Genomic DNA, 57,042 nt, shown 5'->3' on the forward strand with positions numbered 1-57,042 from the left:
CGAAGGTGGGGTAGATGATTGGGGTGAAGTCGTAACAAGGTAGCCGTATCGGAAGGTGCGGCTGGATCACCTCCTTTCTATGGAGAATCGTTTCCTGCAACGGAAACATTCGAACGTCTTTCCTTCGGGAAAGATAAACGCAGAACACTTCGGTGGATCTGTGGTCATCCAAGTGGTGACACACTCACTCGTTGTTTAGTTTTGATAGAATTTGCGGGGCCATAGCTCAGCTGGGAGAGCGCCTGCCTTGCACGCAGGAGGTCAGCGGTTCGATCCCGCTTGGCTCCACCATATTTTCTATCTATACTTGTTGATCCTTGAAAACTGGATACCGAAAACGAAACATCGCGTTTTAGAAGGTTTCTTCTCTACAAACTGTGTAAACAGCAGTAGGCGAGAAATTGAAATACACCGTTTCTAGAAATAGAAACACTTAGGTTAAGCTACTAAGAGCACACGGTGGATGCCTAGGCGCTAGGAGCCGATGAAGGACGTGGCGAACAACGATAAGGCCTCGGGGAGCTGTAAGCAAGCTGTGATCCGGGGATGTCCGAATGGGGAAACCTAACTGGATTCATCTCCAGTTACTCACACCTGAATACATAGGGTGTGCAGAGGCAGACGAGGGGAACTGAAACATCTAAGTACCCTCAGGAACAGAAAACAAGAGTGATTCCGTCAGTAGCGGCGAGCGAACGCGGAACAGCCCAAACCAATGAGCTTGCTTGTTGGGGTTGTGGGACGTCTCTTTGGAGTTACAAAGGAGTATCGTAATTGAAGAGGTCTGGAAAGGCCCGCTAAAAAAGGTGAAAGCCCTGTAGATGAAATGATTCTCTCTCCGAGACGGATCCCGAGTAGTGCGGGGCACGTGAAACCCCGTATGAATCTGCCAGGACCATCTGGTAAGGCTAAATACTCCCTAGCGACCGATAGTGAAGCAGTACCGTGAGGGAAAGGTGAAAAGGACCCCGGAAGGGGAGTGAAATAGAACCTGAAACCGTGTGCTTACAAAAAGTCAGAGCCCTATTACTGGGTGATGGCGTGCCTTTTGTAGAATGAACCGGCGAGTTACGTTCCCGTGCAAGGTTAAGGTGAAAAGCCGGAGCCGCAGCGAAAGCGAGTCTGAATAGGGCGACTAAGTACGTGGACGTAGACCCGAAACCAGGTGATCTACCCCTGTCCAGGGTGAAGGTACGGTAACACGTACTGGAGGCCCGAACCCACGCACGTTGAAAAGTGCGGGGATGAGGTGGGGGTAGCGGAGAAATTCCAATCGAACCTGGAGATAGCTGGTTCTCCCCGAAATAGCTTTAGGGCTAGCCTCGGAAGATGAGTCGTGGAGGTAGAGCACTGATTGGATGCGGGGCCCGCAAGGGTTACCAAGTTCAGTCAAACTCCGAATGCCACAGACTTTATTCCGGGAGTCAGACAGTGAGTGCTAAGATCCATTGTCGAAAGGGAAACAGCCCAGACCATCAGCTAAGGTCCCCAAGTGTGTGTTAAGTGGGAAAGGATGTGAAGTTGCACAGACAACCAGGATGTTGGCTTAGAAGCAGCCACCATTGAAAGAGTGCGTAATAGCTCACTGGTCGAGTGACTTTGCGCCGAAAATGTAACGGGGCTAAACACACCACCGAAGCTATGGCTTGATACGTTGTATCAGGGGTAGGGGAGCGTTGAATGAAGATTGAAGGTGTACCGCAAGGAGCGCTGGACCTCATTCAAGTGAGAATGCCGGTATGAGTAACGAAAAGATCAGTGAGAATCTGATCCGCCGAAAACCCAAGGATTCCTGAGGAAGGCTCGTCCTCTCAGGGTAAGTCGGGACCTAAGGCGAGGCCGAAAGGCGTAGTCGACGGACAACAGGTTGAAATTCCTGTACCACCGAAAGCCGTTATGAGCAATGGGATGACGCAGGAGGATAGTGACGCGGACTGATGGATGTCCGTTCAAGCAGTGAGGCTGGTATGTAGGCAAATCCGCATACCCCAAGGCCAGGCTGTGATGAGGAGCGAAAATTATAGTAGCGAAGGTCATGATTTCACACTGCCAAGAAAAGTCTCTAGCCAGGAAGCAGGTGCCCGTACCGTAAACCGACACAGGTGGGTGAGAAGAGAATTCTAAGGCGCGCGGAAGAACTCTCGTTAAGGAACTCGGCAAAATGACCCCGTAACTTCGGGAGAAGGGGTGCCCCGGTAGTGTGAATAGCACGAGGGGGCCGCAGTGAAAAGGCCCAAGCGACTGTTTAGCAAAAACACAGGTCTGTGCGAAGCCGCAAGGCGAAGTATACGGGCTGACGCCTGCCCGGTGCTGGAAGGTTAAGGGGAGTGGTTAGCGCAAGCGAAGCTATGAACCGAAGCCCCAGTAAACGGCGGCCGTAACTATAACGGTCCTAAGGTAGCGAAATTCCTTGTCAGGTAAATTCTGACCCGCACGAATGGCGTAACGATTTGGGCGCTGTCTCAACGAGAGATCCGGTGAAATTTTAATACCTGTGAAGATGCAGGTTACCCGCGACAAGACGGAAAGACCCCATGGAGCTTTACTGCAACTTGATATTGAACTGGGGTGCGATTTGTACAGGATAGGTGGGAGCCGTAGACATCGGAGCGCAAGCTTCGGTTGAGGCGCCGTTGGGATACCACCCTGATCGCATTTGAGTTCTAACCTCGTACCGTGATCCGGTACAGGGACCGTGTCAGGTGGGCAGTTTGACTGGGGCGGTCGCCTCCTAAAGTGTAACGGAGGCGCCCTAAGGTTCCCTCAGAATGGTTGGAAATCATTCGAAGAGTGTAAAGGCATAAGGGAGCTTGACTGCGAGACAGACACGTCGAGCAGGGACGAAAGTCGGGCTTAGTGATCCGGTGGTACCGCATGGAAGGGCCATCGCTCAACGGATAAAAGCTACCCTGGGGATAACAGGCTTATCTCCCCCAAGAGTCCACATCGACGGGGAGGTTTGGCACCTCGATGTCGGCTCATCGCATCCTGGGGCTGAAGTAGGTCCCAAGGGTTGGGCTGTTCGCCCATTAAAGCGGTACGCGAGCTGGGTTCAGAACGTCGTGAGACAGTTCGGTCCCTATCTGTCGTGGGCGTAGGAAATTTGAGAGGAGCTGTCCTTAGTACGAGAGGACCGGGATGGACGCACCGCTGGTGTACCAGTTGTTCCGCCAGGAGCATCGCTGGGTAGCTACGTGCGGAAGGGATAAGCGCTGAAAGCATCTAAGCGTGAAGCCCCCCTCAAGATGAGATTTCCCAGTATGTAAGACCCCTTGTAGACGACGAGGTGGATAGGTTGGGGGTGGAAGTGCCGCAAGGCATGGAGCTGACCAATACTAATCGGTCGAGGGCTTATCCAAATAAGCTAACACGCGATGGTTTTCGTTTTCGGATTCAGTTTTCAGGGAGCAACACACCTGCCTGTTTGGTAATGATGGCGGAGGGGTTACACACGTACCCATCCCGAACACGACCGTTAAGCCCTCCAGCGCCGATGGTACTTGGACCGCAGGGTCCTGGGAGAGTAGGACGTTGCCAAGCAACGAGCAAGACCCAAAAGAGTGATTCCTGATTGTAGGAGTCGCTCTTTTTTTGTTCTAATTATCTTTCATAATAAGTAGATACTTGTTCGGCAGAGTTTTAAGACAATTATTAAAATAACTAAATTAGTCGAAATACATAAAAAAGAACACTTCTTTTGAGCAAAAGAGGTGTTCTTTTTATTTATATGCTATTTTGTATGATTCTGTTTTATACATATAGGATTTCTTTTATAGATGTAGGTCTGTTGATTCCGCTAGTTCACCTAATTAAATCATTATAATTAAATAAATATGAAGATCGTTTTTAAAAGATAATTATAAAGTTATTGCAAGATATACATATTTATAATTGCTCTTTATGATTTAAATAAGGGCGAAGTGCCATAGGGATATAGATGCTTCCATCTTCACGTTGATGATTTTCTAGCAAAGGGATCAGTATACGCGGTGAAGCTACAGCTGTATTATTAAGAGTGTGACAATACTGAAGCTGTCCCTCGTGATCTCTATAACGTATATTAGCTCGTCTAGCTTGAAAGTCATGGATATTAGAAGAAGAGTGAGTCTCACCATAACTTTGTCTGCTCGGCATCCATGTCTCAATATCATATTGTTTGTAGGTTTTTTGAGACATATCGCCTGTACATACGGCTACTACTTGATAAGGAAGTTCTAGCAATTGAAGTAATTCTTCTGCATTTGCTGTAATCTCTTGATGAATTTGCTCAGATATCTCGGCATTAGCTTCACAAAAGATAACTTGTTCGACTTTAGCGAATTGATGAACTCTATAAAGTCCTCGTACATCTTTACCGGTTGATCCTACTTCACTACGGAAATTCTGAGAAACTGCTGCTAAACGAATAGCACCTTGAGACAGATCAATGATCTCATCTTGATAATAAGATACAAGAGCGACTTCAGAAGTTCCTGTTAACCATTTATCTTCGTTCTCTATTTTAAATGTCTGATCAATGCCCAAAGGGAAAAAAGCTGTATTACTTAATGCAGAGCCTCTCACCAATGTAGGTACTTCCATAGGAGTATATCCTTTGGCTAGTAGTGTATCTAAAGCAAGTTGTTGAACCGCTCTGTGTAATAGAGCACCTGCCCCTGTTAAATAGTAATTGCGGCTTCCTGCTGTTTTGACTCCTCTTGTAATATCTATCATCTGATGGATTTCGCCTAGTTCGATATGATCTTTAAAAGGAAATGCAAACTGTTGTGGTGTTCCCCATGTACGAATAACGATATTATCTGCGTCTGATTGACCGATCGGAGTATCTGGAGAAACATAGTTAGGGACTAATTCCATCAATCGAGCATACTGTTGTTGAACAGATTGACTGGTTTGTTCCAATTGCTGAAGTTGTAGATTGATTTGTTTCACTTGATCTTTAAGCTGGTGGACAGTGTCGGTAGGCAATACCGATTTATTTTGCATATGGCTACTGATTGTCTGTGTTAATTGGTTTCGTTGTTGACGGAGTTGTTCGATTTGTTGCAAGTACTGATTTTTAAGCTGAGCTTTTTCAAGAAGTTCTGCAATAGATATACTTATTTTCTTTTGATCTGCGACCTCTTGTAATGCTGTAGCATGATTTTTAATATACTGGATATCTAACATAAAATAACCGCTCCTTTTTTCCTAATATAAAGGTAAAATGCACAAAAAAGCTCCTCATCACTTGGGACGAGGAGCTTTTTGCTCGCGGTGCCACCCAACTTGATCAAATACAGATAGTGTATCTGATCCTCTTAGGTTTCGCGATAACGGGCGAAAACCGTTTAACTTAGGAAATAGCAAGCAGTGACTATTCGCTTATGCTATCTCTTGGCGAAAACGCCTCCAGGTTGGATTCCTTTCGATGGCCATTTCGTAATATTGAATTTGTTGTATTGTATCGTATAGTTGAAAAAAGTGTCAAGGTCTAGTTTTTATCAAAATTAGATATTAGGGAAATATTATTAGGGGCCAGTCTTTATGAAACTTAAATACTACAAGAATGATATTAAGAATAGTAAACGATAGCAAGAACTATATATTATAAAAACGATATATCATCAGATTATTAATATTTAATTCAATTGCGAAAAACTAAATTCTAAAAAATATGATTTTCTGTATTATATTTTGCTGTAACCCCTTGGCAAATTCTGAAAATATGTTATAATTAATTTAAAGTCAAAGAAAGTCAAAGTCAGCGCATAGTCAAAGTAATGATGAATACAGTTATTAGATGACGTGAATATGCCTGAAGATTTGATGGTAAATAAGATTTATGAACTTTTGATTATAATGATCAGATTATTCATGAATCTATTGTTGTATCATCAAATGCTGTCTTCTTTGGTTTCTTACGATTAGGTTTATGGTTAAGTGATATTTATCTGCTATTTTGAACTTATGATAAATGGGTCAAATTTAGAATAAGTAAATGTTTTAAAACATGATGGAGGAATATACAATGCGTAATATCTCCGACATTATCGAACAATATCTAAAACGAATGCTGCAAGATAGTGGAGAAGGAGCAGTAGAAATACAGCGTAACGATTTAGCTGATCAATTCTCTTGTGTACCTTCGCAGATCAATTATGTAATTAGTACACGTTTTACATTGGAAAAAGGATATCTGGTTGAAAGTAAACGTGGTGGCGGTGGCTATATTCGTATACGGCGTCTTGAATTGCCTGCTCAAGCTATCCTTCATACTCATATTCATGAAAGTATTGGACAGCATATGAGTCAGACAGCTGCTGAAGGTTTACTATACCAGTTGCTAGAAGCTAGAGTGATTTCTAATCGTGAAGCGGAACTGATGCGTGCAGCAGTATGTAGAGATGTTATTTCGATCAAGCTTCCCTACAGGGATGAGATCCGTGCAAGAATGATGAAGGCGATGTTGATTGCATTACTTCGTCCCTAATCATTCGGGAGAAAGGGGCAATACATGATGATTTGTCAAGAATGTCAGGTAAGACCGGCAACTCTTCATTTTACAAAGATTGTAAATGGTGAAAAAAATGAGTTTCATATCTGTGAAACTTGTGCCCGTGAAAAAGGTGAATTGATTCCAGGAACTTCAGGAGGCTTTTCAATTCACAGTCTACTGTCAGGGTTGATGGATTTTGATTCAAGCAGTAAAGGGCAACTCGCCGGTCAATGCAGTGAAGATGTCCATTGTGAAGAATGTGGTATGACATATACTCAATTTCGTAAATTAGGACGATTTGGGTGTAGCTCTTGTTACAAAACGTTTGATAATCAATTAGATCCTCTTTTTAAAAGAGTGCATGGCAGTACTGCTCATGCTGGTAAGCTTCCTAAACGAGGCGGGATCAAAGTAAAAATCAAACGTCAAATGACTGACTTGAAGCAAGAGTTGAAACAGCGTATTGCTGATGAGGAATTTGAAGAAGCCGCACATTTAAGAGATGAAATACGCGAGCTAGAAAAACAAATTTCACAGGAGTCATAAGGAGGAATAACTTATGCCGAATCTCCGTTTTACAGAAAAACCTTTGAGCGATTGGATGCAAAAGGGCGGAGAATATTCGGATGTTGTTATCAGTAGTAGGGTGCGTATAGCCCGTAATCTGATACATCACCCTTTCCCGATTCTGGCAAATATGGAGCAGGCGCAAGAGACACGGAACCAGCTAACAGAAGTGCTTAGTAATGAAGCACTTCAAGCTCTCGGACCGTTTGAGCCATTGCTTTTGGATGAATTAGAAGATGTAGATCGACAAGTCTTGATGGAAAAACATTTGATCAGTCCGAATTTGTTGAATGACTCCAAAAGTGGAGCTGTTCTGCTAACAGATGATGAATCCGTTAGTATTATGGTCAATGAAGAAGATCATTTGCGTATTCAGTGTTTGTATCCAGGCTTTCAATTGCAAGAAGCATGGGAACGTGCTACTCAGATCGATGATGCTTTTGAAGATGTAGTGGACTTTGCTTTTGATGATCGCAGAGGTTATCTTACCAGTTGTCCAACAAATGTAGGTACAGGGCTTAGAGTGTCTGTTATGCTACATTTACCTGCATTAGCTATTATGAATCAGGTAGGTCGTGTATTATCTGCTGTATCTCAAGTAGGGCTCGCTGTACGCGGGTTATATGGAGAAGGTAGTGAAGCGATCGGAAATATTTTTCAAATTTCTAACCAGATTACATTAGGTCTATCAGAAGAAGAGATCATTGATAACTTGCATAGTGTTGTGTTGCAAATGATTGAGTATGAACATCATGCTCGCAGTCGTCTACTCAGTGAATCGAAGTTACGTGTTACAGATCGCATTATGCGTTCGTACGGAATATTGTCTTATGCAACAATGATGGATTCCAAAGAAGCATTTCAACGCATTTCAGATGTGCGTCTAGGCGTAGATCTGGGTCTGATCGACAAGGCTTCGGTTACACAAATGAACGAATTAACGATAATGACACAACCGGGTTTTCTTCAGAAAACATTCGGTGTTAAAATGGGGTCAGGAGAAAGCGATATGTACCGCGCGCAATTGATCCGTAATACATTAAGTAAAGTAAACGTACAAGACTAAACCGTGGAGGTGCTTTAGATATGATGTTTGGTAGATTTACGGAACGTGCGCAAAAGGTTCTTGCGTTGGCACAAGAAGAGGCAGTTCGTTTGGGTCACAATAATATTGGTACAGAGCATATTTTGCTTGGTTTGATTCGTGAAGGTGAAGGCATTGCAGCCAAAGCACTTATCGGTCTAGGTCTTGGACTTGAAAAAATTCAAGATGAAGTTGAATCTCTTATCGGTAGAGGTCAAGAACAACCTACCAATATTGCTTATACACCACGTGCTAAAAAAGTCATCGAACTTTCTATGGATGAAGCTCGTAAATTGGGTCATACCTATGTAGGTACAGAACACATTTTATTGGGATTGATTCGTGAAGGTGAAGGAGTAGCAGCTCGTGTTCTAAATAATCTAGGTATTAGCTTAAACAAAGCGCGTCAACAAGTATTGCAATTGCTTGGTAGTAATGAGGCAGTATCCAGTCATCATGGTACACCAGCAAATGTAAGTACGCCTACGCTAGATAGCCTAGCACGCGATTTGACTGCTATTGCTAAAGATAGTAATTTGGACCCTGTTATTGGACGTAGTAAAGAAATTGAGCGTGTGATTCAAGTTCTAAGCCGTCGTACCAAAAACAATCCAGTGTTGATTGGTGAACCAGGGGTTGGTAAAACAGCAATCGCTGAAGGATTAGCACAAAAAATCATCAACAATGAAATTCCTGAAACATTGCGCGACAAACGCGTTATGACACTGGATATGGGTTCTGTAGTAGCTGGAACTAAATATCGTGGTGAGTTTGAAGATCGTTTGAAAAAAATTATGGATGAGATTCGTCAAGCAGGTAACATTGTACTGTTTATTGATGAGTTGCATACGTTGATCGGTGCTGGTGGAGCTGAAGGGGCTATTGATGCTTCTAATATTTTGAAACCTGCATTGGCTCGTGGTGAACTACAATGTATCGGTGCAACAACACTTGATGAGTACCGTAAATATATCGAAAAAGATGCAGCATTGGAACGGCGTTTCCAACCCATTACTGTAGATCAACCTTCTCCAGAAGAAGCTGTTCAGATCTTAATGGGATTGCGCGATCGTTATGAAGCCCATCACCGTGTAAAAATTACAGATGCAGCTATCGAACAAGCTGTTAAATTGTCTGATCGTTATATTACAGATCGTTTCTTACCGGATAAAGCAATTGATTTAATCGATGAAGCAGGATCTAAAGTAAGATTGAACTCTTATACGATTCCGCCAAATCTTAAACAATTGGAAAGCCGTTTAGAAGATATCCGTAAAGAGAAAGATGCGGCTGTACAAAGTCAAGAATTTGAAAAAGCAGCAGCTTTGCGTGATACAGAACAAAAAATTCGTGAAGAATTAGATACAACGAAAAATCAGTGGAAAGAAAAACAAGGTCGTACCGATTCCGAAGTTACTCCAGAAGATATTGCTGATATCGTAGCTAGCTGGACAGGAATTCCGGTAACGAAATTGAAAGAAGAAGAAACAGATCGTCTGTTGAATATGGAAGATCTATTGCATCAACGTGTAATCGGTCAAGATGAAGCTGTTATCGCTGTCAGCCGTGCGATTCGTCGTGCTCGTGCTGGATTGAAAGATCCTAAACGTCCTATGGGTTCCTTTATCTTCTTAGGTCCTACAGGGGTTGGTAAAACAGAATTGGCTCGTGCTTTGGCAGAATCTATGTTTGGCGATGAAAATGCAATTATCCGTATTGATATGTCCGAGTACATGGAGAAACATTCTACTTCACGTCTAGTAGGAGCTCCTCCAGGATATGTAGGATATGAAGAAGGCGGTCAATTGACAGAGAAAGTACGTCGCAAACCGTATTCTGTAGTGTTATTGGATGAGATTGAAAAAGCTCACCCAGAAGTATTTAACATTTTACTACAAGTACTAGAAGATGGACGTCTTACTGATTCTAAAGGACGTGTTGTCGATTTCCGTAATACGTTGATTATTTTGACTTCTAATGTTGGTGCAGATGCGATTCGTCGTAATTCTACACTTGGATTCACCGCTGCTGTTGATTCAGGAGCAGATTACAACAACATGAAGGGCAAAGTAACAGATGAGTTGAAACGTAGTTTCCGTCCTGAGTTCTTGAACCGGATTGATGATACGATTGTATTCCACTCATTGGAACAAAAACATATTGCTGAGATCGTAACATTGATGTCTGAAGAACTTCGCAAACGTCTACGTGAATATGCTGTAGATTTCACTTTGACAGACACAGCTAAAGCATTCTTGGCTAAAGAAGGATTCGATCCTGCTTATGGTGCACGTCCACTACGTCGTGCTATTCAAAAGCATATCGAAGACAAATTGTCTGAAGAATTGCTAACTGGTGGTATTGTTAAAGGTGATACACTTATTATCGATGAAAAAGATGGCGCTTTGACTGTAGAGAAAGTAGCTAAAACAGAAGAGCCTGTCGAGAACGTTTCTATCGATACTACAGAATCAGATGAAGCAAAATCATCTAACTGAGTGTAACTTATTTCATCTAATTTACGTCTAATAAAAGGTTGGTCCTTAAGAGCAGAAATTGCTCCGGGATCAACCTTTTTGATGTTATAATAGAGAAGATGTAGCGCAAAAATGTAAAGTTTACAATATTGTTTTACGATAAAACGTATAGAATGTTAAGCTTATAATAAGTTGACATCAATATAGAGGGAGTTATCCATGGCTAAAGTCAAAACCAAGTTTTTTTGTACAGAATGTGGATATGAATCTCCAAAATGGTATGGTAAATGCCCGGGGTGTCAGTCTTGGAATAGTATGGTGGAAGAAAAAGAAAGCAACGTAAAAACGCAAGGAATGAATTCTTCTTTATTTCAAACCAAGCAGAAACCACAAGCGATTACTGAAATTGAAAGCGGGAAAGAACCGCGTATTCAGACTGGTATCGGAGAGCTTAACCGCGTCTTAGGTGGCGGTGTAGTGCCAGGTTCGCTAGTATTAGTAGGTGGAGATCCTGGTATTGGTAAGTCTACGTTGTTATTACAAACTTCACATGCACTAACACAAGCAGGGCTACGTGTTCTTTACGTATCAGGAGAAGAATCTGTAAGGCAGACCAAGTTACGTGCAGAGCGACTTGGAGCATTATCTGATCAGTTATTTGTACTGTGTGAAAGTAATATGGATTTGATCGAGGAAGCGATTGATCAATTAGATCCTCATTTTCTAGTGATTGATTCGATACAGACGGTCTATCAACCAGAAGTCACAAGTGCTCCTGGTAGTGTATCGCAAGTACGGGAATGTACATCACGCTTTATGAGAGTAGCCAAAATTCGTGGTGTCGCTACAGTACTTGTTGGACATGTTACCAAAGAAGGTGCTATTGCAGGCCCAAGAATGTTGGAGCATATGGTAGACTGTGTTCTTTATTTTGAAGGGGAACGTCATCATACGTACCGCATATTACGAGCTGTCAAAAACCGCTTTGGCTCAACAAATGAAATGGGTATTTTTGAAATGCATGAAGATGGATTGATCGAAGTCTCTAATCCGTCAGAATTATTTATATCAGAACGTTCGATAGGAGTAGCAGGTTCAACAGTTGTAGCTAGCATGGAAGGCACACGTCCTATGCTTGTTGAATTACAAGCTCTTGTCGCTGCGACTCATTTTCCTTCTCCACGGCGGATGGGTACAGGTGTAGATCATAATCGCTTGAGTCTCATTATTGCTGTATTGGAAAAACGAATGGGGATGTTTTTACAAAATCAAGATGCTTATCTAAACGTAGCCGGTGGGGTTAAACTAGATGAACCTGCGGTAGATTTAGCAATTGCTGTAAGCTTAGCTTCAAGCTTCAAAGATGCTCCAACCAAACCAGATGATGTGATCTTTGGAGAAATTGGATTGACTGGAGAAGTTCGCGGAGTATCTCGCGCAGAGCAGCGTGTGAAAGAAGCAGCAAAATTAGGATTTAAACGAGTGATTTTACCAGAAAAAAGTCTGAAAGGATGGAAGCATCCTAAAGGTATTCAATTAATTGGAGTTAATACGGTAGCAGAAGCATTAAAGGCTGCGTTAGATTAGGGGGACAAGATGATGAAAGAACTCGGTCAGCTTGAGAAGATGAATAATTTGTTGAAGATGGTTGCACCTGGCACTGCTTTTCGGGATGGCTTGGAAAATGTATTGCGTGCCAAAACAGGAGCATTGATTGTGGTTGGTTACAGCCCGCAAGTTAGAGAAGTTGTCGATGGAGGATTCTCAATTGACTGTGATTTTTCACCAAACTACTTGTACGAACTTGGTAAAATGGATGGAGCGATCATTTTAAGTGATGATCTAAAACGTATTTTATATGCGAATACGCAGTTGATTCCTGATTCTTCGATCTCATCGTCAGAAACAGGGATTCGACATCGTACAGCAGAACGTGTAGCCAAGCAAACCGGAGAACTTGTTATTTCAATTTCACAGCGTCGGAATATTATTACGCTATATCAGGGTAATCTTAGATATGCACTAAAAGAAATTGGTGTTATTTTGACAAAAGCCAATCAAGCGATTCAGACGTTAGAACGGTACCGGGCTGTATTGAGTCAATCTTTCACGAATTTGACTGCTTCTGAATTTGAACAGTTAGTTACGATTACCGAAGTTGCAGGTGTGGTTCAACGCGTAGAAATGGTATTGCGTATTCAGACAGAGATTCGCCGCTATGTCAACGAATTAGGTGTTGAAGGTCGCTTGATTACGATGCAAATGGAAGAACTGATCGGAAATACAGAAGAAGAGTTTGTATTATTGTTAAAAGACTATGGTCGGGATACTAGCGAAGAACGTCTCAACGAAATTACAAACAGTCTTAAACGAACTACTGAAAATGAATTGTTAGATATCACTCAAATTATTAAGTTGTTGGGATATCCAACAGCAGCGGCTCAATCTGAAGAAGTGATTGCTTCTAAAGGATATCGTGTACTTAGTAAAATTCCACGTTTGCCTAATGTAATTATCCATAATTTGGTGGAACGGTTTGGAGCATTGCATCATGTGATTGCCGCTAGTATTGATGACTTGGATGAAGTAGAAGGTATCGGTGAAGTACGCGCACGGACGATTCGAGCAGGTTTGCATCGTATCCAAGATCAAGTATTCATTGACAGACAAATTTAATTTAGCTACAATCGTGAGATGAACTGGTTAATATATCCATCTTTGAGGTGAAAAAATGATAACAAAGTCAATTCCAAACATTTGTACACTATTTAACTTATGTCTTGGAATGGTAGCTATTCTAATGGCACTGAATGATAATTACAGTCTTGCCGCCATTATGATTATAATAGCGATGTTGATGGACGGTCTGGATGGTCGTATGGCACGCGCACTTAATGCGCAAAGTGAGTTTGGAAAAGAATTGGATTCATTGTCTGATCTAGTTTCTTTTGGTGTAGCACCTATTATCATTATGTACGATATAGCATTTAAAGAATTAAATCCGGTATTAGCGATTTCGGCATCTTTAATTTTTCCTATGTGTGGAGCACTTCGTCTAGCAAGATTTAATGTACGTGCTGGAGTTCCTGGTTATTTTACAGGATTACCTATCCCAGCAGCTGGTGGTGTATTAGCTACCTTGTCTTTATTTCATAATGATGTGACTACACCGTATATGATTATAAGTACTATTTTATTGTCGTATTTGATGGTAAGTCGTGTACGCTATCCTAATTTTAAAAAAGCAGGTATTCCACGTAAAGCTTTATGGTTAGCTCCTTGGGTGATTATTGCTGCTGTATTTATCGCAGTCATGTTTCCTAATCAGGTATCCAAATTGATTTTTGTACCGTTAGCTTTATATGCATTGTTAGGCGTGAAGCAAAGTATAGATCGTCTGATACGTCGTCGTTCTAAAAAAGAAAAAGAATCGCTTCGATAAACCGTTACAGCACATGTTATGCTTAAAAGCATTTATTTCTCTACTTCCCGGGAAATGAATGCTTTTTTTCATGGAAAAAATAGATTATGTAAGGAGATTACAAGCATGTGGCAACAATTAATAGGATTTCCAAAAGGTTGGATTGAAGAACAAGAAGGTATGAAAGAACTATGGATTAGTCTCGCTGTTATCGTAATTATGTTGGCTGTTGCTGTACTTAGTGTACGTAAATTAGTGCATTTTGTAGAATGCACCAAAAACCATCTATTAACTGTACCGATCTCGTTAATGATTACAGGAACGAGTGGGCTTGCGATAGGTTTACTACTTGGATTACTTAGTTCATTTATTATGTTATGGTTAGGAAGTATAGGAGAGATTATTCGAGCGATTTTGATGACCATTTTAGGTTATGTTGGATTGCGAATAGGAATTACCAAAAGCGAAGATATTCTTTCTTTTTGGAAACATGAATCTCCTGCCGAACCAGTACCATCTTCGATGAACAAAATAATCGATAGTAATATAGCGATAGACGGAAGAATTATAGAATTATGTCAGGATGGATTTATCGAGGGCTCAGTATTTGTACCGGATTTTATATTACATGAACTACAATTGCTTGCAGATTCTTCAGATACGTTACGTCGTCATCGAGGGAAAAGAGGACTTGAAGTGATCGCTCATTTGCAACAACTAGAACAGGTAGAAGTCATTATCCAAAATACCCAGTACCCAGAGACAGAGCCTACAGATAACAAGTTGCTTCGATTGGCTTTGGATACATCGGCTACCTTAATTACCAACGATAGCAATCTACAACAACTGGCTCATCTCCAGCATATCCATGTGTTGAATCTCAACACCCTTGCTTCGATTATGAAGCCTATTCTGCGTGCAGGACAAATTGTAACAACAGCGATTATCAAATCAGGTAAAGAAGCAGGGCAAGGTATCGCTTATCTGGATGATGGAACAATGATTGTGGTAGAAGATAGCCAACCCTATATCGGACAAGAATGTGAAGTGATCGTGACCAGTGTATTACAAACAGCGAATGGAAAAATGGTTTTTGCCAAGTTACATCGTTCTGAATAAGCTACGATTCAGAGACAATTCCTTTTAATTGTTGTGCTGTACCTATAGACGGGTATATTATTAAGGAATGGAGTTTGGCACTTTGATAGGATTAAAAGTGCAGGACAGTAGGCTAAGGATGGGGATTATGGAAAATAAAGCGGGTGTGATAGTTGTTGCCGCGGGTAAAGGTTCACGGATGGGCACAACAGAGAGCAAACAATATCTAAGGCTGCAAAATAAGCCGATCCTGATACATACACTGGAAGTCTTTGAACATTCATCAATTATTGATGAGATTGTAATGGTAACAGGTAAAGACGATGTACAGCGTTGTGAGGATTGGATCAAAGAGTATGGACTGACCAAAGTGAAAAAAGTGGTGGTTGGAGGTTACGACCGTCAAGAATCTGTTGCTAATGGTCTACAGTTTATACACTCTGATTGGATTATGGTGCATGATGGCGTACGCCCTTTTATAACAGAAGAGCAGATTATGAACTGTTATCATAGTGCAGTGACTTCAGGAGCATCTGTCTTAGCTGTACCGGTCAAAGATACGATCAAGCAGGTGGATCAACAAAAGCATATCGTAAATACACCGGATCGTAGTCAGTTATGGGCCATTCAGACACCGCAAACGTTTCGTAGTGCCGATCTTCAGCAAGCACACCAACAAGCACAAGATGAAAATTTTCGCGGTACAGACGATTCGATGCTGATCGAGCGAATGGGTGTGACGGTAGCTGTGGTAGAAGGCAGTTACGAAAATATTAAAATCACCACACCAGATGATCTGGATTATGCGTCGTATGTATTGCAACGTAGGGGAGAGAAAATAGAATGATTCGTATTGGACAAGGATTCGATGTACACCAGCTTGTAGAAGGAAGAGATTGTATTATCGGAGGAGTTACACTTCCTTATGAAAAGGGATTGTTAGGTCATTCTGATGCAGATGTGTTATTACATGCGATTACAGATGCTGTATTAGGTGCATTAGCAATGGGAGATATCGGTAAGCATTTTCCAGATACTGATCCTGAATTTAAAGATGCAGATAGCTTGAAATTGCTTAACCATGTATGGTCGCTTATTCGTGAACGAGGATATCGTTTAGGAAATATCGACGCAACCATTATTGCTCAAAAACCTAAAATGGCTCCATATATTCCGCAAATGGTAGAAATCATTGCAAAAGCTTTGGAAGCGGAAATTGACCAAGTGAATGTCAAAGCGACAACGACAGAACAACTTGGATTTGCAGGTCGTGGCGAAGGTATTGCTGCACAAGCAGTGGTATGCTTAATCAAAGAATCATAATAAATATGAGTTGCAATAGATTGAAGGAGGAAATAACAAATGACTAACGAAATTCGAGTACGGTATGCACCAAGTCCAACAGGACATTTACACATCGGAAATGCACGTACAGCATTATTCAACTATTTATTTGCTCGCAGTCAAGGTGGCAAATTTATTATAAGAATTGAAGATACAGATATCAAACGTAATATTGAAGGTGGCGAAGAAAGCCAGCTGACGTATTTGAAATGGTTAGGCATGAACTGGGACGAAAGTATTGATGTAGGCGGCGACTATGGTCCTTACCGTCAGACAGAACGTTTAGATATCTATCGTGAATACTGGCAAGACCTGCTAGATCGTGGTCTGGCATACAAATGTTATTGCACAGAAGAAGAGCTAGAGCAAGAACGTGAAGAACAAATTGCACGTGGAGAGAATCCTCGTTACTCTGGTAAACACCGTGATCTAACAGACGAACAACGTGCTGCTTTTGAAGCAGAAGGTAGAGTTGCAAGTATTCGTTTCCGTGTACCTGAAAACAAAACATTTACATTCAACGATATCGTTAAAGGTGAAATTTCATTTACAACTGAAGATACAGGCGATTTCGTTATCGTTAAAAAAGACGGCATTCCTACGTATAACTTTGCTGTAGCTGTAGATGACCATTTGATGAAAATCTCTCACGTGCTACGCGGAGAAGATCATATTTCCAACACACCACGTCAATTGATGATCTATGAAGCTCTGAATTGGGAAGCTCCTATTTTCGGACATATGACTTTGATCGTGAATGAGAATCACAAAAAATTAAGTAAACGTGATGAGTCGATTATTCAATTTATCGAGCAATATGATAATTTGGGTTATTTGCCAGAAGCGATGTTCAACTTTATTGCTTTGCTAGGTTGGTCTCCAGAAGGCGAAGAAGAAATTTTCTCTCGTGAAGAATTGACCAAGATCTTTGATGCTAAGCGTCTATCGAAAAGTCCGGCTGTATTTGATACACACAAATTGTCTCATTTGAACAATCTGTATATCAAAAATGCAGATACCGACCGTATCACAGCACTGGCTATTCCTCATTTACAAAAAGCAGGGCGTTTGCCAGCAGAACTAAGTGAAGAACAGCAACAATGGGCACATGATCTTGTGGCATTGTATCAGGAACAGATGACTTCTGCTTCAGATATTGTTGAGTTATCTGAAGTGTTTTTCCGCAGTCATTTGCAAATGGATCATGAAGCTCAAGTGATTGTGGGAGAAGAGCATGTAAGTACAGTGCTTAGTGCACTATTGGAAAAAATCAAAGCTTCAGAAGAGTTCAGTCCTACTCGTGCAGCAGCATTGATCAAAGAAGTACAAAAAGAAACAGGATTTAAAGGCAAACAACTATTTATGCCGATTCGTGTAGCATTAACAGGGGAAATGCATGGACGCGATCTTAACCATACGATCTACCTTTTAGGACGTGATCGTGTAATTGAACGTCTAGCTTCTCAAATAAAAGGCTAAATGGTGAACAGACTGTATTGTCTAATCGCATAGAGTTCGTTATAATGATGACCTGAGAATAATTGTTGTATACCTATAAATAGCGATGATCAGGAAAAGTAAAATGATATTGTAAATCCCAGAGACGATGATCGGGTTAGATAATACTATTATCTAATGTTGGCTGGAAATCATCTATTTACAAACATTTGAATATGCACCTGTGAGCTGTATATTTGAACCATATTTGCCATCTTTTATCCGTATTGATGAAAAGATAGCAAATGATGAAGTAAAGTATACCGGTCGTTCCTCGTTAAGGAACATGATAAGTAGAGTTCGTCTGTATAGGTATTCGTCTTTTTACAAAAGCGGATAAAAGACAAGCTCAAGCAGAGTGGAACCGCGTCAATTCACGCCTCTGCAGCCTCTAAGGGGCTGTGGGGGCGTTTTTTAATGAAGCGCAAGTTAAAGGGGAAACGTAATGCTGAAAAATATGCGATCTGATATACAAGCTGTTTTTGACAATGATCCAGCAGCACGTAGCTGGTTTGAAGTGATTTTTACGTATTCCGGATTACACGCGATTTGGTGGCATCGGATAGCTCATGCTTTTTATCGTCGAGGTTGGTTTACAGTCGCACGTACACTGTCACAATGTAGTCGCTTTATGACAGGGATTGAGATTCATCCAGGTGCTACGATTGGAGAAAGATTATTTATTGATCATGGTATGGGTGTAGTCATAGGGGAAACGTGTGAGATCGGTAATGATGTATTGATCTATCAAGGAGTCACATTAGGTGGAACAGGGAAAGAAAAAGGCAAACGTCATCCTACCATTGGCAACAATGTGGTCATAGGATCAGGCGCTAAGATTCTGGGTTCTTTTAAAGTAGGCGATCAAAGTAATATCGGTTCTAACTCGGTCGTTCTTCGTGAAGTTCCTCCAGACAGCACTGTGGTAGGGATTCCGGGCAAAATCGTTCGTCAAAATGGAAAACCTGCTGATCGTTTAAGACATCAAATGCCAGATCCTATTACAAGTAAACTCAATGAATTACAATCTGAGATTGATCAATTACGCAAACAGTTAGCTACCTGTGAAGCAGAGATCAAAAAAGAATAATTTCTACTTCTGCAAAGAATTCGATAAGTACTAGAGCACCATATACGAAAGGGATGACAGTATGGCATTGCAAATATATAACACGATGAGCCGTATGAAAGAAGAGTTTGTTAGTATCACACCCGGAGAAATTAAAATGTATGTATGCGGACCTACCGTATATGACTATATCCATATTGGCAATGCAAGACCGATGATCTTTTTCGATGTTGTACGTAGCTATTTGGAAAATCAGCAGTACAAAGTGAATTATGTAGTTAACTTTACAGATGTAGATGATAAATTAATTCGCAAAGCAGAAGAGTTAAACACAACAGTAGCGGATGTAGCAGAACGTTTTATTGCCGCTTACTTTGAAGATTTAGAAGGATTAGGCATTCGTCATGCCACGATGCATCCTCGAGTAACTGAGAATATGGATATCATTTTAGAATTTATTCAGAGTCTTGTAGATAAAGATTATGCGTATGCCAAAGAAGGCGATGTTTATTTCCGTACTCGTAAATTTGCAGACTATGGTAAATTATCGCATCAGAAGCTAGATGAGTTACAATTCGGGATTCGAGTTGAAGTGGATAAACGCAAAGAAAATCCAGAAGATTTTGTATTATGGAAAGCTGCTAAGCCAGGTGAAGTATCCTGGGAAAGTCCATGGGGAGCAGGTAGACCCGGCTGGCATATCGAGTGCTCTGCAATGGCACGTCATTATTTGGGAGATACACTTGATATTCATGGTGGCGGACAAGACTTACAGTTCCCGCATCACGAGTGCGAATGCGCTCAATCTGAAGCAGTTACAGGCAAGCCACTTTCAAATTACTGGATGCACAATGGATTTATTCGTATAGACGATGAGAAAATGTCCAAATCACTAGGTAACGGTATTTTGGTAAAAGATTTGCGTAAAGCACACAAACCAGCAGCGATTCGTTACTTTATGTTATCTACGCATTACCGTAATCCATTGAACTACAATGCAGATACAATCCAACAAGCAGAAAACAGTGTCGATCGTATTGCGAATGCTGTAAATAATGTAAAACATCGCTTGTCTGCTTCGGATCAAGCTTCACCAGTAGAAGCAAGTCTAGCTAAGCGTTTGACAGAAATCCGCCAGTTATTCCATGAGAAAATGCAAGATGATTTCAACACACCGGATGCGATTACAGCTATTTTCGAATGGGTGAATGAAGCTAATTTATTATTGCAAAAAGAAGTAGTTGCTAAAGCTTCGCTTGAAGCATTGCTAGAATTGTTTAATGAAATGAATGAAGTACTACGTATTTTCTGGCAAGAAGAAGAATTGGTAGATGCTGATATTGATCAGTTAATTACAGAGCGTGTAGAAGCTCGTCAAAATAAAAATTGGGCACGTGCGGATGAGATTCGCGACTTATTATCTGCGCAAGGGATCATGTTGGAGGATACTCCACAAGGCATGAGATGGCGCCGCAAATGAGTGAAGAATCATTGAATCCAGCTCAACCCAAAAGTAACGAAGGTTGGTTTAACTTCGATCCGTCGAAACCGATAGAACAGCTTCCACCGCTAGCTCTAGCGTATATGGGCGATGCTATTCATGAAGTAGCGATAAGACAATATCTGTTATCTGGCAAAAACTTGCGTCCGCATCATTTACATCGCGCTTCAACAAGCTTTGTATCGGCGGGCGCGCAAGCCAAAATACTGGCACATCTAGAACCAACGTTAACTGAAGCTGAAAGCAATGTCGTACGTCAGGGGCGAAATGCCAAATCAGGTACTATTCCTAAAAATGCCAGTGTGATTGATTATCGGTATGCGACAGCATGGGAGTGTCTTTTGGGTTATCTATATTATAAAGGTGAACATGCACGTATGGAGCAATTGATCACTGAAGGAATCCGTCATCTTGAAAAACAGTCCTGATACGGATGTATACAACATTAGGAGGAAACAGTATGGAAGAAGAGTATATTGCCGGTAAGCATTCAGTAACAGAAGCTTTACGTGCCGGACGAAGTATTAATAAAATTTGGATTGCAGAAGGATCGCAAAAAAATCTAACACAACCTATCCTAACTGAAGCTAAGAAAAAAGGAATCGTTGTACAGTTAGTAGATAAGCGCAAATTAGATACACTTGTACCTGATGTACAACATCAAGGCGTAATTGCTCAAGCAGCTCCTTATGAATATGCAGAAGTAGAAGATCTTCTTCAAGCAGCCAAAGATAAAAATGAAGCACCGTTTTTAATTTTGCTAGATGAAATTGAAGATCCTCATAATCTAGGTTCTATTCTCCGTACGGCAGATTGTACAGGTGTACATGGAGTGATTGTACCTAAGCGTCGCTCTGCTTCTATTACAGCTACAGTATCCAAAACATCAGCCGGTGCAGTAGAGTACGTGCCTGTAGCACGAGTTACTAATTTGGGACAAACGATCGATCGTTTGAAAGAACAAGGTGTATGGGTAGTAGGAACAGATGTAGATACAGAGAGTAGCCTGTATGATACCGATGTATTTACAGGACCTGTTGCTGTGGTGATTGGTAACGAAGGCAAAGGGATGGGCAGATTAATTCGTGAGAAGTGCGATGTATTAATCAAGCTACCGATGCAAGGGCAAATCAATTCACTGAATGCTTCTGTAGCAGCAGGCGTAGTAATGTATGAAGTGTTGCGTCGCAGACAATCTTTAGGTCAAGGTTAAATGCGATGACCGATTTACGGGATGTGCTTCTGGTAGATGGCTACAACATGATCGGAGCTTGGCCTGAACTGGCTCAGCTTTCCGAAATCGGTTTGGAGGAAGCTCGCGATCATTTATTAAAACGATTAGCTAATTACCAAGCTTTTTCAGATCGACGAGTGATTGCTGTATTTGATGCGTACCGGGTGATTGGTCTTGGCAAGTCATTTAATCAAGGTAAAGTAGAAGTGTATTTTACCAAAGAAAAAGAAACAGCCGATGAAGCAATAGAACGGTTTGTGCGTGAGCTTGGACGTAAACGCAGACAAATTTATGTAGCAACTAGCGATATGACTGAACAGCACGTTATTTTTGGACAAGGTGCACTAAGGGTGTCGGCAAGAGAACTGTTGATAGAAGTTCAACTGAGCGAACGAGAAGTAGAACAGAAAATTACAGATCATAAGCAAACTGGAGCCCGCAATACATTAGATGGTAAATTAAACTCAAAACAACGCGATCTGTTTGAAAAGTGGCGCAGAGGAGAGTAAGTTGTCAGTCAAATGACAGCTTACTTACGAACCTGCGTTCTATTTATTGCTAAATAGCGATGAATATGCGCAAATAAGCGGTAAATACGACATAAGTTGTTGACGATGTGAGGTTACATAATATATACTTGGGCTATATTTCATAGGGTAACGGAGACCTTGCGTTGCAACCGGAGGGATTGTTTGTGAGTGTCGACCTCAAAGATATGATGGTGTCACCGTACGATTACCAAAGTGATGAAGATCTTGTAGAAGCCGTCCGGCAAGGCGATTCTCAGGCACTAGAGTACTTGATTACCAAGTACAAAAATTTTGTGCGTGCGAAAGCCCGATCTTACTTTTTGATTGGTGCAGATCGTGAGGATATTGTGCAAGAAGGTATGATTGGCCTGTACAAGTCGATTCGTGACTTTAAAGGTGATAAACTTTCTTCATTCAAAGCCTTTGCTGAATTATGCATTACTCGTCAGATTATTACAGCTATTAAGACGGCAACACGGCAAAAGCATATTCCGCTCAATTCGTATGTGTCACTAGACAAACCAATCTATGATGAAGATTCTGATCGTACCCTGCTTGATGTCATTTGCGGTTCTCAGGTATCTGATCCCGAAGAGCTAGTCATTAACAAGGAAGAGTTCGTAGGATTGGAAGACAAGATGTCTGAGATTTTGAGTGATTTAGAACGAAAAGTTCTAATGCTCTATCTGGATGGTCGTTCGTATCAGGAAATTGCTGTTGATCTTTGTCGTCATGTCAAGTCTATTGATAATGCACTACAACGTGTCAAACGTAAACTGGAACGCTATCTCGAAGTACGTGATAATTGAATCCGGAAGCAATCAAGTAAAGACTCTTACTCTGGAGTCTTTTTTATTTTCCAAATGATGTATTGAAATAGTAACCCTATGAATGGAAAATATTTGTTGGTCGTTGTGCTTTATTCGTTGACAGGGTTGGAGCGCTATGATAAAGTGTTTTAGGTAGGCCTAATTTCGCCTGCTCTTAAATGTGTCAATCTTTGTTATATTGCAAAATTAATGCATTTAAAGCAAGTGTAACCACCCTGACCGCATGGGATGCGGAATGCACTAGTTCCAGAACTTGTGATTCTCATCATGTAACCAGATAGTCTTTTGGAGGTGTAGTCGTGGCACGAAGCTTCAAGTCTGTGTTTTCCTTTTTCTCCGAAAGCTGGGCTGAACTTAAAAAGGTTCGCTGGCCTAATCGTAAAGAGCTGACTAACTATACTCTTATCGTTATTGGTACGATTTTGTTTGTCGCCATTTATTTTTGGGTTCTAGACATCGGCATTTCCGCTGTGATCGAAGCGATAATTTAAGAAGGGTTCCAGGTGGCTTGATATGGAAAAAAGATGGTACGTCGTTCATACCTATTCAGGGTATGAGAACAAAGTCAAAGCCAATTTAGAAAAACGCGTTGAGTCTATGGGCATGGAAGACAAAATTTTCCGCGTTCTTGTTCCTATGGAAGAAGAAGTGGTAAACAAAGACGGTAAGAAAAAAACCGTTATGCGTAAAGTTTACCCCGGTTATGTTCTTGTCGAAATGGTTCAAACTGACGATTCTTGGTATGTTGTGCGTAATACTCCTGGTGTAACTGGCTTTGTCGGTTCAACAGGTGCTGGCTCTAAGCCAACCGCATTATTACCGGAAGAAGTAGAACAAATTCTCAAACACATGGGTATGGATGAGCCGAAGGAAACTATTGAATTCGACGTTAAAGAATCTGTACGCATTAAAGTTGGACCGTTTGCGAACTTTGTTGGCTCCGTGGAAGAAATTTTGGTTGAAAAGAGCAAGCTGAGAGTACATGTTAACATGTTCGGACGGGAAACCCCGCTTGAGCTAGATTATACTCAAGTGGAAAAGATATAGTAGGTTTCTAGGATGACACGGGGAATCGTTGATGATCTTGTATCACAATGGCTCCTGATCAGTGCTTCCAGTTTTACCGTAATTATATGAGGATTACGATTTTCATATAATGCGGCGTTTTGCGTGGGAGGGCAGCAATGTCCGTCTACCACTATTCGCAAGGAGGTGTTTTACATGGCTAAAAAGGTAATCAAAATGGTGAAACTGCAAATTCCAGCGGGTAAAGCGAATCCGGCTCCTCCAGTAGGTCCGGCATTGGGTCAAGCAGGTGTCAACATCATGGCATTCTGTAAAGAATTCAACGCTCGTACAGCTGATCAAGCAGGTTTGATCATTCCGGTTGAAATCACAGTGTTTGAAGATCGTTCTTTCACTTTCATCACTAAAACTCCACCGGCTGCAGTTCTTTTGAAAGTTGCTGCTAAGATCGAAAAAGGATCTGGCGAACCTAACAAGAAAAAAGTTGCAGTTGTTAAACGTTCCGCAGTTCGTGAAATTGCAGAACAAAAAATGCCTGACTTGAATGCAGCGTCCGTAGAAGCGGCGATGTTGATGGTTGAAGGTACAGCACGTAGCATGGGTATCACGATCGAAGACTAATTCACTCTTGTAGTGAATAGTCTCAGTACTGAGTTCATTTATGAACCCAGTAGTTGTGGGAGGAATATCCGCTAATACCACAAAGGAGGAATATAAAATGGCTAAACACGGTAAAAAATATTTAGAAGCTGTTAAGCTTATTGATAGCGAAGCAACTTACGAGCCTTCAGAAGCTGTTGAACTAGTGAAAAAGGCATCTACTGCAAAATTCGACGAAACTGTTGAAGCAGCAGTACGTTTGGGCGTAGACCCACGTAAACAAGACCAAGCTGTTCGTGGTGTAGTTGTATTGCCACACGGTACTGGTAAAACTCAACGTGTCTTGGTATTCGCTAAAGGAGAAAAAGCAAAAGAAGCAGAAGCTGCTGGAGCTGATTTCGTAGGCGATCAAGATATGATTAACAAAATCCAACAAGGATGGTTCGAATTTGATGTCTGCGTAGCTACGCCTGACATGATGAGCGAAGTTGGTAAATTGGGTCGTTTGCTTGGTGGTAAAGGTCTTATGCCTAACCCTAAAGCCGGCACAGTAACATTCGACGTTACCAAAGCTGTTCAAGAAATCAAAGCTGGTAAAATCGAATACCGTCTAGACAAAGCAGGACAAATTCACGCTCCTATCGGTAAAGTATCTTTCAGTTCTGAGCAATTGAACGATAACCTTTCTGCACTTGTTGAAGCTCTTAACCGTGCTAAACCTGCTGCTGCAAAAGGTGTTTACCTTAAAAACATTGCGATTTCTTCGACAATGGGACCAAGCGCACGCATCAACGCTTCTACTTACAGATAATTAGTTGTTGACAATAGTTAATATACTTGATATTATGTAAAAGTTGTGAAAATGCTTGAACTTTGTACTTGCATTTACATTTGAATATGTTTAACCGTAGACAGTAGGTGCTGTAACAGGCTTAATTTCCTACCGAGGTGTTATGATAGAATACCGGATACTTGGGAGCGCAGATTAGTCTGCGTCTCGGTTCCGCTCAATCAAGCCTTCGTCATTCTGCGGGGGCTTTTTTTAATGTCCGTGTAGGAAAGTCTTTTCTTCTGACTTCTACGGAAACAGAGAAAAGCTAGAATACGATCAGGAGGTGTCCAATTTGGCAAACGCAAAAGTAATCCAAGCAAAACAAGAAGCGGTAGAAGTTGTAGCAAGTAAATTGCGCGAAAGCACAACTACAGTTGTAGCTGACTATCGTGGTCTAAACGTAGCTCAAGTTACAGAATTACGTAAGCAATTACGTGAAGCTGGAGTTGAATTCCAAGTATTGAAAAATACATTGGTTCGTCGTGCTACTGAATCTGCTGATCTTGCTGGTTTGAATGAAATTCTTACCGGTCCTACTGCTATTGCTTTCAGTAAAGATGATGCAATTGCTCCAGCTAAAATTTTGAATGACTTCGCTAAGAAAAACGATGCTCTTCAATTAAAAGGTGGAGTGGTTGAAGGACGTATTGTTGGAGCTGAAGAAATCAAAGCGTTGGCAGAATTGCCATCACGCGAAGGTTTGTTGTCTATGCTTCTCAGCGTGCTTCAAGCACCAATGCGCGGTTTTGCACTGGCTGTCAAAGCTGTTGCAGAAAAAGAAGAGCAAAGCGCGTAAGCTTTTTGCTCAACCGTTACATTTGTTTAACAGATATAACGATGGCTGTGTGATCAGCTAAAATTGATTTAAAAATAAAACCATTATATGGAGGGTTTACAAATGAGTAACGAACAAATCCTTGAAGCCATCAAAGGCATGACAGTTCTTGAATTAAACGATCTTGTAAAAGCAATTGAAGAAGAATTCGGCGTAACTGCTGCTGCTCCTGTAGCTGCTGCTGGTGGCGCTGGTGGCGGAGAAGCTGCTGCTGAGCAAACAGAATTCGAAGTTATCTTGACTTCTGCTGGCGGATCTAAAATCAACGTAATCAAAGCAGTACGCGAAATCACTGGTCTTGGCTTGAAAGAAGCTAAAGAAGTAGTAGATAACGCTCCTAAAGCAATCAAAGAAAACGTTGCTAAAGAAGAAGCTGATTCTATCAAAGAAAAATTAGAAGCAGCTGGCGCATCTGTAGAAGTAAAATAAGAGTTTTTTTCTTATTTTCGGCAAACCCCTTGAATTCGTTCAAGGGGTTTGTTTTGTAGATCAGCTTGAAAAGAGGGAGCGGAGAATATGGGAGACCATTATTATTCCAATCAGCCAGGAGCGGCACACGATCGGCGAGTCCTGGAAGCAACCTTGCGAGGTAAAGTATTTCGTTTTACAAGCGATGCTGGTGTTTTTTCCAAAACAGGCATTGATTATGGAAGTCGTGTATTGATTGAGGCGATGGATATTCATGAAGATGCTCAAGTGTTAGATGTAGGTTGCGGGTATGGACCTATGGGGTTATCTGCTGCTTATCTTGCTGCTAAAGGTCATGTGACAATGATTGATGTAAACGAAAGAGCTGTTCAATTAGCAAAAGAAAATGCAAAGTTGAATGGGATCACAAACGTAACTATTTTGGAAAGTGATTTGTTTAGTTCAGTCAAAGGGAAGATGTTTGATGTGATTCTAACCAATCCACCTATTCGTGCAGGTAAATCAACAGTTCATACTATTTTTGAAGAGGCTTTTGAACATTTGAATACAAATGGCACATTGTGGATTGTGATTCAGAAGAAGCAAGGTGCACCTTCAGCCAAAGCTAAATTAGAAGAACTGTTTGAAACGGTAGAGGAAGTAACAAAGGATAAAGGCTATCGGATTTTTAAAGCGACAAAATAAAAGTTGCTTTAGGATCATTGACTCGAAGTTCTGAACGTGGTATGATTACAAAATGTCAGTATTAAGATGCCCTTCTTGGCTTTAGTTTTCTGAAATAATCATGAAAATTATTCATCCACGAAGGTGTTTAGTATTGTCTATAATCGTATATTAAGGGGTATTTCGGTCAATTTCAACCGTTATACAGCATTCAAATGTGTAATCACATGCGTTGATAGCTGATGCTGCTCTTTTTTCGAAAGCATTCGATAAGGGCTTTTCTCTATTTAATGGATGTGAACTTCTATGTATGCACCTATTATACGTGATCCAAACAGTAGTTCGCAATGAAATTTTTAAGCGAGTAGACATTAAGGGGTGAGTTTAAGTTGGCAGGACATCTTGTTCAATATGGTCGACGCACTCGGCGAAGTTATGCACGAATTAACGAAGTTCTTGAAGTACCTAACCTGATCGAAATCCAACAAAAATCATATCAGTGGTTTTTGGAAGAAGGTTTGCGCGAAATGTTTCACGATATCTCGCCAATCCAAGATTTTACAGGCAATTTGGTTCTTGAGTTCATCGATTACAGCCTTGGTGAGCCGAAATATACAGTAGACGACGCAAAAGAGCGTGACGTTACTTATTCTGCTCCACTTCGGGTAAAAGTCCGTCTCATCAACAAAGAAACGGGTGAAGTCAAAGAGCAGGAAGTATTTATGGGTGATTTCCCGTTGATGACGGAAACCGGTACCTTTGTTATTAATGGTGCAGAACGGGTTATTGTCAGCCAGTTGGTTCGCTCTCCCAGCGTCTATTTCAGCACTAAAGTCGATAAGAATGGTAAAACATCATATACTGCTACAGTTATTCCTAACCGTGGCGCGTGGCTTGAACTTGAAATGGATGCTAAGGATATCATTTATGTTCGTATTGACCGTACTCGTAAGATTCCAGTTACGGTACTACTACGGGCACTTGGATTCGGTACAGATGCTGAAATCTTAGACCTACTTGGTAATGATGAATATATCCGCAATACTTTAGATAAAGATAACACGGATTCCACTGACAAAGCGCTGATTGAAATTTATGAGCGTTTGCGTCCAGGTGAACCACCAACTCTCGACAATGCGAAAAGCTTGTTAGTAGCACGTTTCTTTGATCCAAAACGCTATGACCTTGCTAACGTAGGTCGTTACAAAATCAACAAAAAACTCCACATCAAAAACCGTCTATTCAACCAACGTTTGGCTGAGACGCTTATTGATACGGATACAGGCGAAATTATTGCTGAAGCTGGACAAATGGTAGACCGTCGTCTTTTAGACGAAATTATGCCGTATTTGGAAGGCGATTTGAATCATAAAACATATCATGTGGCTGGCGGCGTATTGGATGATAATGATATCCCAATGCAAAGCATCAATGTATTCTCTCCAATCGAAGATGGTAAAGTCGTTACTTTGATTGCGAACGGAATTATTGATAAAACAGTTAAAAATATTACTCCAGCTGATATTATCGCTTCAATCAGTTATTTCTTGAACTTGTTGAACGGTATTGGCGATACAGATGATATCGATCACTTGGGTAACCGTCGTTTGCGTTCTGTAGGTGAGCTTTTACAAAACCAATTCCGTATCGGTTTGTCCCGTATGGAACGTGTGGTTCGTGAAAGAATGTCTATTCAAGATGCTAACGTCATTACACCACAAGCTTTGATCAATATACGTCCTGTTATTGCATCGATCAAAGAGTTCTTCGGTAGCTCCCAGCTTTCACAGTTTATGGACCAAACGAACCCATTAGGTGAATTGACGCACAAACGTCGTTTATCTGCTTTGGGACCCGGCGGTTTGACTCGTGAACGCGCAGGCTTTGAAGTTCGTGACGTCCATCACAGTCACTATGGCCGTATGTGTCCGATCGAAACTCCAGAGGGACCGAATATCGGTTTGATTAACTCCTTGTCTACATTTGCACGTATTAATGAGTATGGCTTTATTGAAGCTCCATACCGTCGTGTAGATCCGAAGACAAACCGTGTTACAGATCAAATTGATTATTTGACTGCTGATGAAGAAGATAACTATGTTGTCGCTCAGGCGAATGCAGCATTGAATGAAGACGGATCTTTCGCTGAAGAAATGGTTATCGTTCGTTATAACAAACAAGCGGATAACATTTTGCCAATGCCAAATGAACGTGTTGATTATATGGACGTATCTCCTAAACAGGTTGTGTCTGTAGCAACAGCATTGATTCCTTTCTTGGAAAATGATGACTCCAACCGTGCATTGATGGGTTCTAACATGCAGCGTCAGGCTGTTCCTTTGCTTATTCCTAAAGCGCCACTAGTTGGTACAGGTATGGAGCACAAAGCAGCTAAAGATTCAGGCGTTTGTATCGTAAGTAAACATGATGGAATCGTTGAACGCTCTACTGCTAACGAGATTACAGTACGTCGTATTGAAGTCGTAGATGGCAAAGAAGTAAAAGGCGATCTTATTAAACATAAATTACACAAATTTATGAGATCGAATCAGGGAACTTGTATCAATCAACGTCCAATCGTTAAAACAGGCGATTACATCAAAAAAGGAGATATCCTTGCTGATGGTCCTTCGACTGAGATGGGCGAGATTGCATTAGGACGTAACGTAGTCGTTGCCTTCATGACTTGGGAAGGTTACAACTATGAAGATGCGATCCTATTGAGTGAAAAACTTGTTAAAGAAGATGTATACACTTCGATTCATATCGAGGAATACGAATCTGAAGCTCGTGATACTAAACTTGGACCTGAAGAAATCACACGTGATATTCCTAACGTTGGTGAAGAAGCACTTAAAAACCTTGACGAACGCGGAATTATTCGTATCGGTGCTGAAATTGCTGCTGGTGATATTCTTGTTGGTAAAGTAACTCCTAAAGGTGTAACTGAACTAACTGCTGAAGAACGCCTTCTGCACGCTATCTTTGGTGAAAAAGCTCGTGAAGTTCGCGACACTAGTCTTCGTGTACCGCATGGTACAGATGGTATTGTTGTAGACGTTAAAGTGTTCACTAGAGAAAATGGCGATGAGTTGCCACCGGGTGTTAATCACTTGGTACGTGCGTACATTGCTCAAAAACGTAAAATCTCTGAAGGCGATAAAATGGCGGGACGACATGGTAACAAAGGTGTTGTAGCACGTATTTTGCCAGAAGAAGATATGCCGTTTATGCCTGATGGTACTCCAGTACAAGTTGTATTGAACCCACTAGGTGTACCTTCCCGTATGAACATTGGTCAGATTCTTGAAGTCCATTTAGGTATGGCTTCGATGAAACTGGGTATTCATGTTGCTACACCAGTATTTGATGGAGCAAAAGAGTACGATGTATTTGATACGATGGAAGAAGCAGGTATGCAACGTAATGGTAAAACGATCCTTTACGATGGTAGAACCGGTGAAGAATTTGAACGTGAAGTAACTGTTGGTGTCATGCACATGATCAAGCTGGCACACATGGTTGATGATAAAATCCATGCTCGTTCTACAGGTCCTTACTCTTTGGTTACGCAACAGCCGCTGGGTGGTAAAGCTCAGTTTGGTGGACAGCGTTTCGGGGAGATGGAAGTATGGGCACTTGAAGCTTATGGTGCTGCATATACTCTACAAGAAATCCTTACAGTCAAATCCGATGATGTCGTTGGTCGTGTGAAAACATACGAATCCATCGTTAAAGGCGAGAATGTTCCTGAACCAGGCGTTCCTGAGTCATTCAAAGTTCTAATCAAAGAATTGCAAAGTTTGGGTATGGATGTCAAAATTCTCAACGAAAATGAGAATGAGATTGAAATGCGAGAATTGGATGATGAAGAAGAGACTAGCACGAACGATAAGCTAAGTCTTAATCTAGAAGGTTCTGAAGTCGGAGCCGAGTAACTATTGCCACTACACATTCCCTATGTGATCTAACAATGAAGGTAGACCGGAGATTTATCCCGGTCTATCCCTTATTGGTGAGATCATGTTTTGGGATTTATACAGCTTTTGATAAGAATGACAATAAACAGGATTTGGCCTTAGGAGGGGTGTCTTTTGATAGACGTTAACAATTTCGAATTTATGAAAATTGGGCTAGCTTCCCCAGACAAAATTCGTTCTTGGTCCCGCGGAGAAGTTAAAAAACCGGAGACAATCAACTATCGTACGCTTAAACCAGAGAAAGACGGGTTGTTCTGTGAACGTATTTTTGGACCAACCAAAGACTGGGAATGCCACTGCGGTAAATACAAACGTGTACGTTACAAAGGCGTAGTCTGTGATCGTTGCGGCGTTGAAGTAACACGCGCTAAAGTACGTCGCGAACGTATGGGACACATTGAGCTTGCTGCTCCTGTATCTCACATTTGGTATTTCAAAGGTATTCCAAGCCGTATGGGCCTAGCACTTGATATGTCTCCACGTTCTTTGGAAGAAGTAATTTACTTCGCATCTTATGTTGTTACTGATCCAGGTGAGACTCCACTGGAGAAAAAACAACTTTTATCTGAAAAAGAATACCGTAGCTACCGTGAAAAATACGGTCATGGTTTCCATGCAGGTATGGGTGCAGAAGCGATTAAAAGATTGCTTCAAGACCTTGATATCGATAAAGAACTAGAATTTTTACGTGAAGAGCTACGTACTGCTCAAGGTCAACGTCGTAATCGTGCGATCAAACGCCTTGAAGTTATCGAAGCATTCCGTAACTCTGGTAACTTCCCTGATTGGATGATCATGGACGTATTGCCAGTTATCCCTCCAGAACTTCGTCCGATGGTACAGTTGGATGGTGGACGTTTTGCGACGTCTGACTTGAATGATTTGTATCGTCGTGTAATTAACCGTAATAACCGTCTTAAACGTTTATTGGATCTAGGCGCGCCTGACATTATCGTACAAAATGAGAAACGTATGCTTCAAGAAGCTGTCGATGCTCTTATTGATAATGGTCGTCGTGGTCGTCCAGTAACAGGACCAGGTAACCGTCCATTGAAATCTCTTAGCCATATGCTAAAAGGTAAACAAGGACGTTTCCGTCAGAACTTACTAGGTAAACGTGTCGATTATTCTGGTCGTTCGGTTATCGTTGTAGGTCCTTACCTGAAAATGTACCAATGTGGTCTTCCAAAAGAGATGGCACTAGAGTTATTCAAACCTTTCGTTATGAAAGAATTGGTTAACAAAGGTCTTGCTCATAATATCAAGAGCGCAAAACGCAAAGTAGAACGTGTAAGTCCAGAAGTATGGGATGTACTAGAAGAAGTAATCAAAGAACATCCAGTTCTTCTAAACCGCGCACCTACGCTGCATAGACTTGGTATTCAAGCATTTGAACCTATTTTGGTTGAAGGACGCGCTATTCGTCTTCACCCACTTGTATGTACAGCATATAATGCTGACTTTGATGGTGACCAAATGGCGGTTCACGTACCATTGTCTGCTGAAGCGCAAGCCGAAGCACGCATCTTGATGCTTGCATCTGGTAACATTTTGAACCCTAAAGATGGTAAACCAGTTGTTACTCCTTCACAGGATATGGTCTTAGGCTCATTCTATCTAACAATGGATAACGATGAAGCTAAAGGTTCTGGTATGATCCTGCGTACAGTAAATGAAGCAGTATCTGGTTATCAACGTGGTGTAGCTTCATTGCATGCTCGTGTAGCAATCCCTGTTAAAGCGTTGAACAAAACAAGCTTTACAGAGAAGCAACAAACAGGAATGATGGTAACAACTATCGGACGAATTATCTTTAACGAGATTTTCCCTGAATCATTCCCGTACATCAATGAGCCAACACGTCGTAACTTGTTCCAAGGTACACCGGATCATTACTTTATCTATGATAAAGGCGTAAATATCCGTGAATTTATCAGTAGTGTTCCTCAAACAGGCGCTATCGGTAAAGAGTATTTGGGTTCAATTATCGCTCGTTGTTTTGAAATTTACCATACAACATTAACATCTATGATTTTGGATAAAATCAAGCAACTTGGATTCACTTATTCTACGCGTGCAGGTATTACTGTTGGTGTATCTGACGTTATTGTTCCTGTTGAAAAACAAGGAATTTTGGATGAGTCTGATAAAAAAGTTGCTGTTATTACGAATCAATACCGTCGTGGTTTGATTACGAATGAAGAGCGTTATGATCGTGTTATTGAGATCTGGTCTCGTACGAAGGACGATATTACAGAAGTTCTTATGAAATCAATGGATCGCTATAACTCTATTATGCTTATGGTTGACTCCAAAGCTCGTGGTAACAAATCGCAGATCACTCAGCTTGGTGGTATGCGCGGTCTGATGGCGAATCCATCCGGTCGTATTATCGAACTTCCTATCAAATCGAACTTCCGTGAAGGTCTGACAGTACTAGAGTACTTCCTTTCTACTCACGGAGCGCGTAAAGGTTTGGCGGATACAGCACTTCGTACCGCTGACTCAGGTTACCTAACTCGTCGTCTAGTTGACGTAGCACAAGATGTAATCGTACGTGAAGAAGATTGCGGAACAGATAAAGGTTTCACTGTAAGCCGTATTCAAGATGGTAAAGAAGTTATTGAAGATCTATACGATCGTTTAGAAGGTCGCTATTGCTTCGAAACTGTTCGCCATCCACAAACAGGTGAGATTCTTGCTCGTCGTAACGAATTACTTGATTCGGATAAAGCTGAAGCAATCGTTGAAGCTGGAGTTGAAAAACTTCAAATCCGTTCAGTGCTTAGTTGTCGTGCAAAACACGGAGTATGTAAAACATGTTACGGTCGTAACCTTGCTACTGGTAAACACGTTGAGATTGGTGAAGCAGTTGGTATTATTGCAGCACAATCTATCGGTGAACCAGGAACACAGCTTACAATGCGTACGTTCCATACCGGTGGTGTTGCAGGAGACGATATTACTCAAGGTTTGCCGCGTATTCAAGAGCTTTTCGAAGCGCGTAATCCTAAAGGTCAAGCAATCATCAGTGAAATTGATGGTATTGTTAAAGAAATTCGTGAAGCTAAAGACCGTCGCGAAATCGAGGTTGAAGGTGAAGCGGAAACTAAAGTTTACCCTGTTACTTACGGTTCCCGCCTAAGAGTTAAAGAAGGTATGGAAATCGAAGCTGGGGATGAACTAACAGATGGTTCGATTGACCCTAAAGAAATGCTACGTATCAAAGGTATCCGTGGCGTACAAAACTATATCCTGCAAGAAGTACAACGTGTATATCGTAACCAGGGTGTAGAAATCAATGATAAGCACGTTGAAGTTATGATCAGACAGATGTTACGTAAAATCCGTATCATCGATGCTGGTGAAACAACATTGTTGCCAGGTTCATTTGTTGATATGTACGAATACGAGAATGCAAACAGAGTAGCAATCATGGCTGACAAAGAGCCAGCTGTTGCTAAACCAGTATTGCTTGGTATTACCAAAGCATCTCTGGAAACTGATTCCTTCTTGTCTGCGGCATCCTTCCAGGAGACAACTCGTGTCCTTACTGATGCAGCAATCAAAGGTAAAGTCGATAAATTACTTGGACTTAAAGAGAATGTTATTATCGGTAAGCTAATTCCAGCTGGTACAGGAATGAATCGTTACCGTAGCGTTCAATTTGAGGATGCAGACAAACTTGAACCAAAACAAGAAGGTCTGGAAACAGTAACTGTTGATTAATTAAAGAAGTAACTATAAAGTTATATTGCTCATTCATATGTGGCTAAACTGAATAATGATTATATTATTCAGTTTTAGCTGCGGTTTAATGAGTGTGATAAGACAATATAACAATTATTTATCAAATAGAATTATAGTTATCTATTGACAGTATCCTTTAGCTAATGGTACTATAGCAAAGGTGCGTGAATAGAGTGCTGATCCCTGATCTTTTGGAGGAAATCGGAAGATGACTAATGACAAAGGATTAAAGGATGCCCGGATCAAAGTAGGCACGAAGCAAACTATGCGGATGGTCGAGACGGGTCAAGCTGAAGAAGTCTATGTTGCGCAGGATGCGGAAAATCATCTCATCTCGAAAATCGTTCAATTATGCTCGACTCATTCTGTTAAAATCACTTATGTGGATACAATGAAAGAATTGGGCAAAGCTTGCGGAATCGAAGTGGGAACTGCTATGGCCGTTGTCCTTAAATAATGCAATCAGGAATGTTTTTGCTGGTCGTGAGTGGCAGGCAAAGGCTTTTCATTTGTTCTTTTATGAACCACCTGGGTCTGTGGACTTAATATATGGTTTATATTGGAACTACAAATATGGGAAGGGGGTGGCAACACAATGCCAACTATTAATCAATTAGTCCGTAAAGGACGTCAAGCAAAAATTGAGAAATCAAAATCACCTGCACTTCAAAAAGGGTACAATGCTTTGAAACGTCAAGAGACGAACATTAGCGCTCCACAAAAACGTGGTGTATGTACTCGTGTAGGTACTATGACTCCAAAAAAACCGAACTCCGCACTTCGTAAGTATGCTCGTGTTCGTTTAACGAACCGTATCGAGGTTACTGCTTACATTCCAGGTATCGGTCATAACCTTCAAGAACACAGCGTGGTACTTATCCGCGGTGGACGGGTTAAAGATTTACCAGGGGTTCGTTATCATATCGTTCGTGGTGCTTTGGATACAGCAGGCGTAAACAATCGTATGCAATCACGTTCAAAATACGGTACAAAACGTCCGAAAGAGAAAAAATAATTCGTTAGCGCAGACCACTGCGCTGCATATCTAAGAAAGGGGGATAACCATGCCAAGAAAAGGTCCAGTAATGAAAAGAGACGTATTGCCAGATCCTATGTATAACAGCAAGTTGGTTACACGTTTGATCAACCGCATTATGGTCGACGGAAAGCGTGGGGTTGCTCAAAGCATCCTTTACAATTCTTTCAAATTGATTCAAGAACGTACAGGTAACGATCCTATGGAAGTATTTGAGGCGGCAATTAAGAACATCATGCCAGTTCTCGAAGTTAAAGCTCGCCGTGTAGGTGGCGCTAACTATCAAGTTCCGATCGAAGTTAAACCTGAAAGACGTACTACATTGGGACTTCGTTGGTTAGTGAACTATTCACGTAGCCGCGGAGAAAAAACAATGGAAGAACGTTTAGCAGCTGAAATCATTGATGCTTCTAACAATACAGGCGCAGCAGTGAAAAAACGCGAAGATACACACAAAATGGCTGAAGCGAATAAAGCATTCGCTCACTACCGCTGGTAGGATTAAAGCCTTTATTTCAAAAATTGATATTTTTGAAGGGAGCACCCATTCATGGCAAAAAGAGAGTTCTCCTTAGAAAATACACGTAATATTGGTATCATGGCTCATATCGATGCTGGTAAAACTACCACTACAGAACGTATCTTGTTCTATACAGGCCGTACGCACAAAATCGGTGAAGTTCACGAAGGCGCTGCTACAATGGACTGGATGGAACAAGAGCAAGAGCGCGGGATCACTATTACGTCCGCAGCTACTACGGCTCAGTGGAGAGGCTACCGCGTTAATATCATTGATACTCCAGGTCACGTTGACTTTACAGTTGAAGTTGAACGTTCCCTGCGTGTATTGGACGGAGCAGTAGGCGTATTTAGTGCAAAAGAGGGTGTAGAACCACAATCCGAGACTGTTTGGAGACAAGCAGATCGTTATGGTGTACCTCGTATAGCATATGTTAATAAAATGGATATTATTGGTGCTGACTACCTTAACGTTGTTAAAGACATGCGTGAACGTCTGCAAGCGAACGCAGTAGCGATTCAATTGCCTATCGGCGCAGAGAATGACTTCGTTGGTATTATCGATATCATCGAGCAAACAGCTATCGAATATCAAGATGATCTTGGACGCGATCCAGTATCTATCGAAATTCCAGAAGATCTTAAAGCAACAGTTGAAGAACTGCGTGCTGACTTGATCGAAAGAGTTGCAGAACTAGACGAAGATCTAATGATGAAATACCTTGAAGGAGAAGAGCCGACAGTCGCTGAGATTAAGGCTGCTCTACGTAAAGGTGTTTGTGACGTTAAAATCTTCCCTGTAATCTGTGGTTCTTCTTACCGTAACAAAGGTGTTCAACCTATGTTGGATGCTGTTATCGACTACCTTCCGGCTCCTACGGATGTACCGGCAATTAAAGGTTTGCACGAAGACGGCACAGAGGCAGTTCGTCATTCTTCGGATGAAGAGCCATTCTCTGCACTAGCGTTCAAAATTATGACAGACCCTTACGTGGGTAAACTTACGTTCTTCCGCGTATATTCTGGCGTATTGCAATCCGGTTCTTACGTTCTTAATGCTACTAAAGGCAAACGCGAACGTATTGGTCGTATCCTGCAAATGCATGCTAACGCTCGTCAAGAGATCAGCGAAGTTTTCTCCGGTGATATCGCGGCAGCTGTTGGTTTGAAAGATACAGGTACAGGTGATACACTGTGTGATGAGAAAGAAACTGTTATCTTGGAGTCAATGAACTTCCCTGATCCAGTTATCGAACTCGCAGTTGAACCAAAAACAAAAGCTGACCAAGATAAAATGGGTATTGCTTTGTCCAAATTGACTGAAGAAGATCCAACTCTTCGTGCTCATACGGATGAAGAAACTGGCCAAACAATCTTGGCGGGTATGGGTGAGCTTCACCTTGAAATCATCGTTGACCGTATGCGTCGCGAATTCAAAGTGGACACTAACGTAGGTAAACCTCAGGTTGCTTATCGTGAAACATTCCGTCAACCAGCTCGCGTCGAGGGTAAATTTGTTCGTCAATCCGGTGGTCGTGGTCAATACGGTCATGTATGGGTTGAGTTCGAACCTCTTGAAGCAGGTACTGGTAGTCAGTTCGAAAGTAAAGTTGTCGGTGGTTCAGTACCAAGAGAATACATTGGTCCTGCACTACAAGGTATTGAAGAAGCTATGAAGAACGGTGTTCTTGCTGGTTTCCCACTAGTAGACGTAAAAGCTACTGTAGTGGACGGATCTTATCATGATGTCGATTCCAATGAGATGGCATTTAAAATTGCCGGATCTATGGCGCTTAAAGCTGCAAAAGACAAATGTCGTCCTGTATTGCTTGAGCCACTCATGAAAGTTGAAGTAACAGTACCTGAAGAATACATGGGTGATGTTATGGGTATGTTGAACTCTCGTCGTGGCCGTATCGAAGGTATGGATTCACGCGGTGGTACTCAAATCATTCGTGCAAAAGTACCTTTATCTGAAATGTTTGGATATTCCACAACACTTCGTTCTGGTACACAAGGTCGCGGTGTGTTCTCAATGGAACTTTCTCATTATGAAGAAGTACCTAAGAGCATCGCTGACGAAATCAGTTCCAAAGCAAACGGCTAAGTTCTTAATCCGTTTTCACTTCTGGAATGTACAGGAAGTAGCATGACTGCTCTCTGTACATTTCAAACTAAAATATAAACAACTCTACCTTCAAGGAGGCAACGTTTAACATGGCAAAGGCTAAATTTGAACGTAATAAAACGCACGTTAACATCGGAACTATTGGTCACGTCGATCATGGTAAAACAACTTTGACTGCTGCAATCACAACTGTATTGTCTAAAACTTACGGTGGTGCTGCTGTAGCATTTGATCAAATCGATAAAGCTCCAGAAGAGCGCGAACGCGGTATCACAATCTCAACTGCACACGTTGAGTACGAAACACCTAACCGTCACTATGCACACGTTGACTGCCCAGGTCACGCCGATTACGTTAAAAACATGATCACTGGTGCTGCACAAATGGACGGAGCGATCTTGGTTGTATCTGCAGCTGACGGTCCTATGCCACAAACTCGCGAGCACATCTTGTTGTCTCGTCAAGTAGGCGTACCTTACATCGTTGTATTCTTAAACAAATGCGACATGGTTGAAGACGAAGAGCTTTTGGAATTGGTTGAAATGGAAGTACGCGACCTTCTTAACGAATATGAGTTCCCTGGTGACGATACTCCAATCACTCGTGGATCTGCTCGTGAAGCATTGGCTAACCCTGATGGCGAATGGGCTAAAAAAATCGTTGAAATGTTTGAAGAAATCGATACTTACATTCCAGATCCAGAGCGCGACACTGACAAACCTTTCTTGATGCCTGTTGAGGATGTATTCTCGATCACTGGTCGTGGTACAGTTGCAACTGGTCGTGTAGAGCGTGGTACTGTTAAAGTCGGCGAAGAGATCGAAATCGTTGGTATCCATGAAGAAACTAAAAAATCCGTTGTTACAGGCGTAGAGATGTTCCGTAAATTGTTGGATTCCGCACAAGCGGGCGACAACATCGGCGCATTGTTGCGTGGTGTAGAGCGTAGCCAAATCGAACGTGGTCAAGTACTTTCTAAACCAGGTACTGTTAAACCTCATACTGAGTTCACTGCTCAAGTATACGTTTTGACTAAAGAAGAAGGCGGACGTCACAAACCTTTCTTCACTGGTTACCGTCCACAGTTCTACTTCCGTACAACTGACGTAACTGGCGTTATTTCTTTACCAGAAGGTACTGAAATGGTTATGCCTGGTGATAACATCACTGTTACTGTATCCCTAATCAATCCAATCGCGATTGAAGAAGGTACACGTTTCGCTATTCGCGAAGGTGGACGTACAGTAGGCGCTGGCGCTGTAGCATCTATCCAAAAATAATTAAATTTTCATTGTGAATCAGAAATGATTTGAAGATTTTAATATAAGCAACATTGTACTGTAACGAAGTAACATTGTACTGTAAACGAAAGACCAAATGAGGCCTGTTTCCTTATAAGGGAGACAGGTCTTATTTTTTTGTGTAAATGTTTCAAAAAAGACTTGCATAACTGTTTGTTATCATATACAATAATAAATGTTGTTCTGAGACGTTGCGATGACGTGAGAGGTTACCGACACACCCGGCTCCTTTGCCATGGACGGTATGCCGGAAAATTTTCACTGAGTATGTCCGATACCAAATTGGGCGATAGAAGGAGGGACTAAAAATGGCAAAGCAAAAAATTCGTATTCGTTTGAAAGCATACGATCATAGAATTCTTGATCAATCCGCAGAGAAAATCGTTGAAACAGCTAAACGTTCTGGCGCAGGAGTATCTGGACCAATTCCGCTTCCTACTGAAAAACAGATTATCACTGTTCTTCGTGCGGTTCATAAATACAAGGATTCTCGTGAGCAATTCGAGCAACGTACACATAAACGTTTGATCGATATTGTTAACCCAACTCCACAAACTGTGGATGCATTGATGCGTTTGGACTTACCGTCTGGCGTAGATATCGAAATTAAATTATAATCCACATAGATGTGGTAACACGTAAAATGAAAAGAGGTGTCAACATGAAAGGTATCTTAGGAAGAAAACTGGGTATGACTCAAGTCTTTACCGCGGAAGGTAACGTAATTCCTGTAACGGTTATCGAAGCTGGACCATGTGTGGTTCTGCAGAAGAAAAACCTGGAAAATGACGGATACGAAGCGGTACAAATCGGTTTTGCTGATAAAAAAGCAAGCAGATCTAACAAACCGGAAGCAGGACACGCTACTAAAGCGAATACTGTGCCTAAGCGCTACGTTCGCGAAATTCGCGGTGTTGACCTCGCTAATGTCGAGGTTGGCCAGGAACTCAAAGCAGACTTGTTTGCTCAAGGTGAGTTCGTTGACGTAACGGGTATTTCTAAAGGTAAAGGTTTTGCCGGCGTTATTAAACGTTGGGGCCAAAGCCGCGGACCAATGTCTCACGGTTCCCGTTATCATCGCAGACCAGGTTCAATGGGTTCTATCCAAGCGAACCGTGTACCGAAAGGTAAACGTCTGCCAGGTCACATGGGTCATGATACAGTAACGATCCAACGCCTCGAAGTTATCAGAGTAGATGCTGAACGTAACGTAATTCTCGTTAAAGGCTCTATCCCTGGTGCTAAAAATAGTTATGTAAAAGTAAGAGAAACGGTTAAAAAATAACCAATCAAGAAAGGAGGAACAGGAAATGCCAAAAGTAGCACTTTATAGTATCGACGGTAGCCAAGTTGGCGAAGTTGAATTGAGTGATTCCGTATTCGGTATCGAACCTAACACTCATGTGCTTCATGATGCAGTCATTATGCAACGTGCTTCCCTTCGTCAAGGTAATCACAAAGTAAAAGGACGCTCTGAAGTTCGTGGTGGTGGACGTAAACCATGGAAACAAAAAGGAACAGGACGCGCGCGTCAAGGTTCTACTCGTTCTCCACAATGGAAAGGCGGCGGCGTAGTATTTGGACCGACTCCACGCAGCTATGCTTACAAACTGCCTAAAAAAGTTCGTCGTTTAGCGATCAAATCTGCTTTATCTTCTAAAGTAGTAGCTAACGAAATCATCGTTTTGGATGCACTAAGCTTTAGCGCACCGAAAACAAAAGAGTTCGCAGCAATTTTGAACAACCTGAAAGTAGATCGCAAAGTATTGATCGTAACTCCTAGTTATGATGATAATGTTGCACTATCTGCTCGTAACATCCCAGGTGTTAAATTCGTTGCAGCTGACGGCGTTAATGTTCTAGACGTACTTACGTACGATAAGCTGATCCTTACTAAGGATGCAGTTCACAAGGTAGAGGAGGTGTTCGCGTAATGAAAGATCCTCGTGATATTATTAAGCGTCCGGTAATTACTGAGCGCACTGCCGAGTACATGAGTGAACTGAAATATGCTTTCGAAGTAGACATTCGTTCTAATAAAACGGAAGTTAAAAAGGCAATTGAAGAAATTTTCAAAGTGAAAGTGTCTAAAGTAAACACTCTTCGCATGCCTGCTAAACCGAAACGTTATGGACGTCATTCCGGCTACACTTCCGAATGGAAGAAAGCTATCGTGACTTTGGCTCCAGAAAGTAAACCGCTTGAGTTTTTTGAATCTGTAGAGTAAGGAGGAATAAACAGTGCCAATTAAAAAGTACAAACCGACATCCCCGGCTCGTCGTAACATGAGTGTTTCTACATTCGAAGAGATTACAACGAACCAACCGGAGAAATCGTTGTTGGCTCCTCTTTTCAAAAGAGCAGGCCGCAACAACCAAGGTAAAATTACAGTTCGTCACCACGGCGGCGGACACAAACGTAAATACCGTATCATTGACTTCAAACGTACTAAAGATGGAATACCAGGTAACGTTGCTACAATCGAGTACGATCCAAACCGTACTTCTAACATTGCTCTGATCCACTATGCTGATGGAGAGAAACGTTACATTATCGCTCCTAAAGGATTAAAAGTTGGAGATCAAATTTTCTCTGGCGTAGGATCTGATATCAAAATCGGTAACTGCCTTCCATTGGAAAACATTCCAGTTGGTACAGTTATTCACAATATCGAATTAAAACCAGGTAAAGGTGGTCAGCTTGTTCGCGCAGCTGGTACGGAAGCTCAATTACTTGGTAAAGAAGAAAAATATGTCTCCATTCGCCTTTCTTCTGGTGAAGTACGTCGCGTACTTAAAGTATGTCGTGCTACAATCGGATCTGTTGGTAATGAAGATCATGAATTGATTAAAATCGGTAAAGCCGGTCGTAATCGCTGGTTGGGCAAACGTCCACAAGTTCGAGGCGTAGTAATGAACCCTAATGATCACCCACACGGTGGTGGTGAAGGTAAAGCTCCAATCGGACGTAAATCTCCAATGTCTCCATGGGGTAAACCTACTCTTGGATACAAAACTCGTAAAAAAGGTAAGGCTTCCGATCAATACATCATTCGCCGCCGCACGAAGTAAGATTTGTGCTTGAATGCTTGTAAAGTGTGAAGTGACGAAAAGATGAAGGGAGGATTCAACCTATGAGCCGTAGTCTTAAAAAAGGTCCTTTCGTGGACGGGTACTTGCTTAAAAAAGTAGAAGTCTTGAACGAAGACGATAAAAAAGTCGTAATCAAAACTTGGTCCCGTCGCTCGACGATTTTCCCACAATTTATCGGACATACATTCGCTGTTTATGATGGTCGCAAACATGTACCGGTATATGTAACGGAAGATATGGTCGGACACAAGCTTGGTGAGTTCGCACCAACTCGTACGTACAAAGGTCATGCTAATGACGACAGAAAAACAAGACGTTAATATATAAGGATTTAAAGTAAGAGAGGAGGTCACGCAATGCAAGCGAAAGCACACGCAAAGTTTGTACGCATCGCTCCGCGTAAAGTTCAATTAGTAGTTGACTTGATCCGCGGTAAGCAAGTTGGAGAAGCGATCGCAATTCTGCGTCATACGCCGAAATCCGCATCCCCAATTGTTGAGAAGCTTCTTAACTCCGCAATTGCCAACGCTGAGTTTATTAGCTCAGAAAAAGAGTTGACTTTTGATGTTAACAACTTGGTAATTTCCCAGGTTTACGTTAACCAAGGACCAACACTGAAACGTTTCCGCCCTCGTGCAATGGGACGTGCAAGTAAAATTAACAAACGCACCAGCCATATTTCTTTGGTGGTAGCTGAAAAATAAGATAGAAGGAGGGAAAACGTGTGGGCCAAAAAGTAAATCCCGTCGGATTACGTGTAGGTATTATCCGTGATTGGGAATCTAAATGGTATGCTGGTAAAGACTTTGGCGATCTTCTTATCGAAGACGTTAAAATCCGTGAATACCTTAAAACCAAACTTAAAGAGTCTGCTGTCTCTCATATCGAAATCGAGAGAGCGGCTAATCGTGTGAACGTGACGATCCATACAGCTAAACCTGGTATGGTTATCGGACGCGGTGGTTCAGAAGTTGAAGTTCTTCGTACACAAGTAACTAAAATTGCTGGTGGTAAAAAAGTTCATATCAACATTTCTGAAATCAAAAATCAAGAGCTTGATGCAATTCTAGTTGCAGAAAGTATTGCACAACAATTGGAACGTCGTGTTTCTTTCCGTCGTGCATTGAAACAAGCAATTCAAAGAACTATGCGTTCAGGCGCTAAAGGAATTAAAACAGCAGTTAGCGGACGTCTTGGCGGTGCTGAAATTGCCCGTTCTGAAGGCTACAGCGAAGGAACTGTTCCACTTCATACGCTTCGTGCCGATATTGACTATGGTACAGCAGAAGCGCATACTACTTATGGTCGTATTGGCGTAAAAGTATGGATTTATCGTGGAGAGGTTCTTCCTACGGCTAAGAAACAAGCTGCTCAGGAAGGAGGCAACTAATCATGTTGGTACCAAAACGTGTAAAACACCGTAAACAACAACGCGGAAGCATGTCAGGTCGCGCTAAAGGCGGTACTGAATTGAACTTCGGAGAATTCGGTTTGCAAGCTACTGAGCCTTCTTGGATCACTAACCGTCAAATCGAAGCTGCTCGTATTGCTATGACTCGTTATATCAAACGTGGTGGTAAAGTATGGATCAAAATTTTCCCGGACAAGCCAATCACTCAAAAACCTCTTGAGGTTCGTATGGGTAGTGGTAAAGGTAACGTAGAAAAATGGGTTGCCGTTGTTAAACCAGGTAAAATTATGTTTGAACTTGCAGGTGTTTCTGAAGAGATCGCGCGTGAAGCTATGCGTCTTGCTTCTCACAAGTTGCCTGTAAAAACTAAGTTTGTGAAACGTGAAGAATTGGGTGGTGAAGCAAATGAAAGCTAATGAATTGCGCAACCTTACCACTGCTGAAATCGAGCAAAAGATTGCTGGTTTTAAAGAGGAACTCTTTAACCTGCGCTTTCAACTTGCTACCGGTCAATTGGATAACCCTACTCGTATCAGTGCTGTGCGTAAACAAATTGCACGTGCTAAAACAGTAGTTCGTGAAAGAGAACTTGGAATCACATCGTAATCCAATATTTGAGAGCTTAAATGCTATCAGCTAGGAAGGAGATTAACTATGAGCGAACGCAATGCCCGTAAAGTACAAGTAGGCAAAGTGGTCAGTGATAAAATGGATAAAACCATCGTTGTTGCTGTAGAAACTTATAAAAAGCATGACTTGTATCACAAACGTATTAAATATACGAAAAAATTCAAGGCTCATGATGAAAATAACACTGCTAAAATTGGTGATGTTGTTAAAATCATGGAGACACGTCCATTATCTAAAGATAAAAACTGGAGATTAGTGGAAGTTGTAGAAGAAGCAATCATCATTTGATGAATGATGCTAACCTGTCTGGAAGGAGGAACTAACAATGATTCAACCATTTACACGTTTGGCTGTAGCCGATAACTCTGGCGCAAAAGAACTTATGTGTATCCGCGTACTAGGTGGTACTGGACGTCGTACAGCTGCAATCGGCGATTTGATCGTTTGTTCTGTAAAACAAGCAACACCAGGCGGCGTTGTCAAAAAGGGTGATGTTGTAAGAGCGGTAATCGTTCGTACAAAGAGTTCCGTTCGTCGTAAAGACGGATCTTACATCGCATTTGATGAGAATGCAGCAGTAGTCGTTAAAGATGACAGAGGCCCTCGTGGTACTCGTATCTTTGGACCAGTTGCTCGTGAATTGCGTGATAAAGACTTCATGAAAATCGTTTCTTTGGCTCCGGAAGTTATCTAAACGATTGTAAGATATAAAGGCTATGGCCTGAAGTGAGTTATAGGAGGTGTACACAAATGGCGAAAGTGAAAAAAGTGTTGGAATCTCACAACCACAAACTACACGTGAAAAAAGATGATACGGTTCTTGTAATCAGCGGTAAAGACAAAGGTAAAAAAGGTCGCGTTATCGCAGCGTATCCTCGTGAAAACCGCGTGTTGGTTGAAGGCGTGAATATGATCACCAAACACCAAAAACCAACTCAACTGAATCCGCAAGGAGGACGTGTTGAGCAAGAAGCGCCGATCCACGTTTCGAACGTAATGCACGTTGATCCTAAGGACGGAAAAAAAGTAACCCGTATCGGTTACAAAACATTGGATAACGGCAAAAAAGTTCGCGTAGCTAAACGCTCCGGTGAAACAATCGACTAATACTAATTGTTACGGAAAGGAGGACCTTCCAAAATGGCAACAAGAATGAAAGAGCTTTACTTGAATGAGATCTCCCCGGCTTTGGTACAAAAATTCAACTATACAACGGTTATGCAAGTACCGAAAGTTGAAAAAGTTGTTATCAACATGGGTGTAGGTGAAGCAGTATCGAACTCCAAAGTATTGGATTCTGCTGTTAACGATCTTCAATTGATTTCTGGTCAAAAACCAGTTATCACACGTGCTAAAAAATCTATCGCTGGATTTAAGCTTCGTGAAAACATGCCTATCGGTGTTAAAGTAACACTTCGTGGCGATCGTATGTACTATTTCTTAGATAAATTGTTCAACATCACACTTCCACGTGTACGTGACTTCCGCGGTGTTTCTTCTAAAGCATTTGACGGACGTGGTAACTATACACTGGGTTTGAAAGAGCAATTGATCTTCCCGGAAATCGAGTATGATAAAGTAGACAAAGTTCGCGGTATGGACATCGTTATCGTAACGACTGCTAAAACTGACGAAGAGTCTCGCGAATTGCTTACCCAATTGGGAATGCCTTTCGTAAAATAATTATTGAAATGTACAGGGTTCGGATATAAACCCTAGTTCTCCGAAAATATTAGGAGGTGTCAGGCTAAGTGGCTAAAACTTCAATGAAAGTTAAACAACAACGCACTCCGAAGTTCAAAGTACGTGCATACACACGTTGCGAACGTTGTGGTCGTCCACACTCGGTATTGCAAAAGTTCAAAATTTGCAGAATTTGCTTCCGTGAATTGGCTCATAAAGGCCAGATCCCTGGTGTGAAAAAAGCAAGCTGGTAAACATTTGATTAAGGGGAAGGAGGTTTACACACATGACTATGTCAGATCCAATTGCTGATATGCTTACTCGTATTCGTAACGCCAACGTTGTGCGTCACGAAACAGTTGAAGTTCCTGCTTCTACGATGAAGAAGCAAATCGCTGATATCCTAAAACGTGAAGGTTTCATTCGTGATGCTGAAGTTGTTGAGGATAACAAACAAGGAATTATCCGTATTTTCTTGAAATACGGTCAAAATAACGAACGTGTAATTACTGGTTTGAAACGTATCAGTAAACCAGGACTTCGTGTTTACACGAAAAGCAATGAAATCCCTCGCGTACTAGGTGGACTGGGAATCGCTATCATCTCTACTTCTAAAGGGGTAGTAACTGATAAAGAAGCTCGTCAATCGAAAAGCGGCGGCGAAGTTGTTTGCTACGTTTGGTAATTAACGTCATATAATAAGGAGGTGCAACTCTATGTCTCGTATTGGTCGCAAACCAATCGAAGTACCAAGTGGTGTTGAAATCAACTTGGATAATACTCAAATTACGGTTAAAGGACCGAAAGGTACGCTTTCCCGTGAGATTCATAAAGATATGAAAGTAAATATCGAAGAGAACACGATCACAATCGAACGTCCTTCTGATAATAAGACTCATCGTTCCCTGCACGGCACTACTCGTAGTGTAGTAAGTAACATGGTGAGTGGAGTAACTACAGGTTTCTCCAAATCCCTAGAACTAGTTGGTGTTGGATACCGCGCAAGCAAATCTGGCGACAAAATTGTTCTAAACGTGGGTTACTCTCATCCAGTAGAAATTTCTCCTGAACCAGGCATCGAGTTCGATGTGCCTACAAATACGAAAATCATCGTTAATGGAATCGATAAAGAGCGCGTAGGAGCTTACGCTGCAAAAATCCGTTCCGTACGTGAACCAGAACCATATAAAGGTAAAGGTATCAAGTATGAAGGCGAGCGTATTCTTCGTAAAGAAGGTAAAGCTGGTAAGAAAAAATAAGATAAAGGAATACGTTCCTTTACCTTATGCGTGTTGAAGTGAGCCTGTGAAGGCAACGTGAAAGGAGTGAAATGTACAGTCATGATTACAAAAGCAGATAAAAATAAAGCACGTCTGAAAAGACACCTACGTGTTCGTAAGAACATCACTGGTACTTCTCAACGTCCACGTTTGAACGTATTCCGTTCTGCTAAACATATCTACGCTCAATTGATCGATGACGTAGCGGGTGTAACTTTGGTTTCCGCTTCGACTCTTGATAAAGAACTTGCAGATATTAAAAACGGCGGTAGCGTAGAAGCTGCTACTAAAGTTGGCGAACTGGTTGCAAAACGTGCATCTGAAAAAGGGCACACAGCTGTTGTATTTGATCGCGGAGGCTACTTGTATCACGGACGGATTCAAGCCTTGGCAGATGCAGCTCGTGAAGCTGGTCTTCAATTCTAAAACATTGTAAAAAGGAGGTTAACGACTTGCGTATTGATCCAAACACTTTAGAGCTGACTGAAAGAGTTGTAAACATTAATCGTGTAGCTAAAGTAGTTAAGGGTGGACGTCGTTTCAGCTTTAGCGCACTTGTAGTAGTGGGCGATGGTAATGGTTGGGTAGGCGCTGGTATCGGTAAAGCCGGTGAAGTACCTGACGCTATCCGTAAAGGCATCGAAGATGCTAAGAAAAACTTGATTCATGTTCCGATCGTTGGAACAACAATTCCTCACCTTGTTACAGGTAAATTCGGAGCAGGACGTGTATTGTTGAAACCAGCATCCGAAGGTACTGGAGTTATTGCTGGTGGACCGGTTCGTGCTGTACTAGAACTTGCTGGTGTAGGCAATATCTTGACTAAATCTCTGGGTTCTTCGAATTCCATGAACATGGTTAACGCAACGTTAGAAGGCTTGTCTCGTTTGAAACGTGCTGAAGACGTGGCTAAACTTCGTGGAAAATCTATCGAAGAGTTGCTCGGTTAAGGAGGGAACCTCATGGCTAAATTGGAAATTACCCTCGTCCGTAGCGTGATCGGTCGTTCAGAGAAACAACGTACTACTGTTAAAACACTAGGACTACGTAAACTGAACCACTCAGTAGTTCAAAACGATAATGCTGCTATGCGCGGTATGATCAAACAAGTGCAACATTTAGTATCTGTAAAAGAAATCGAAGGTTAATTTTTAAAAAATTAATCTACTATCAATAAGGAGGTGCAACGAACGATGAAATTGCATGAGCTTTCACCAAGCCCAGGTTCACGCAAGGAACGCAAACGTGTAGGTCGCGGTCCAAGTAGTGGTACTGGTAAAACATCGGGTCGTGGTCACAAAGGACAAAACTCTCGTTCAGGCGGAGGAGTTCGTCCAGGATTTGAAGGCGGACAAAATCCATTGTATCGTCGTTTGCCTAAACGCGGATTTGTTAACCCTACTCGTAAAGAATATGCACTCGTAAACATCGAAGATTTAAACAGCTTTGCTGCTGATACAGAAGTAACTCCTACGTTCTTGATGGAACAGGGAATCGTTAAAAATGCAAGAAGCGGAATTAAAATTCTTGGTAATGGCGACATCACTGTGAAATTGACTGTAAAAGCGAATAAGTTCTCTCAATCTGCGGTAGAGAAAATCGAGGCTGCCGGCGGTAAAACCGAGGTGATCTAATGTTCAAGACCCTAAAGAATATATGGCGGGTTGAGGATCTTAGAAATCGGATTATCTTTACCTTGCTGGTGCTCATTGTCTACCGTATCGGTGCGTTTGTACCGGTTCCGGGTGTAGACAAAAGTGTTTTCCAGTCTGCTAACGCTCAAGGTAAAGAACTATTCGGTCTTCTAAATACTTTCTCAGGGGGAGCTTTGGGGCATTTCTCCATTTTTGCCCTTGGGATCATGCCGTATATCACTGCATCCATTATAGTTCAGTTATTATCGATGGATGTCATTCCGAAATTTGCGGAATGGGCCAAACAAGGGGAACACGGTAAAAAGAAACTGGCACAGATTACCCGGTATGGTACTGTTATTCTGGGTCTGATCCAAGCCTTTGGTACATCGATTGGTTTCAACCGTTTATACAATGCAGAAATGATTCCTAATGCTACTGCGGTAGATTACATCATTATTGCAATCGTGTTGACGGCGGGTACATCATTCTTGATGTGGCTCGGGGAACAAATCACTGAAAAAGGAATCGGTAACGGTATTTCGATCATCATCTTCGCTGGTATTGTTGCAGCTATTCCACAGCATATCCGTGATATGGTTCAATCGGATTTCCTGCAACAAGGTCAGACGTTCTTTAATGTTGCGAAGTTAGCCATTGTTGTTATTGTCGTGATTTTCATCGTTGTCGGAGTTATCTTTATCCAACAGGGTATTCGTAAAATTCCAGTACAATATGCAAAACGCGTTGTAGGTAACAAAATGTATGGTGGACAGAATACACATATTCCGTTAAAAGTTAACTCAGCGGGTGTTATCCCTGTTATCTTTGCCGTTTCTTTGTTACAATTTCCAGTTATTTTAGCTAGTTTTTGGTCTACTCATGAATGGGCTAAATGGATTACTCTTAATTTGAATTATAACAAACCGCTTGGTATGGTGCTGTATGTTATAATGATCATAGGTTTTACTTTCTTCTATACATTTGTGCAAATGAATCCTACGCAAATGGCCGATAATATGAAAAAGAATGGTGGATATATCCCGGGTGTTCGTCCAGGTAAGCCAACGGCTACTTATTTGACTCGTGTTATGACTCGTTTGACCATGACAGGATCATTATTCCTGGCGGTTATCTCGGTACTACCAGTATTCTTAGGAGCTATTTCAGGTTTGCCACAATCTGTGCAAATCGGTGGTACATCGCTTCTTATCGTTATTGGGGTTGCCCTTGACACGATGAAAACGATCGAAAGCCAGCTCATTAAACGCCATTACAAAGGTTTTATCAATAAATAGACGGCAGGTTCCGGCTGGAATAAGTCATGCTTGTTCACAACCGGCGCCTTTCGTGCTGTTCTTGCAGCATTAGTCTTAGGGGGAGTGACATTACGTGAACATCATATTCATGGGGCCTCCGGGAGCAGGAAAAGGAACACAAGCAGCTGTGATTGTGAAAGAGCTAGGTATTCCTCATATTTCTACAGGCGATGCATTTCGTCTAGCGATCAAACAGGAAACTCCTATTGGAGTAAAAGCCAAAGAATTCATAGATCAAGGTTTACTTGTACCGGATGACGTAACGAACGGAATCGTGGAAGAGCGTCTTGCTCAGCCTGATTGTAAAAAAGGTTTCTTGCTTGACGGTTTTCCAAGAACTTTAGCTCAAGCTGAAGCACTGGATAAAATGCTGGCAGCAATGGAGCGTAAGCTGGACCACGTGATCAATTTAAAAGTAGATCTCAACAAATTGCTTGTTCGGATTACCGGACGACGTATTTGCAAGACTTGTGGAGCTACTTACCATATTGAATTCAATCCGCCGAAGCAAGAAGGCGTATGTGATCTTGATGGTGGTGAACTTTATCAACGTGCTGATGATAACGAAGAAAGTGTAGGAACGCGTCTGAATGAGTATCATACGAAAACAGAAGCGCCTCTTATTGCTTACTACGGTGATCAAAAGCTGTTGAGAGAGATTGATGGCGATCAAAGTATTGATGCAGTATCTAAGGATATTGTTTCATTACTAAGAGGTTAGGCAGAATGATCATTTGCAAATCCGAAACAGAACTAGGCTTTATGCGGGAAGCAGGGCGAATTGTAGCTGAGACGCATCGTCTAATCAAGCAAGCGATCGAGCCAGGTATTACGACCGAACACCTTGATCAGATTGCAGACCGTTATATTCGCAGTCAAAATGCCTTACCGTCATTCAAAGGATACAATGGTTTTCCTGCCAGCATTTGTGCTTCGGTTAATGAGCAATTAGTTCATGGATTCCCGAATAAACGCAAATTGCAAGAAGGCGACATCGTTACACTTGATATTGGAGCTGAGTACCGTGGTTATCATGGAGATTCTGCATGGACATATCCGGTAGGACAGATTTCTGATGATGCAAAAAAACTTTTGGAAGTAACTGAAGGTTCTTTGTATGCAGGACTTGAACTGGTCAAGCCAGATGTACGCTTGTTTACAATATCGCATGCGATACAGCGTTTTATTGAAGATGCCGGTATGTCTGTTGTACGTGAATACGTAGGACATGGTATCGGAACGAAGCTGCACGAAGCACCTCAAATTCCTAATTATGGAGTTAAGGATCGCGGACCGAGGCTGAAGCCGGGAATGGTTCTGGCAATCGAGCCGATGGTAAATGCCGGCACGCAACATGTCAAAACGCTTGAAGACAAATGGACAGTAGTTACTGTTGATGGCTCATTATGTGCCCATTTTGAACATACAGTTGCGGTTACACCGGACGGTATGGAGATTTTCACAAAACTAAACTAAATGCGTAGGTGATTCTTGTGAAAACAACAATGAACCCGCAGGTCGGTCAAATTGTGAAAGTGTTAAAAGGTCAAGGAGCTCCTCAACCTGCTGTTATCATTGCAATACCGGATGAGAAGTTTGTTTATATCGCCGACGGGAACAAACGAAAGTTTGACCAGCCGAAGAAGAAGAATCTGCTTCATCTGGAGCTAATGCCGGTGATCAGCAGCGAAGTAGTAAACAGTTTGCAAGAAAGCGGTCGGGTCACGAACGGGAAATTGCGTTATGCAGTTACCAAGTTCTTGGAATCTGCCGAAAACAGTGTTGAACAGAAAGGAGACTGACTGTGGCCAAGGAAGATGTTATTGAGGTAGAAGGCGTGGTTCTTGAACCCTTGCCGAATGCAACGTTCAAAGTTGAATTAGAGAATGGTCATCAGATTCTCGCTCATGTTTCTGGAAAGCTACGGATGCACTTTATCCGTATTCTGACTGGAGATAAAGTAGTTGTACAATTGTCACCTTATGATTTGACAAAAGGTCGTATAACTTACCGCAAATAGACACTTTAACACTAATCTATGTTATAATAGATGTTTATGAAATCATTGCTTGTCAGCAGATACAATGATTACAAGTAAGTTTTACGGACGTAAAACTTGAGGAGGTAATTAGTATGAAGGTAAGACCTTCTGTAAAACCCATCTGCGAAAAATGCAAAGTCATTCGCCGCAAAGGGAATGTAATGGTTATTTGTGAGAATCCTAAACACAAACAAAAACAGGGATAATTATCTAGGGGGTGTAGCGTAAAATGGCACGTATAGCTGGCGTGGATTTACCACGTGATAAACGCGTTGAGATCGCCTTGACATATATTTTCGGAATCGGTAAAACGACTTCCCAGAAAATTCTGAGTGATACTGGTATTGACCTGAACACTCGTGTCCGCGATCTTACAGAAGATGAAGTAGGAAAATTGCGTGAAGTAATTGGTAGTACTAAAGTTGAAGGTGATCTTCGTCGTGAGATCTCTCTTAACATTAAACGTCTAATCGAAATCGGATGTTACCGTGGTGTTCGTCACCGTCGTGGATTGCCGGTTCGTGGACAACGTACTAAAACTAATGCTCGTACACGTAAAGGTCCTCGTCGTACAGTAGCGAACAAGAAGAAGTAAGGGAGGTTAAAGCACAATGGCTAAAGCTAAAAAAGTCGTACGTACAAAACGTCGTGACCGTAAAAATATTGAATCTGGCGTGGCGCACATCCGTTCCACGTTTAATAATACAATCGTTACAATTACGGATCCTCACGGAAACGCGATCTCTTGGGCTAGCTCAGGCGGTTTAGGTTTCAGAGGTTCTCGTAAGTCTACTCCATTCGCAGCGCAATTAGCAGCTGAAACAGCAGCTAAAGCAGCAATGGAACACGGTATGAAAGCCGTTGAGGTTATGGTTAAAGGTCCAGGAGCTGGACGCGAAGCAGCAATTCGTTCTTTGCAAGCAGCTGGTCTTGAAGTTAACCTAATCAAAGATGTAACGCCAATCCCGCATAACGGATGCCGTCCACCAAAACGTCGCCGCGTATAATTGAAGCATGTCTCTTTATTTTGTAGTATAATCCCCGGCAAAGGTAAAGATACATTTACCGGGTATACTACTGCATGTCTATTTGTAAGTATTCAGCGACAGTTTCACAGGAGCGACGTTTTGAAGGAGGGATATTGCAGTGATAGAAATCGAAAAGCCGAAAATTGAGACCGTAGATGTAAATGATGAAGGTAACTACGGTAAATTCATCATTGAACCGCTCGAACGTGGTTATGGCACAACACTTGGCAACTCACTTCGTAGAATTTTGTTATCTTCTCTTCCGGGAGCAGCAGTAACATCTGTTCAAATCGATGGTGTATTGCATGAGTTCTCAACGGTTCAAGGTGTGATGGAAGACGTTACAGAAATCATTCTGAACCTCAAGGCCCTTTCGCTTAAGATCCACTCTGATGAAGAAAAAGTGTTGGAGATTGATGCGGAAGGAGAAGGGGCGATCACTGCAGGAGATATCCGTGCAGACAGTGATGTTGAAATCCTGAATCCGGATCTTCATATCGCCACTTTAGCTCCAGGTTCTAGACTTCACATGCGTATTTTTGCAAATCGTGGTCGTGGCTATGTTGCTGCAGATAAGAATAAACGTGATGATCAACCAATTGGTGTCATTCCTGTAGATTCTATCTATACTCCGATTTCCCGCGTTAACTATGGCGTGGAAAATACTCGTGTAGGTCAAGTAACGAACTATGACAAGCTAACGATTGAAATTTGGACGGATGGTAGCATTCGACCAGAAGAAGCAGTTAGTCTGGGCGCTAAAATTTTGACTGAGCATTTGATGTTGTTTGTTGGTCTGACTGACGAAGCAAAAGATGCTGAAATCATGGTCGAAAAAGAGGAAGATAAAAAAGAGAAAGTGCTCGAGATGACTATCGAAGAGCTTGATCTCTCTGTACGTTCTTACAACTGCTTGAAACGTGCTGGTATTAATACCGTACAAGAGCTAACTACGAAATCTGAAGACGATATGATGAAAGTCCGCAATTTGGGCCGCAAATCGCTTGAGGAAGTTCAAGAGAAGCTTGAAGAATTAGGATTAGGACTTCGTCAAGAAGACTAATCATTTAATAGTGTAATGAAGGAGGGAAAAACAACATGGCATACCAAAAATTGGGTCGTAATTCCAGCGCTCGTAAAGCTTTGTTTCGTGACCTGGTAACTGACCTGTTCTTGTATGAGCGTATTCAAACGACTGAAGCTAAAGCGAAAGAAGTTCGTTCTATCGCTGAAAAATTGATCACCCTTTCTAAACGTGGAGATCTTCATGCTCGTCGTCAAGTAGCTGCTTATGTTCGTCGCGAGTCTCTCGATGGTGGACAAGATGCTATCCAAAAATTGTTTTCTGATTTAGCAACTCGCTATGCAGAGCGTCCAGGTGGATACACTCGTATTCTTAAATTAGGACCTCGTCGCGGCGATGCTGCACCTATGGTTTATCTTGAATTGGTAGACCGCGCGTAACATGCAGATGAGGAAAGGGTGGACAGGGTCAACAGATTCTGACAAAACCCTTTTTTTCTCTGTTTGGAACATGCAGTGTTTGAGGATAATGAGGGAGGGAGCTCCATTAGGGGCTCCCTTGCTTTGTATAAAAGGTGAGGATATATGAGGAATCTTTGTATGACTGTCAATTACGATGGAACAAGATATAACGGATTTCAGACCCAACCAGACGGAAATACGATTCAGGATCATTTAGAAAAAGCAATTTCTTCGATCATTGGAGAAAAACCAAAGATTCATGGCTCAGGTCGTACCGATGCGGGTGTACATGCGATCGGACAAGTATTTCATTTCTTGACTGAATCAACTGTTCCAGCAGAACGTTGGCCACTTGCTTTAAATGGTCGCTTGCCCAAAGATATTATTGTTACAAATGCGCGCGAGGTTCATTTGGACTTCCACTCACGGCGCTCAGCTAAACGTAAAACATATCGATACACGATTAACGCTAATCAATATCCAGATGTTTTTCTAAGGCATATGCAATTACATCATCCAGGCAAACTGAATATTGGAGCAATGCGTGAAGCTCTTTCCTACTTTATTGGCACTTATGACTTCACAACGTTTGCTTCAAAACATTCCGAAAAGCAAAGTCATATCCGTACAATCTATGAGGCACGTTTGGAAGTAGATTATTCTATGACCCGTCCTGATACAAGAGACCAAGGTATTTTACACTTTTATATAACAGGCAGTGGATTTTTACAGCATATGGTACGTATCATTATAGGGACTCTGGTACAAGTGGGAGAAGGTAAACACGAACCGGAGGCTATTCCTAGAATGATTGCTGCAGAGGATCGTAGTATGGCAGGACCTACCGCAGTTAGCAAAGCGTTAACGATGTGGGGGGTTCACTATGAGGAGTTTAATACATAGTAAAATTTCAAAGGAAATTCCTAAGAAAATTTTTCTAGAAAAACTTCAAATAGTTCTTGCTTAACATGTTTTTATGCTGTAAAATAAAGTTTGTGTTTTCTTAAGGCTATCCCACAGCCCCATTAAGAATAACACCACCAAAAATTTTTAATCCATCACTTAATGACTATGTAACACTGTGTATTAACAACACTAACTCAAGAACGAAGATATATGAGAATATGTCTTAATGATATATTTTCAAAAGCACACTAAGGAGGAACTTTTCATGCGTACGACGTACATTGCGAAGCCAAGTGAAGTAGAA

65 protein-coding genes, 1 tRNA gene, 3 rRNA genes and 1 other annotated feature (2 of these 70 only partly in view) are annotated in these 57,042 nt (G+C 41.7%); of the genes, 68 read left to right on the forward strand and 1 reads right to left on the reverse strand.

Annotated elements, in window-relative coordinates:
- The 4 genes from PQ460_RS03525 to rrf form a co-directional block, all read left to right on the forward strand.
- A 16S ribosomal RNA gene (locus tag PQ460_RS03525) occupies positions 1-77 on the forward strand; it begins 1,476 nt to the left of the window's first position.
- 138 nt (positions 78-215) lie between these two features.
- Positions 216-291 (forward strand) — tRNA-Ala (locus PQ460_RS03530).
- Between the two features lie 145 nt (positions 292-436).
- Positions 437-3,359, forward strand: a 23S ribosomal RNA gene (locus PQ460_RS03535).
- 64 nt (positions 3,360-3,423) lie between these two features.
- Positions 3,424-3,540: ribosomal RNA gene (gene rrf / locus PQ460_RS03540) — 5S ribosomal RNA — on the forward strand.
- The 16S, 23S and 5S rRNA genes sit together here with 1 tRNA gene alongside, the layout of an rRNA operon.
- A gap of 345 nt (positions 3,541-3,885) precedes the next feature.
- Here the strand turns inward: rrf and serS are convergent.
- A complete protein-coding gene (gene serS, locus PQ460_RS03545) occupies positions 3,886-5,169 on the reverse strand; it encodes a serine--tRNA ligase (protein ID WP_274171822.1) in 1,284 nt (427 codons plus the stop codon).
- Between the two features lie 841 nt (positions 5,170-6,010).
- Here serS and PQ460_RS03550 point away from each other — a divergent pair.
- The 64 genes from PQ460_RS03550 to rplM form a co-directional block, all read left to right on the forward strand.
- On the forward strand, positions 6,011-6,472 hold the full coding sequence (locus tag PQ460_RS03550) for a CtsR family transcriptional regulator (RefSeq protein WP_204827244.1): 462 nt from the start codon (positions 6,011-6,013) through the stop codon (positions 6,470-6,472).
- 27 nt (positions 6,473-6,499) lie between these two features.
- A complete protein-coding gene (locus tag PQ460_RS03555; RefSeq protein ID WP_273616361.1) occupies positions 6,500-7,024 on the forward strand; it encodes a protein-arginine kinase activator protein McsA in 525 nt (174 codons plus the stop codon).
- Between the two features lie 13 nt (positions 7,025-7,037).
- Positions 7,038-8,111 (forward strand): protein arginine kinase, encoded by a 1,074-nt coding sequence (locus tag PQ460_RS03560; protein WP_204827245.1) that lies wholly within the window; start codon positions 7,038-7,040, stop codon positions 8,109-8,111.
- A gap of 20 nt (positions 8,112-8,131) precedes the next feature.
- Positions 8,132-10,627, forward strand: a complete 2,496-nt coding sequence (gene clpC / locus PQ460_RS03565; RefSeq protein ID WP_273613677.1) for an ATP-dependent protease ATP-binding subunit ClpC — start codon at positions 8,132-8,134, stop codon at positions 10,625-10,627.
- A gap of 198 nt (positions 10,628-10,825) precedes the next feature.
- Positions 10,826-12,193, forward strand: coding sequence for a DNA repair protein RadA (radA, locus tag PQ460_RS03570; RefSeq protein WP_204827247.1), 1,368 nt, complete (start codon positions 10,826-10,828; stop codon positions 12,191-12,193).
- Between the two features lie 12 nt (positions 12,194-12,205).
- Positions 12,206-13,282, forward strand: coding sequence for a DNA integrity scanning diadenylate cyclase DisA (disA, locus tag PQ460_RS03575; RefSeq protein ID WP_204827281.1), 1,077 nt, complete (start codon positions 12,206-12,208; stop codon positions 13,280-13,282).
- A 55-nt stretch (positions 13,283-13,337) separates the two neighbouring features.
- Positions 13,338-14,048: a CDP-diacylglycerol--serine O-phosphatidyltransferase gene (gene pssA / locus PQ460_RS03580; protein WP_069328328.1), complete on the forward strand. Its 711-nt coding sequence runs from the start codon at positions 13,338-13,340 to the stop codon at positions 14,046-14,048.
- Positions 14,049-14,153: 105 nt separating this feature from the next.
- Entirely contained in the window at positions 14,154-15,146 is a 993-nt protein-coding gene (locus PQ460_RS03585) for a PIN/TRAM domain-containing protein (RefSeq protein ID WP_274171823.1), read from the forward strand.
- 127 nt (positions 15,147-15,273) lie between these two features.
- Positions 15,274-15,972 carry a 2-C-methyl-D-erythritol 4-phosphate cytidylyltransferase gene (ispD, locus tag PQ460_RS03590; protein ID WP_273613675.1) on the forward strand — a complete coding sequence of 233 codons (699 nt, stop codon included), beginning with the start codon at positions 15,274-15,276 and terminating at the stop codon, positions 15,970-15,972.
- Positions 15,969-16,448, forward strand: coding sequence for a 2-C-methyl-D-erythritol 2,4-cyclodiphosphate synthase (ispF, locus tag PQ460_RS03595; RefSeq protein WP_274171824.1), 480 nt, complete (start codon positions 15,969-15,971; stop codon positions 16,446-16,448). The genes ispD and ispF overlap by 4 nt, the downstream gene beginning before the upstream one ends.
- 39 nt (positions 16,449-16,487) lie before the next feature.
- Positions 16,488-17,948, forward strand: coding sequence for a glutamate--tRNA ligase (gene gltX / locus PQ460_RS03600; RefSeq protein ID WP_274171825.1), 1,461 nt, complete (start codon positions 16,488-16,490; stop codon positions 17,946-17,948).
- Between the two features lie 463 nt (positions 17,949-18,411).
- Positions 18,412-19,056, forward strand: coding sequence for a serine O-acetyltransferase (gene cysE, locus PQ460_RS03605; RefSeq protein ID WP_273613672.1), 645 nt, complete (start codon positions 18,412-18,414; stop codon positions 19,054-19,056).
- A 61-nt stretch (positions 19,057-19,117) separates the two neighbouring features.
- Positions 19,118-20,515, forward strand: a complete 1,398-nt coding sequence (gene cysS / locus PQ460_RS03610) for a cysteine--tRNA ligase (protein WP_273613671.1) — start codon at positions 19,118-19,120, stop codon at positions 20,513-20,515.
- On the forward strand, positions 20,512-20,964 hold the full coding sequence (locus PQ460_RS03615) for a Mini-ribonuclease 3 (protein ID WP_274171826.1): 453 nt from the start codon (positions 20,512-20,514) through the stop codon (positions 20,962-20,964). Before cysS ends, PQ460_RS03615 begins: the two co-directional genes overlap by 4 nt.
- A 32-nt stretch (positions 20,965-20,996) precedes the next feature.
- Positions 20,997-21,749: a 23S rRNA (guanosine(2251)-2'-O)-methyltransferase RlmB gene (gene rlmB, locus PQ460_RS03620; RefSeq protein WP_274171827.1), complete on the forward strand. Its 753-nt coding sequence runs from the start codon at positions 20,997-20,999 to the stop codon at positions 21,747-21,749.
- A gap of 5 nt (positions 21,750-21,754) precedes the next feature.
- The gene (locus PQ460_RS03625) at positions 21,755-22,279 is read left to right on the forward strand and encodes an NYN domain-containing protein (protein WP_273613668.1); all 525 of its coding nucleotides are present in this window, start codon (positions 21,755-21,757) and stop codon (positions 22,277-22,279) included.
- A 185-nt stretch (positions 22,280-22,464) separates the two neighbouring features.
- Positions 22,465-23,109, forward strand: coding sequence for an RNA polymerase sporulation sigma factor SigH (sigH, locus tag PQ460_RS03630; RefSeq protein WP_069328338.1), 645 nt, complete (start codon positions 22,465-22,467; stop codon positions 23,107-23,109).
- Between the two features lie 320 nt (positions 23,110-23,429).
- Positions 23,430-23,621, forward strand: coding sequence for a preprotein translocase subunit SecE (secE, locus tag PQ460_RS03635; RefSeq protein WP_069328339.1), 192 nt, complete (start codon positions 23,430-23,432; stop codon positions 23,619-23,621).
- 22 nt (positions 23,622-23,643) lie between these two features.
- Complete coding sequence (gene nusG / locus PQ460_RS03640; protein ID WP_204827258.1) at positions 23,644-24,177, forward strand: transcription termination/antitermination protein NusG; 534 nt, start codon at positions 23,644-23,646, stop codon at positions 24,175-24,177.
- 174 nt (positions 24,178-24,351) lie between these two features.
- Positions 24,352-24,777, forward strand: a complete 426-nt coding sequence (gene rplK, locus PQ460_RS03645; RefSeq protein WP_069328341.1) for a 50S ribosomal protein L11 — start codon at positions 24,352-24,354, stop codon at positions 24,775-24,777.
- Positions 24,778-24,874: 97 nt separating this feature from the next.
- On the forward strand, positions 24,875-25,567 hold the full coding sequence (gene rplA / locus PQ460_RS03650; RefSeq protein WP_273613667.1) for a 50S ribosomal protein L1: 693 nt from the start codon (positions 24,875-24,877) through the stop codon (positions 25,565-25,567).
- Positions 25,568-25,643: 76 nt separating this feature from the next.
- Positions 25,644-25,808: a sequence feature (ribosomal protein L10 leader region), on the forward strand.
- A gap of 72 nt (positions 25,809-25,880) precedes the next feature.
- Positions 25,881-26,384 carry a 50S ribosomal protein L10 gene (rplJ, locus tag PQ460_RS03655; protein ID WP_273613666.1) on the forward strand — a complete coding sequence of 168 codons (504 nt, stop codon included), beginning with the start codon at positions 25,881-25,883 and terminating at the stop codon, positions 26,382-26,384.
- Positions 26,385-26,486: 102 nt separating this feature from the next.
- Positions 26,487-26,852, forward strand: a complete 366-nt coding sequence (rplL, locus tag PQ460_RS03660) for a 50S ribosomal protein L7/L12 (protein ID WP_273613665.1) — start codon at positions 26,487-26,489, stop codon at positions 26,850-26,852.
- Positions 26,853-26,939: 87 nt separating this feature from the next.
- Positions 26,940-27,536, forward strand: coding sequence for a class I SAM-dependent methyltransferase (locus PQ460_RS03665; RefSeq protein ID WP_273613664.1), 597 nt, complete (start codon positions 26,940-26,942; stop codon positions 27,534-27,536).
- A 368-nt stretch (positions 27,537-27,904) separates the two neighbouring features.
- The gene (gene rpoB, locus PQ460_RS03670; RefSeq protein WP_204827263.1) at positions 27,905-31,453 is read left to right on the forward strand and encodes a DNA-directed RNA polymerase subunit beta; all 3,549 of its coding nucleotides are present in this window, start codon (positions 27,905-27,907) and stop codon (positions 31,451-31,453) included.
- A 156-nt stretch (positions 31,454-31,609) separates the two neighbouring features.
- Complete coding sequence (gene rpoC, locus PQ460_RS03675; RefSeq protein ID WP_204827264.1) at positions 31,610-35,224, forward strand: DNA-directed RNA polymerase subunit beta'; 3,615 nt, start codon at positions 31,610-31,612, stop codon at positions 35,222-35,224.
- 229 nt (positions 35,225-35,453) lie between these two features.
- Positions 35,454-35,702, forward strand: a complete 249-nt coding sequence (locus PQ460_RS03680) for a ribosomal L7Ae/L30e/S12e/Gadd45 family protein (protein ID WP_069328348.1) — start codon at positions 35,454-35,456, stop codon at positions 35,700-35,702.
- 138 nt (positions 35,703-35,840) lie between these two features.
- Positions 35,841-36,260, forward strand: coding sequence for a 30S ribosomal protein S12 (gene rpsL, locus PQ460_RS03685; protein ID WP_069328349.1), 420 nt, complete (start codon positions 35,841-35,843; stop codon positions 36,258-36,260).
- Positions 36,261-36,309: 49 nt separating this feature from the next.
- On the forward strand, positions 36,310-36,780 hold the full coding sequence (rpsG, locus tag PQ460_RS03690; RefSeq protein WP_069328350.1) for a 30S ribosomal protein S7: 471 nt from the start codon (positions 36,310-36,312) through the stop codon (positions 36,778-36,780).
- A gap of 51 nt (positions 36,781-36,831) precedes the next feature.
- A complete protein-coding gene (gene fusA / locus PQ460_RS03695) occupies positions 36,832-38,907 on the forward strand; it encodes an elongation factor G (protein WP_273613663.1) in 2,076 nt (691 codons plus the stop codon).
- 110 nt (positions 38,908-39,017) lie between these two features.
- Positions 39,018-40,208 carry an elongation factor Tu gene (gene tuf / locus PQ460_RS03700; RefSeq protein ID WP_204827267.1) on the forward strand — a complete coding sequence of 397 codons (1,191 nt, stop codon included), beginning with the start codon at positions 39,018-39,020 and terminating at the stop codon, positions 40,206-40,208.
- Between the two features lie 329 nt (positions 40,209-40,537).
- A complete protein-coding gene (gene rpsJ, locus PQ460_RS03705; RefSeq protein ID WP_028609655.1) occupies positions 40,538-40,846 on the forward strand; it encodes a 30S ribosomal protein S10 in 309 nt (102 codons plus the stop codon).
- Positions 40,847-40,890: 44 nt separating this feature from the next.
- Positions 40,891-41,514, forward strand: a complete 624-nt coding sequence (rplC, locus tag PQ460_RS03710) for a 50S ribosomal protein L3 (protein ID WP_274171828.1) — start codon at positions 40,891-40,893, stop codon at positions 41,512-41,514.
- 25 nt (positions 41,515-41,539) lie between these two features.
- Positions 41,540-42,163, forward strand: coding sequence for a 50S ribosomal protein L4 (gene rplD, locus PQ460_RS03715; protein WP_273613662.1), 624 nt, complete (start codon positions 41,540-41,542; stop codon positions 42,161-42,163).
- Positions 42,163-42,456, forward strand: a complete 294-nt coding sequence (gene rplW / locus PQ460_RS03720; RefSeq protein ID WP_069328355.1) for a 50S ribosomal protein L23 — start codon at positions 42,163-42,165, stop codon at positions 42,454-42,456. Before rplD ends, rplW begins: the two co-directional genes overlap by 1 nt.
- Before the next feature lie 13 nt (positions 42,457-42,469).
- The gene (rplB, locus tag PQ460_RS03725) at positions 42,470-43,300 is read left to right on the forward strand and encodes a 50S ribosomal protein L2 (RefSeq protein WP_069328356.1); all 831 of its coding nucleotides are present in this window, start codon (positions 42,470-42,472) and stop codon (positions 43,298-43,300) included.
- Between the two features lie 62 nt (positions 43,301-43,362).
- Positions 43,363-43,641, forward strand: a complete 279-nt coding sequence (gene rpsS / locus PQ460_RS03730) for a 30S ribosomal protein S19 (RefSeq protein ID WP_069328357.1) — start codon at positions 43,363-43,365, stop codon at positions 43,639-43,641.
- Positions 43,642-43,677: 36 nt separating this feature from the next.
- The gene (rplV, locus tag PQ460_RS03735) at positions 43,678-44,025 is read left to right on the forward strand and encodes a 50S ribosomal protein L22 (protein WP_069328358.1); all 348 of its coding nucleotides are present in this window, start codon (positions 43,678-43,680) and stop codon (positions 44,023-44,025) included.
- Between the two features lie 20 nt (positions 44,026-44,045).
- The gene (rpsC, locus tag PQ460_RS03740) at positions 44,046-44,711 is read left to right on the forward strand and encodes a 30S ribosomal protein S3 (RefSeq protein ID WP_069328359.1); all 666 of its coding nucleotides are present in this window, start codon (positions 44,046-44,048) and stop codon (positions 44,709-44,711) included.
- A 2-nt stretch (positions 44,712-44,713) separates the two neighbouring features.
- The gene (gene rplP, locus PQ460_RS03745) at positions 44,714-45,148 is read left to right on the forward strand and encodes a 50S ribosomal protein L16 (protein ID WP_069328360.1); all 435 of its coding nucleotides are present in this window, start codon (positions 44,714-44,716) and stop codon (positions 45,146-45,148) included.
- A complete protein-coding gene (gene rpmC / locus PQ460_RS03750; RefSeq protein ID WP_017815370.1) occupies positions 45,138-45,338 on the forward strand; it encodes a 50S ribosomal protein L29 in 201 nt (66 codons plus the stop codon). Before rplP ends, rpmC begins: the two co-directional genes overlap by 11 nt.
- A 48-nt stretch (positions 45,339-45,386) precedes the next feature.
- A complete protein-coding gene (gene rpsQ, locus PQ460_RS03755; protein WP_017815371.1) occupies positions 45,387-45,650 on the forward strand; it encodes a 30S ribosomal protein S17 in 264 nt (87 codons plus the stop codon).
- A gap of 37 nt (positions 45,651-45,687) precedes the next feature.
- Positions 45,688-46,056 (forward strand): 50S ribosomal protein L14, encoded by a 369-nt coding sequence (rplN, locus tag PQ460_RS03760; protein WP_069328361.1) that lies wholly within the window; start codon positions 45,688-45,690, stop codon positions 46,054-46,056.
- A 56-nt stretch (positions 46,057-46,112) separates the two neighbouring features.
- On the forward strand, positions 46,113-46,469 hold the full coding sequence (rplX, locus tag PQ460_RS03765) for a 50S ribosomal protein L24 (protein WP_069328362.1): 357 nt from the start codon (positions 46,113-46,115) through the stop codon (positions 46,467-46,469).
- A gap of 33 nt (positions 46,470-46,502) precedes the next feature.
- Positions 46,503-47,045: a 50S ribosomal protein L5 gene (gene rplE / locus PQ460_RS03770; protein ID WP_204827268.1), complete on the forward strand. Its 543-nt coding sequence runs from the start codon at positions 46,503-46,505 to the stop codon at positions 47,043-47,045.
- Between the two features lie 68 nt (positions 47,046-47,113).
- Entirely contained in the window at positions 47,114-47,299 is a 186-nt protein-coding gene (locus tag PQ460_RS03775) for a type Z 30S ribosomal protein S14 (RefSeq protein WP_037291562.1), read from the forward strand.
- Positions 47,300-47,331: 32 nt separating this feature from the next.
- A complete protein-coding gene (gene rpsH / locus PQ460_RS03780) occupies positions 47,332-47,730 on the forward strand; it encodes a 30S ribosomal protein S8 (RefSeq protein ID WP_069328364.1) in 399 nt (132 codons plus the stop codon).
- A gap of 31 nt (positions 47,731-47,761) precedes the next feature.
- Complete coding sequence (gene rplF, locus PQ460_RS03785) at positions 47,762-48,304, forward strand: 50S ribosomal protein L6 (protein WP_273613661.1); 543 nt, start codon at positions 47,762-47,764, stop codon at positions 48,302-48,304.
- 81 nt (positions 48,305-48,385) lie between these two features.
- Positions 48,386-48,751: a 50S ribosomal protein L18 gene (gene rplR / locus PQ460_RS03790; protein ID WP_204827270.1), complete on the forward strand. Its 366-nt coding sequence runs from the start codon at positions 48,386-48,388 to the stop codon at positions 48,749-48,751.
- A gap of 26 nt (positions 48,752-48,777) precedes the next feature.
- On the forward strand, positions 48,778-49,275 hold the full coding sequence (gene rpsE, locus PQ460_RS03795; protein WP_069328367.1) for a 30S ribosomal protein S5: 498 nt from the start codon (positions 48,778-48,780) through the stop codon (positions 49,273-49,275).
- Between the two features lie 12 nt (positions 49,276-49,287).
- Complete coding sequence (rpmD, locus tag PQ460_RS03800; RefSeq protein WP_204827271.1) at positions 49,288-49,473, forward strand: 50S ribosomal protein L30; 186 nt, start codon at positions 49,288-49,290, stop codon at positions 49,471-49,473.
- A gap of 45 nt (positions 49,474-49,518) precedes the next feature.
- Positions 49,519-49,959 carry a 50S ribosomal protein L15 gene (gene rplO, locus PQ460_RS03805; RefSeq protein ID WP_069328369.1) on the forward strand — a complete coding sequence of 147 codons (441 nt, stop codon included), beginning with the start codon at positions 49,519-49,521 and terminating at the stop codon, positions 49,957-49,959.
- On the forward strand, positions 49,959-51,257 hold the full coding sequence (gene secY / locus PQ460_RS03810) for a preprotein translocase subunit SecY (RefSeq protein ID WP_274171829.1): 1,299 nt from the start codon (positions 49,959-49,961) through the stop codon (positions 51,255-51,257). Before rplO ends, secY begins: the two co-directional genes overlap by 1 nt.
- 94 nt (positions 51,258-51,351) lie before the next feature.
- Complete coding sequence (locus tag PQ460_RS03815; protein ID WP_274171830.1) at positions 51,352-51,999, forward strand: adenylate kinase; 648 nt, start codon at positions 51,352-51,354, stop codon at positions 51,997-51,999.
- Positions 52,000-52,004: 5 nt separating this feature from the next.
- The gene (gene map / locus PQ460_RS03820) at positions 52,005-52,754 is read left to right on the forward strand and encodes a type I methionyl aminopeptidase (protein WP_204827274.1); all 750 of its coding nucleotides are present in this window, start codon (positions 52,005-52,007) and stop codon (positions 52,752-52,754) included.
- A gap of 29 nt (positions 52,755-52,783) precedes the next feature.
- Positions 52,784-53,080 carry a KOW domain-containing RNA-binding protein gene (locus tag PQ460_RS03825; RefSeq protein ID WP_204827282.1) on the forward strand — a complete coding sequence of 99 codons (297 nt, stop codon included), beginning with the start codon at positions 52,784-52,786 and terminating at the stop codon, positions 53,078-53,080.
- A 2-nt stretch (positions 53,081-53,082) separates the two neighbouring features.
- On the forward strand, positions 53,083-53,298 hold the full coding sequence (gene infA / locus PQ460_RS03830) for a translation initiation factor IF-1 (protein ID WP_017815385.1): 216 nt from the start codon (positions 53,083-53,085) through the stop codon (positions 53,296-53,298).
- A gap of 113 nt (positions 53,299-53,411) precedes the next feature.
- A complete protein-coding gene (gene rpmJ / locus PQ460_RS03835) occupies positions 53,412-53,525 on the forward strand; it encodes a 50S ribosomal protein L36 (protein ID WP_003333770.1) in 114 nt (37 codons plus the stop codon).
- A 23-nt stretch (positions 53,526-53,548) separates the two neighbouring features.
- A complete protein-coding gene (gene rpsM, locus PQ460_RS03840; protein WP_069328373.1) occupies positions 53,549-53,914 on the forward strand; it encodes a 30S ribosomal protein S13 in 366 nt (121 codons plus the stop codon).
- 16 nt (positions 53,915-53,930) lie between these two features.
- Positions 53,931-54,326 carry a 30S ribosomal protein S11 gene (gene rpsK / locus PQ460_RS03845; RefSeq protein WP_017815387.1) on the forward strand — a complete coding sequence of 132 codons (396 nt, stop codon included), beginning with the start codon at positions 53,931-53,933 and terminating at the stop codon, positions 54,324-54,326.
- A gap of 139 nt (positions 54,327-54,465) precedes the next feature.
- Positions 54,466-55,410: a DNA-directed RNA polymerase subunit alpha gene (locus tag PQ460_RS03850; protein ID WP_069328374.1), complete on the forward strand. Its 945-nt coding sequence runs from the start codon at positions 54,466-54,468 to the stop codon at positions 55,408-55,410.
- 35 nt (positions 55,411-55,445) lie between these two features.
- Entirely contained in the window at positions 55,446-55,811 is a 366-nt protein-coding gene (gene rplQ, locus PQ460_RS03855; protein WP_069328375.1) for a 50S ribosomal protein L17, read from the forward strand.
- Positions 55,812-55,955: 144 nt separating this feature from the next.
- Entirely contained in the window at positions 55,956-56,735 is a 780-nt protein-coding gene (truA, locus tag PQ460_RS03860) for a tRNA pseudouridine(38-40) synthase TruA (protein WP_274171831.1), read from the forward strand.
- A gap of 268 nt (positions 56,736-57,003) precedes the next feature.
- Positions 57,004-57,042, forward strand: partial view of a 50S ribosomal protein L13 gene (rplM, locus tag PQ460_RS03865; RefSeq protein WP_273613659.1) — the start only. It continues 399 nt past the right edge of the window; only the first 39 of its 438 coding nucleotides appear in the window; the start codon lies at positions 57,004-57,006; its stop codon lies off the right edge, out of view.

Source organism: Paenibacillus sp. KACC 21273 (genome assembly GCF_028736095.1).
Classification (GTDB): Bacteria; Bacillota; Bacilli; order Paenibacillales; family Paenibacillaceae; genus Saccharibacillus; species Saccharibacillus kyungheensis.

Bases quoted from the DNA above. Each gene is read 5' to 3' on its own strand.
- rplC (WP_274171828.1), top strand. From the start codon at position 40,891: ATGAAAGGTATCTTAGGAAGAAAACTGGGTATGACTCAAGTCTTTACC.
- rpsK (WP_017815387.1), top strand. From the start codon at position 53,931: ATGGCTAAAGCTAAAAAAGTCGTACGTACAAAACGTCGTGACCGTAAA.
- PQ460_RS03680 (WP_069328348.1), top strand. From the start codon at position 35,454: ATGACTAATGACAAAGGATTAAAGGATGCCCGGATCAAAGTAGGCACG.
- rplK (WP_069328341.1), top strand. From the start codon at position 24,352: ATGGCTAAAAAGGTAATCAAAATGGTGAAACTGCAAATTCCAGCGGGT.
- nusG (WP_204827258.1), top strand. From the start codon at position 23,644: ATGGAAAAAAGATGGTACGTCGTTCATACCTATTCAGGGTATGAGAAC.
- serS (WP_274171822.1), bottom strand. From the start codon at position 5,169: ATGTTAGATATCCAGTATATTAAAAATCATGCTACAGCATTACAAGAG.
- rplL (WP_273613665.1), top strand. From the start codon at position 26,487: ATGAGTAACGAACAAATCCTTGAAGCCATCAAAGGCATGACAGTTCTT.
- PQ460_RS03615 (WP_274171826.1), top strand. From the start codon at position 20,512: ATGAGTGAAGAATCATTGAATCCAGCTCAACCCAAAAGTAACGAAGGT.
- truA (WP_274171831.1), top strand. From the start codon at position 55,956: ATGAGGAATCTTTGTATGACTGTCAATTACGATGGAACAAGATATAAC.
- map (WP_204827274.1), top strand. From the start codon at position 52,005: ATGATCATTTGCAAATCCGAAACAGAACTAGGCTTTATGCGGGAAGCA.
- rplE (WP_204827268.1), top strand. From the start codon at position 46,503: ATGGCAACAAGAATGAAAGAGCTTTACTTGAATGAGATCTCCCCGGCT.
- rplX (WP_069328362.1), top strand. From the start codon at position 46,113: ATGGCGAAAGTGAAAAAAGTGTTGGAATCTCACAACCACAAACTACAC.
- ispF (WP_274171824.1), top strand. From the start codon at position 15,969: ATGATTCGTATTGGACAAGGATTCGATGTACACCAGCTTGTAGAAGGA.
- PQ460_RS03560 (WP_204827245.1), top strand. From the start codon at position 7,038: ATGCCGAATCTCCGTTTTACAGAAAAACCTTTGAGCGATTGGATGCAA.
- PQ460_RS03550 (WP_204827244.1), top strand. From the start codon at position 6,011: ATGCGTAATATCTCCGACATTATCGAACAATATCTAAAACGAATGCTG.
- PQ460_RS03825 (WP_204827282.1), top strand. From the start codon at position 52,784: ATGAACCCGCAGGTCGGTCAAATTGTGAAAGTGTTAAAAGGTCAAGGA.
- rplQ (WP_069328375.1), top strand. From the start codon at position 55,446: ATGGCATACCAAAAATTGGGTCGTAATTCCAGCGCTCGTAAAGCTTTG.
- rplD (WP_273613662.1), top strand. From the start codon at position 41,540: ATGCCAAAAGTAGCACTTTATAGTATCGACGGTAGCCAAGTTGGCGAA.
- rpsJ (WP_028609655.1), top strand. From the start codon at position 40,538: ATGGCAAAGCAAAAAATTCGTATTCGTTTGAAAGCATACGATCATAGA.
- rpsH (WP_069328364.1), top strand. From the start codon at position 47,332: ATGACTATGTCAGATCCAATTGCTGATATGCTTACTCGTATTCGTAAC.
- PQ460_RS03585 (WP_274171823.1), top strand. From the start codon at position 14,154: ATGTGGCAACAATTAATAGGATTTCCAAAAGGTTGGATTGAAGAACAA.
- PQ460_RS03555 (WP_273616361.1), top strand. From the start codon at position 6,500: ATGATTTGTCAAGAATGTCAGGTAAGACCGGCAACTCTTCATTTTACA.
- clpC (WP_273613677.1), top strand. From the start codon at position 8,132: ATGATGTTTGGTAGATTTACGGAACGTGCGCAAAAGGTTCTTGCGTTG.
- rpmD (WP_204827271.1), top strand. From the start codon at position 49,288: ATGGCTAAATTGGAAATTACCCTCGTCCGTAGCGTGATCGGTCGTTCA.
- rplR (WP_204827270.1), top strand. From the start codon at position 48,386: ATGATTACAAAAGCAGATAAAAATAAAGCACGTCTGAAAAGACACCTA.
- rplA (WP_273613667.1), top strand. From the start codon at position 24,875: ATGGCTAAACACGGTAAAAAATATTTAGAAGCTGTTAAGCTTATTGAT.
- pssA (WP_069328328.1), top strand. From the start codon at position 13,338: ATGATAACAAAGTCAATTCCAAACATTTGTACACTATTTAACTTATGT.
- rpsQ (WP_017815371.1), top strand. From the start codon at position 45,387: ATGAGCGAACGCAATGCCCGTAAAGTACAAGTAGGCAAAGTGGTCAGT.
- rplP (WP_069328360.1), top strand. From the start codon at position 44,714: ATGTTGGTACCAAAACGTGTAAAACACCGTAAACAACAACGCGGAAGC.
- rplN (WP_069328361.1), top strand. From the start codon at position 45,688: ATGATTCAACCATTTACACGTTTGGCTGTAGCCGATAACTCTGGCGCA.
- rpsM (WP_069328373.1), top strand. From the start codon at position 53,549: ATGGCACGTATAGCTGGCGTGGATTTACCACGTGATAAACGCGTTGAG.
- ispD (WP_273613675.1), top strand. From the start codon at position 15,274: ATGGAAAATAAAGCGGGTGTGATAGTTGTTGCCGCGGGTAAAGGTTCA.
- tuf (WP_204827267.1), top strand. From the start codon at position 39,018: ATGGCAAAGGCTAAATTTGAACGTAATAAAACGCACGTTAACATCGGA.
- rplV (WP_069328358.1), top strand. From the start codon at position 43,678: ATGCAAGCGAAAGCACACGCAAAGTTTGTACGCATCGCTCCGCGTAAA.
- PQ460_RS03625 (WP_273613668.1), top strand. From the start codon at position 21,755: ATGACCGATTTACGGGATGTGCTTCTGGTAGATGGCTACAACATGATC.
- rpmC (WP_017815370.1), top strand. From the start codon at position 45,138: ATGAAAGCTAATGAATTGCGCAACCTTACCACTGCTGAAATCGAGCAA.
- rpsL (WP_069328349.1), top strand. From the start codon at position 35,841: ATGCCAACTATTAATCAATTAGTCCGTAAAGGACGTCAAGCAAAAATT.
- cysS (WP_273613671.1), top strand. From the start codon at position 19,118: ATGGCATTGCAAATATATAACACGATGAGCCGTATGAAAGAAGAGTTT.
- PQ460_RS03665 (WP_273613664.1), top strand. From the start codon at position 26,940: ATGGGAGACCATTATTATTCCAATCAGCCAGGAGCGGCACACGATCGG.
- rplO (WP_069328369.1), top strand. From the start codon at position 49,519: ATGAAATTGCATGAGCTTTCACCAAGCCCAGGTTCACGCAAGGAACGC.
- secY (WP_274171829.1), top strand. From the start codon at position 49,959: ATGTTCAAGACCCTAAAGAATATATGGCGGGTTGAGGATCTTAGAAAT.
- disA (WP_204827281.1), top strand. From the start codon at position 12,206: ATGAAAGAACTCGGTCAGCTTGAGAAGATGAATAATTTGTTGAAGATG.
- radA (WP_204827247.1), top strand. From the start codon at position 10,826: ATGGCTAAAGTCAAAACCAAGTTTTTTTGTACAGAATGTGGATATGAA.
- gltX (WP_274171825.1), top strand. From the start codon at position 16,488: ATGACTAACGAAATTCGAGTACGGTATGCACCAAGTCCAACAGGACAT.
- fusA (WP_273613663.1), top strand. From the start codon at position 36,832: ATGGCAAAAAGAGAGTTCTCCTTAGAAAATACACGTAATATTGGTATC.
- rplW (WP_069328355.1), top strand. From the start codon at position 42,163: ATGAAAGATCCTCGTGATATTATTAAGCGTCCGGTAATTACTGAGCGC.
- rpmJ (WP_003333770.1), top strand. From the start codon at position 53,412: ATGAAGGTAAGACCTTCTGTAAAACCCATCTGCGAAAAATGCAAAGTC.
- cysE (WP_273613672.1), top strand. From the start codon at position 18,412: ATGCTGAAAAATATGCGATCTGATATACAAGCTGTTTTTGACAATGAT.
- rlmB (WP_274171827.1), top strand. From the start codon at position 20,997: ATGGAAGAAGAGTATATTGCCGGTAAGCATTCAGTAACAGAAGCTTTA.
- rpsG (WP_069328350.1), top strand. From the start codon at position 36,310: ATGCCAAGAAAAGGTCCAGTAATGAAAAGAGACGTATTGCCAGATCCT.
- rplF (WP_273613661.1), top strand. From the start codon at position 47,762: ATGTCTCGTATTGGTCGCAAACCAATCGAAGTACCAAGTGGTGTTGAA.
- rpsS (WP_069328357.1), top strand. From the start codon at position 43,363: ATGAGCCGTAGTCTTAAAAAAGGTCCTTTCGTGGACGGGTACTTGCTT.